The organism is Micromonospora sp. NPDC049048 (assembly GCF_043197615.1).
Taxonomy (GTDB): Bacteria; Actinomycetota; Actinomycetes; order Mycobacteriales; family Micromonosporaceae; genus Micromonospora.
This window is the reverse complement of record NZ_JBICTM010000007.1, coordinates 170,379-224,042: the sequence shown is the minus strand read 5'-3', so window position 1 is coordinate 224,042 and position 53,664 is coordinate 170,379. Positions and strand designations below refer to the sequence as shown.

At 74.7% G+C, this 53,664-nt stretch carries 57 protein-coding genes and 1 pseudogene (2 of these 58 running past the window's edge); 29 read left to right on the top strand and 29 right to left on the bottom strand.

The window, feature by feature from the left end; translation table 11 throughout:
- From ACGFIG_RS23015 to ACGFIG_RS23005, 3 genes are all read right to left on the bottom strand, one after another.
- On the bottom strand, window positions 1–919 hold the 5' portion of the coding sequence (locus ACGFIG_RS23015; protein ID WP_393005976.1) for a pirin family protein. Its footprint begins 68 nt before the window's first position; only the first 919 of its 987 coding nucleotides appear in the window; the start codon lies at window positions 917–919; its stop codon lies beyond the left edge, outside the window.
- An 11-nt stretch (window positions 920–930) separates the two neighbouring features.
- Window positions 931–1,413: a MarR family winged helix-turn-helix transcriptional regulator gene (locus ACGFIG_RS23010; RefSeq protein WP_121395498.1), complete on the bottom strand. Its 483-nt coding sequence runs from the start codon at window positions 1,411–1,413 to the stop codon at window positions 931–933.
- A 234-nt stretch (window positions 1,414–1,647) separates the two neighbouring features.
- Entirely contained in the window at window positions 1,648–2,226 is a 579-nt protein-coding gene (locus ACGFIG_RS23005; protein WP_393005974.1) for a general stress protein, read from the bottom strand.
- 262 nt (window positions 2,227–2,488) lie between these two features.
- On the opposite strand from ACGFIG_RS23005, the gene ACGFIG_RS23000 reads away from it, so the two are divergent.
- Window positions 2,489–2,704, top strand: coding sequence for a hypothetical protein (locus tag ACGFIG_RS23000; protein WP_393005972.1), 216 nt, complete (start codon window positions 2,489–2,491; stop codon window positions 2,702–2,704).
- Window positions 2,705–2,782: 78 nt separating this feature from the next.
- On the opposite strand, the gene ACGFIG_RS22995 is transcribed toward ACGFIG_RS23000, so the two are convergent.
- On the bottom strand, window positions 2,783–4,162 hold the full coding sequence (locus ACGFIG_RS22995) for a glycoside hydrolase family 6 protein (protein WP_393005970.1): 1,380 nt from the start codon (window positions 4,160–4,162) through the stop codon (window positions 2,783–2,785).
- A 166-nt stretch (window positions 4,163–4,328) separates the two neighbouring features.
- On the opposite strand from ACGFIG_RS22995, the gene ACGFIG_RS22990 reads away from it, so the two are divergent.
- Window positions 4,329–4,844 (top strand): metallophosphoesterase family protein, encoded by a 516-nt coding sequence (locus ACGFIG_RS22990; protein WP_393005968.1) that lies wholly within the window; start codon window positions 4,329–4,331, stop codon window positions 4,842–4,844.
- On the opposite strand, the gene ACGFIG_RS22985 is transcribed toward ACGFIG_RS22990, so the two are convergent.
- Window positions 4,838–5,053, bottom strand: a complete 216-nt coding sequence (locus ACGFIG_RS22985) for a DUF3072 domain-containing protein (RefSeq protein WP_393005966.1) — start codon at window positions 5,051–5,053, stop codon at window positions 4,838–4,840. The two genes, ACGFIG_RS22990 and ACGFIG_RS22985, sit on opposite strands and share 7 nt — an antisense overlap.
- 164 nt (window positions 5,054–5,217) lie before the next feature.
- On the opposite strand from ACGFIG_RS22985, the gene ACGFIG_RS22980 reads away from it, so the two are divergent.
- On the top strand, window positions 5,218–6,159 hold the full coding sequence (locus ACGFIG_RS22980) for an NAD(P)/FAD-dependent oxidoreductase (RefSeq protein ID WP_393006314.1): 942 nt from the start codon (window positions 5,218–5,220) through the stop codon (window positions 6,157–6,159).
- A 27-nt stretch (window positions 6,160–6,186) separates the two neighbouring features.
- Here ACGFIG_RS22980 and ACGFIG_RS22975 read toward each other — a convergent pair whose 3' ends face one another.
- The 3 genes from ACGFIG_RS22975 to ACGFIG_RS22965 all read right to left on the bottom strand — a co-directional run bounded on the left by ACGFIG_RS22975 (window position 6,187) and on the right by ACGFIG_RS22965 (window position 10,425).
- Window positions 6,187–7,476 carry a cation:proton antiporter gene (locus tag ACGFIG_RS22975; RefSeq protein WP_393005964.1) on the bottom strand — a complete coding sequence of 430 codons (1,290 nt, stop codon included), beginning with the start codon at window positions 7,474–7,476 and terminating at the stop codon, window positions 6,187–6,189.
- 105 nt (window positions 7,477–7,581) lie between these two features.
- Window positions 7,582–8,259, bottom strand: a complete 678-nt coding sequence (locus ACGFIG_RS22970; protein ID WP_393005962.1) for an HAD family hydrolase — start codon at window positions 8,257–8,259, stop codon at window positions 7,582–7,584.
- Between the two features lie 39 nt (window positions 8,260–8,298).
- A complete protein-coding gene (locus ACGFIG_RS22965) occupies window positions 8,299–10,425 on the bottom strand; it encodes a SpoIIE family protein phosphatase (protein ID WP_393005960.1) in 2,127 nt (708 codons plus the stop codon).
- A 189-nt stretch (window positions 10,426–10,614) separates the two neighbouring features.
- Between ACGFIG_RS22965 and ACGFIG_RS22960 the strand changes: the two genes are divergently transcribed.
- Window positions 10,615–11,481, top strand: coding sequence for a hypothetical protein (locus ACGFIG_RS22960; RefSeq protein ID WP_393005958.1), 867 nt, complete (start codon window positions 10,615–10,617; stop codon window positions 11,479–11,481).
- Window positions 11,482–11,554: 73 nt separating this feature from the next.
- Here ACGFIG_RS22960 and ACGFIG_RS22955 read toward each other — a convergent pair whose 3' ends face one another.
- Complete coding sequence (locus ACGFIG_RS22955) at window positions 11,555–11,932, bottom strand: DUF6401 family natural product biosynthesis protein (RefSeq protein ID WP_393005956.1); 378 nt, start codon at window positions 11,930–11,932, stop codon at window positions 11,555–11,557.
- A gap of 162 nt (window positions 11,933–12,094) precedes the next feature.
- Between ACGFIG_RS22955 and ACGFIG_RS22950 the strand changes: the two genes are divergently transcribed.
- Window positions 12,095–12,547, top strand: coding sequence for a hypothetical protein (locus ACGFIG_RS22950; RefSeq protein ID WP_393005954.1), 453 nt, complete (start codon window positions 12,095–12,097; stop codon window positions 12,545–12,547).
- A gap of 24 nt (window positions 12,548–12,571) precedes the next feature.
- Here ACGFIG_RS22950 and ACGFIG_RS22945 read toward each other — a convergent pair whose 3' ends face one another.
- The 5 genes from ACGFIG_RS22945 to ACGFIG_RS22925 all read right to left on the bottom strand — a co-directional run bounded on the left by ACGFIG_RS22945 (window position 12,572) and on the right by ACGFIG_RS22925 (window position 15,407).
- Window positions 12,572–12,784, bottom strand: coding sequence for a hypothetical protein (locus tag ACGFIG_RS22945; protein WP_393005952.1), 213 nt, complete (start codon window positions 12,782–12,784; stop codon window positions 12,572–12,574).
- A gap of 185 nt (window positions 12,785–12,969) precedes the next feature.
- Window positions 12,970–13,230 (bottom strand): hypothetical protein, encoded by a 261-nt coding sequence (locus ACGFIG_RS22940; RefSeq protein WP_393005950.1) that lies wholly within the window; start codon window positions 13,228–13,230, stop codon window positions 12,970–12,972.
- Between the two features lie 94 nt (window positions 13,231–13,324).
- Window positions 13,325–13,786: an SRPBCC family protein gene (locus tag ACGFIG_RS22935; protein ID WP_151455771.1), complete on the bottom strand. Its 462-nt coding sequence runs from the start codon at window positions 13,784–13,786 to the stop codon at window positions 13,325–13,327.
- Window positions 13,787–13,838: 52 nt separating this feature from the next.
- A complete protein-coding gene (locus tag ACGFIG_RS22930; protein WP_393005948.1) occupies window positions 13,839–14,255 on the bottom strand; it encodes a DUF2795 domain-containing protein in 417 nt (138 codons plus the stop codon).
- A gap of 174 nt (window positions 14,256–14,429) precedes the next feature.
- Window positions 14,430–15,407 (bottom strand): YihY/virulence factor BrkB family protein, encoded by a 978-nt coding sequence (locus ACGFIG_RS22925; protein WP_393005946.1) that lies wholly within the window; start codon window positions 15,405–15,407, stop codon window positions 14,430–14,432.
- A gap of 158 nt (window positions 15,408–15,565) precedes the next feature.
- Here ACGFIG_RS22925 and ACGFIG_RS22920 point away from each other — a divergent pair, with 158 nt between their 5' ends.
- The gene (locus ACGFIG_RS22920; RefSeq protein WP_091095813.1) at window positions 15,566–15,967 is read left to right on the top strand and encodes a ChaB family protein; all 402 of its coding nucleotides are present in this window, start codon (window positions 15,566–15,568) and stop codon (window positions 15,965–15,967) included.
- 105 nt (window positions 15,968–16,072) lie between these two features.
- Here ACGFIG_RS22920 and ACGFIG_RS22915 read toward each other — a convergent pair whose 3' ends face one another.
- Entirely contained in the window at window positions 16,073–17,506 is a 1,434-nt protein-coding gene (locus tag ACGFIG_RS22915) for an aldehyde dehydrogenase family protein (protein ID WP_393005944.1), read from the bottom strand.
- 70 nt (window positions 17,507–17,576) lie between these two features.
- On the opposite strand from ACGFIG_RS22915, the gene ACGFIG_RS22910 reads away from it, so the two are divergent.
- Window positions 17,577–19,181, top strand: a complete 1,605-nt coding sequence (locus tag ACGFIG_RS22910) for a phytoene desaturase family protein (protein ID WP_393005942.1) — start codon at window positions 17,577–17,579, stop codon at window positions 19,179–19,181.
- Between the two features lie 918 nt (window positions 19,182–20,099).
- Here the strand turns inward: ACGFIG_RS22910 and ACGFIG_RS22905 are convergent.
- Together ACGFIG_RS22905 and ACGFIG_RS22900 are read right to left on the bottom strand one after the other, a co-directional pair.
- Window positions 20,100–20,867, bottom strand: a complete 768-nt coding sequence (locus tag ACGFIG_RS22905; RefSeq protein ID WP_357564546.1) for a polyprenol monophosphomannose synthase — start codon at window positions 20,865–20,867, stop codon at window positions 20,100–20,102.
- A 197-nt stretch (window positions 20,868–21,064) separates the two neighbouring features.
- Window positions 21,065–21,493: an SRPBCC family protein gene (locus ACGFIG_RS22900; protein ID WP_393005940.1), complete on the bottom strand. Its 429-nt coding sequence runs from the start codon at window positions 21,491–21,493 to the stop codon at window positions 21,065–21,067.
- A 193-nt stretch (window positions 21,494–21,686) separates the two neighbouring features.
- Between ACGFIG_RS22900 and ACGFIG_RS22895 the strand changes: the two genes are divergently transcribed.
- From ACGFIG_RS22895 to ACGFIG_RS22860, 8 genes are read left to right on the top strand one after another with little or no spacing between them, the layout of a single operon-like run.
- Window positions 21,687–23,342, top strand: coding sequence for an HAD-IIIA family hydrolase (locus ACGFIG_RS22895; protein WP_393005938.1), 1,656 nt, complete (start codon window positions 21,687–21,689; stop codon window positions 23,340–23,342).
- Window positions 23,342–24,319, top strand: coding sequence for a glycosyltransferase (locus ACGFIG_RS22890; protein WP_393005936.1), 978 nt, complete (start codon window positions 23,342–23,344; stop codon window positions 24,317–24,319). The genes ACGFIG_RS22895 and ACGFIG_RS22890 overlap by 1 nt, the downstream gene beginning before the upstream one ends.
- On the top strand, window positions 24,304–25,524 hold the full coding sequence (locus tag ACGFIG_RS22885; protein ID WP_393005934.1) for a glycosyltransferase: 1,221 nt from the start codon (window positions 24,304–24,306) through the stop codon (window positions 25,522–25,524). Before ACGFIG_RS22890 ends, ACGFIG_RS22885 begins: the two co-directional genes overlap by 16 nt.
- Window positions 25,521–26,174, top strand: a complete 654-nt coding sequence (locus ACGFIG_RS22880) for an SIS domain-containing protein (RefSeq protein ID WP_393005932.1) — start codon at window positions 25,521–25,523, stop codon at window positions 26,172–26,174. The genes ACGFIG_RS22885 and ACGFIG_RS22880 overlap by 4 nt, the downstream gene beginning before the upstream one ends.
- Window positions 26,171–27,730 carry a PfkB family carbohydrate kinase gene (locus ACGFIG_RS22875; protein ID WP_393005930.1) on the top strand — a complete coding sequence of 520 codons (1,560 nt, stop codon included), beginning with the start codon at window positions 26,171–26,173 and terminating at the stop codon, window positions 27,728–27,730. The genes ACGFIG_RS22880 and ACGFIG_RS22875 overlap by 4 nt, the downstream gene beginning before the upstream one ends.
- On the top strand, window positions 27,727–28,428 hold the full coding sequence (locus tag ACGFIG_RS22870) for an SDR family oxidoreductase (protein ID WP_393005928.1): 702 nt from the start codon (window positions 27,727–27,729) through the stop codon (window positions 28,426–28,428). The genes ACGFIG_RS22875 and ACGFIG_RS22870 overlap by 4 nt, the downstream gene beginning before the upstream one ends.
- Window positions 28,425–29,378 carry a glycosyltransferase family 9 protein gene (locus tag ACGFIG_RS22865; protein WP_393005926.1) on the top strand — a complete coding sequence of 318 codons (954 nt, stop codon included), beginning with the start codon at window positions 28,425–28,427 and terminating at the stop codon, window positions 29,376–29,378. The genes ACGFIG_RS22870 and ACGFIG_RS22865 overlap by 4 nt, the downstream gene beginning before the upstream one ends.
- Window positions 29,362–30,345 carry a DNA topoisomerase IB gene (locus ACGFIG_RS22860; RefSeq protein WP_393005924.1) on the top strand — a complete coding sequence of 328 codons (984 nt, stop codon included), beginning with the start codon at window positions 29,362–29,364 and terminating at the stop codon, window positions 30,343–30,345. The genes ACGFIG_RS22865 and ACGFIG_RS22860 overlap by 17 nt, the downstream gene beginning before the upstream one ends.
- Window positions 30,346–30,540: 195 nt before the next feature.
- Here the strand turns inward: ACGFIG_RS22860 and ACGFIG_RS22855 are convergent, their stop codons facing one another.
- The gene (locus ACGFIG_RS22855) at window positions 30,541–31,521 is read right to left on the bottom strand and encodes a helix-turn-helix domain-containing protein (RefSeq protein ID WP_393005922.1); all 981 of its coding nucleotides are present in this window, start codon (window positions 31,519–31,521) and stop codon (window positions 30,541–30,543) included.
- Between the two features lie 59 nt (window positions 31,522–31,580).
- Complete coding sequence (locus ACGFIG_RS22850; protein WP_393005920.1) at window positions 31,581–32,336, bottom strand: TetR/AcrR family transcriptional regulator; 756 nt, start codon at window positions 32,334–32,336, stop codon at window positions 31,581–31,583.
- A gap of 100 nt (window positions 32,337–32,436) precedes the next feature.
- Between ACGFIG_RS22850 and ACGFIG_RS22845 the strand changes: the two genes are divergently transcribed.
- Window positions 32,437–33,396, top strand: coding sequence for an ATP-binding cassette domain-containing protein (locus tag ACGFIG_RS22845; RefSeq protein ID WP_393005918.1), 960 nt, complete (start codon window positions 32,437–32,439; stop codon window positions 33,394–33,396).
- Window positions 33,389–34,162 (top strand): ABC transporter permease, encoded by a 774-nt coding sequence (locus ACGFIG_RS22840; RefSeq protein WP_393005916.1) that lies wholly within the window; start codon window positions 33,389–33,391, stop codon window positions 34,160–34,162. The genes ACGFIG_RS22845 and ACGFIG_RS22840 overlap by 8 nt, the downstream gene beginning before the upstream one ends.
- A 171-nt stretch (window positions 34,163–34,333) precedes the next feature.
- On the opposite strand, the gene ACGFIG_RS22835 is transcribed toward ACGFIG_RS22840, so the two are convergent.
- The 4 genes from ACGFIG_RS22835 to ACGFIG_RS22820 form a co-directional block, all read right to left on the bottom strand.
- On the bottom strand, window positions 34,334–34,837 hold the full coding sequence (locus ACGFIG_RS22835; RefSeq protein WP_393005914.1) for a hypothetical protein: 504 nt from the start codon (window positions 34,835–34,837) through the stop codon (window positions 34,334–34,336).
- A 67-nt stretch (window positions 34,838–34,904) separates the two neighbouring features.
- Complete coding sequence (locus ACGFIG_RS22830; RefSeq protein ID WP_393005912.1) at window positions 34,905–36,536, bottom strand: RecQ family ATP-dependent DNA helicase; 1,632 nt, start codon at window positions 36,534–36,536, stop codon at window positions 34,905–34,907.
- A 164-nt stretch (window positions 36,537–36,700) separates the two neighbouring features.
- Window positions 36,701–37,651, bottom strand: coding sequence for a TIGR03557 family F420-dependent LLM class oxidoreductase (locus ACGFIG_RS22825; RefSeq protein ID WP_393005910.1), 951 nt, complete (start codon window positions 37,649–37,651; stop codon window positions 36,701–36,703).
- A gap of 87 nt (window positions 37,652–37,738) precedes the next feature.
- Window positions 37,739–37,861, bottom strand: coding sequence for a hypothetical protein (locus ACGFIG_RS22820; RefSeq protein ID WP_393005908.1), 123 nt, complete (start codon window positions 37,859–37,861; stop codon window positions 37,739–37,741).
- A gap of 179 nt (window positions 37,862–38,040) precedes the next feature.
- On the opposite strand from ACGFIG_RS22820, the gene ACGFIG_RS22815 reads away from it, so the two are divergent.
- Complete coding sequence (locus ACGFIG_RS22815; protein WP_393005906.1) at window positions 38,041–39,537, top strand: glycoside hydrolase family 3 protein; 1,497 nt, start codon at window positions 38,041–38,043, stop codon at window positions 39,535–39,537.
- A gap of 63 nt (window positions 39,538–39,600) precedes the next feature.
- Here the strand turns inward: ACGFIG_RS22815 and ACGFIG_RS22810 are convergent, their stop codons facing one another.
- On the bottom strand, window positions 39,601–39,888 hold the full coding sequence (locus tag ACGFIG_RS22810) for a GNAT family N-acetyltransferase (protein ID WP_393005904.1): 288 nt from the start codon (window positions 39,886–39,888) through the stop codon (window positions 39,601–39,603).
- The gene (locus ACGFIG_RS22805) at window positions 39,885–41,111 is read right to left on the bottom strand and encodes a cysteine desulfurase-like protein (protein WP_393005902.1); all 1,227 of its coding nucleotides are present in this window, start codon (window positions 41,109–41,111) and stop codon (window positions 39,885–39,887) included. Before ACGFIG_RS22805 ends, ACGFIG_RS22810 begins: the two co-directional genes overlap by 4 nt.
- 90 nt (window positions 41,112–41,201) lie before the next feature.
- On the opposite strand from ACGFIG_RS22805, the gene ACGFIG_RS22800 reads away from it, so the two are divergent.
- The 7 genes from ACGFIG_RS22800 to ACGFIG_RS22770 all read left to right on the top strand — a co-directional run bounded on the left by ACGFIG_RS22800 (window position 41,202) and on the right by ACGFIG_RS22770 (window position 46,128).
- Window positions 41,202–41,567, top strand: a complete 366-nt coding sequence (locus ACGFIG_RS22800) for a hypothetical protein (protein WP_393005900.1) — start codon at window positions 41,202–41,204, stop codon at window positions 41,565–41,567.
- 234 nt (window positions 41,568–41,801) lie between these two features.
- Complete coding sequence (locus tag ACGFIG_RS22795; RefSeq protein WP_393005898.1) at window positions 41,802–42,623, top strand: DUF1206 domain-containing protein; 822 nt, start codon at window positions 41,802–41,804, stop codon at window positions 42,621–42,623.
- Window positions 42,624–42,703: 80 nt separating this feature from the next.
- The gene (locus ACGFIG_RS22790) at window positions 42,704–43,900 is read left to right on the top strand and encodes a mechanosensitive ion channel family protein (RefSeq protein WP_393005896.1); all 1,197 of its coding nucleotides are present in this window, start codon (window positions 42,704–42,706) and stop codon (window positions 43,898–43,900) included.
- Between the two features lie 681 nt (window positions 43,901–44,581).
- On the top strand, window positions 44,582–45,016 hold the full coding sequence (locus ACGFIG_RS22785; RefSeq protein WP_393005894.1) for a phage holin family protein: 435 nt from the start codon (window positions 44,582–44,584) through the stop codon (window positions 45,014–45,016).
- Window positions 45,013–45,363 carry a DUF3618 domain-containing protein gene (locus ACGFIG_RS22780; protein WP_393005892.1) on the top strand — a complete coding sequence of 117 codons (351 nt, stop codon included), beginning with the start codon at window positions 45,013–45,015 and terminating at the stop codon, window positions 45,361–45,363. The genes ACGFIG_RS22785 and ACGFIG_RS22780 overlap by 4 nt, the downstream gene beginning before the upstream one ends.
- Window positions 45,360–45,632, top strand: a complete 273-nt coding sequence (locus ACGFIG_RS22775; RefSeq protein ID WP_393005890.1) for a DUF4235 domain-containing protein — start codon at window positions 45,360–45,362, stop codon at window positions 45,630–45,632. The genes ACGFIG_RS22780 and ACGFIG_RS22775 overlap by 4 nt, the downstream gene beginning before the upstream one ends.
- Before the next feature lie 292 nt (window positions 45,633–45,924).
- Window positions 45,925–46,128 (top strand): cold-shock protein, encoded by a 204-nt coding sequence (locus ACGFIG_RS22770; RefSeq protein WP_007075740.1) that lies wholly within the window; start codon window positions 45,925–45,927, stop codon window positions 46,126–46,128.
- Window positions 46,129–46,238: 110 nt separating this feature from the next.
- Here the strand turns inward: ACGFIG_RS22770 and ACGFIG_RS22765 are convergent, their stop codons facing one another.
- Window positions 46,239–46,433, bottom strand: a complete 195-nt coding sequence (locus ACGFIG_RS22765) for a hypothetical protein (RefSeq protein ID WP_393005888.1) — start codon at window positions 46,431–46,433, stop codon at window positions 46,239–46,241.
- A gap of 198 nt (window positions 46,434–46,631) precedes the next feature.
- On the opposite strand from ACGFIG_RS22765, the gene ACGFIG_RS22760 reads away from it, so the two are divergent.
- Window positions 46,632–47,426, top strand: coding sequence for a trans-aconitate 2-methyltransferase (locus tag ACGFIG_RS22760; RefSeq protein ID WP_393005886.1), 795 nt, complete (start codon window positions 46,632–46,634; stop codon window positions 47,424–47,426).
- Window positions 47,423–48,448: an adenosine deaminase gene (locus ACGFIG_RS22755; protein ID WP_393005884.1), complete on the top strand. Its 1,026-nt coding sequence runs from the start codon at window positions 47,423–47,425 to the stop codon at window positions 48,446–48,448. The genes ACGFIG_RS22760 and ACGFIG_RS22755 overlap by 4 nt, the downstream gene beginning before the upstream one ends.
- A gap of 267 nt (window positions 48,449–48,715) precedes the next feature.
- On the opposite strand, the gene ACGFIG_RS22750 is transcribed toward ACGFIG_RS22755, so the two are convergent.
- Together ACGFIG_RS22750 and ACGFIG_RS22745 are read right to left on the bottom strand one after the other, a co-directional pair.
- Window positions 48,716–50,104 (bottom strand): ATP-binding protein, encoded by a 1,389-nt coding sequence (locus ACGFIG_RS22750; protein ID WP_393005882.1) that lies wholly within the window; start codon window positions 50,102–50,104, stop codon window positions 48,716–48,718.
- Between the two features lie 29 nt (window positions 50,105–50,133).
- Window positions 50,134–50,823 carry a response regulator transcription factor gene (locus ACGFIG_RS22745; protein WP_089001050.1) on the bottom strand — a complete coding sequence of 230 codons (690 nt, stop codon included), beginning with the start codon at window positions 50,821–50,823 and terminating at the stop codon, window positions 50,134–50,136.
- Between the two features lie 74 nt (window positions 50,824–50,897).
- Between ACGFIG_RS22745 and ACGFIG_RS22740 the strand changes: the two genes are divergently transcribed.
- Window positions 50,898–51,818 carry an ADP-ribosylglycohydrolase family protein gene (locus ACGFIG_RS22740; RefSeq protein WP_393005880.1) on the top strand — a complete coding sequence of 307 codons (921 nt, stop codon included), beginning with the start codon at window positions 50,898–50,900 and terminating at the stop codon, window positions 51,816–51,818.
- Window positions 51,819–52,135: 317 nt separating this feature from the next.
- Here the strand turns inward: ACGFIG_RS22740 and ACGFIG_RS22735 are convergent.
- A pseudogene (locus ACGFIG_RS22735) lies at window positions 52,136–52,606 on the bottom strand (DUF1775 domain-containing protein); the annotation flags it as partial.
- Window positions 52,607–52,843: 237 nt separating this feature from the next.
- Between ACGFIG_RS22735 and thrS the strand changes: the two are divergent.
- Window positions 52,844–53,664: the beginning of a threonine--tRNA ligase gene (gene thrS / locus ACGFIG_RS22730; protein WP_393005878.1), read on the top strand. The gene runs 1,189 nt beyond the window's last position; the window shows 821 of its 2,010 coding nt (coding positions 1–821); it begins with the start codon at window positions 52,844–52,846; its stop codon lies off the right edge, out of view.

The window sequence follows — 53,664 nt, the reverse complement described above, 5'->3', positions numbered from 1 at the left end:
CCTTGAAGTCCTCGAACGCCTGGATCAACTCGTCGCGGGTGTTCATGACGAACGGGCCGTAGTGCGCCACGGGCTCCCGGATCGGCTCGCCGCCCATGATGTAGAGATCCAGCGTCGGCGTGTGGCCGTCCTGGCTGGCGTCCGCCGTGAAGGTCAGCGCGTCGCCGGGGCCGTGCACGGCGAGCTGACCCGTGTGCACGGGCCGCCCGTCGGTGCCCACCGTGCCCCGCCCACCCAGCACGTAGACCAGCGCGTTGAAGTCGGTCCGCCACGGCAGGTCGACGCGGGCGCCCGGCTCCACGGTCACGTGGCTGATGGTGATCGGGGTGTGGGTGGAGCCCGGCCCCCGGTGTCCGGCGATCTCGCCGGCGATCACCCGGATCAACGCGCCGCCGTCGGGGGTGGTCAGCAGGGCCGCCTCCCGGCCGCGGATGTCCTGGTAGCGGGGCGGGTTCATCTTCGCGGCCCGGGGCAGGTTGACCCAGAGCTGGGTGCCGTGGAACAGCCCGCCGCTCATGACGAGGTGCTCCGGCGGCGCCTCGATGTGCAGCAGCCCGCTCGCGGCGGTCATCCACTGGGTGTCGCCGTTGGTGATCGTGCCGCCGCCGCCCTGCGAGTCCTGGTGGTCCATGATCCCGTCGATCATGTAGGTCACCGTCTCGAAGCCACGGTGCGGATGCCAGGCCGTGCCCTTCGGCTGACCGGGGGCGTAGTCCACCTCGCCCATCTGGTCCAGGTGGATGAACGGGTCCAGTTCGCCGACCGGCACGCCGGCGAACGCCCGGCGAACCGGGAAGCCCTCGCCCTCGTAGCCGCTGGGCGCGGTGGTCAGCCGGCGGACCGGGCGGAACGCGGTGGACTCGCCGAGCCGGGGCAGGCGGGGCAGGACGAGCACGTTGTCGACGGTGATGGCGGGCATCGGGGTACTCCTCAGCTGTGGGGGTGGGCGGTCGACGCGTCGCGGTCCGCGCGCAGGCGCCGGCCGAGCCGCTCGAAGATCCGGGTGAGGCAGGCGACCTCGGCGTCGTCGAGGTCGTCCATGAGGTGGGCGCGCACCGACCGCAGGTGGTGCGGGGCGGCCTCGCGCAGGGCCAGCAGCCCGGCGGCGGTGAGCACGGCCTCGCTGCCGCGCCGGTCGTCCGGACAGGATTCCCGGGCCACCAGGCCGCGCCGCTGCATCGTGGTGATCTGGTACGTCAACCGGCTCGGTGAGAAGACCAGGCGGCTCGCCAGCTCACCCATCCGCAGCCGCTGGCCCGGCGCCTCGGAGAGCAGGACGAGCACGTGGTAGTCGGCGAAGCTGAGCGCGCTGTCGGCCCGCAGGTCGTCCTCCAGCCGGGTGTAGAGCCGCTGACTGGCCTCGATGTAGGCGCGCCAGGCGGCGAGGCGGGCACTGTCCAGGCTCTCGGTCACGCCCCGACAGTAGCACTATTTCAAAATTTAACTAGTGCTCGTGACTGCGATCACCTGGCAACGCGGGAGACGTTCTACAGCTTTGAACTGCCGGCGCGGAACGCGGGCGGGGCCGGGGCGGAACGCGGAGAGCTCGGCGGAGCCCGCGGGGCTGAACGCGCTGCGGCCCGCGGGCGCGGGGCGCCTCGCGGGCCGCGTCCGGCCCGGGGCCGGGGCGCTTGCCGGCGGACCCCCTCAGCGGGCGGGTGCCGCCATGTGGATCCGGCCGAGGAGCTGACGGGCCTGCTCGGCGAACTGCGCGTCGACGATGACGGCGTACTGGCCGGCGCGCAGCGAGCTGGCCGAGGTGAAGTCGCGCCGCCCGCCGGTCATCGCGTGCGCGATCGCGCCGAACGCCGCCCCCCAGAGCGCGCCGACGAGCAGCCCGACGAGGATCACCGCGATCCAGTTGCCGGCCGTGAAGATGCCGAACAGCAGCCCGATGAAGAGTCCGAACCAGGCGCCCGTACCGGCGCCCAGCAGGGCCGCCCGCCCGGTGGTCATCCGCCCGAGCACGGTCTCGACCAGGGTGAGGTTCGTCCCGACGATGGCGGTGTGCTCGACCGGGAACCGGTTGTCCGCCAGGTAGTCGACGACCCGCTGGGCGGACGGATAGTCCGGGTACGACCCGATGCTCACGGTCGGTGGGCCGGTCTCCGGGCCATGCCCGTCGTGGCCGGGGGCGCTCGGCCGGCCGGCGGGACCGGACGGGAGGGTGTCGGCGCCCGGCATCCCGGGCCGCCATGCCGAGGTGGGACCCGATGGTGTGGTCATGAGCTCCTCCTTCGTCGACCGTCCGCGTTCCCGCCGCCGTCGCGGGGTAACGCCACCGCCGGACCGGATACCCGCAAGGGCGGTGCGTCGCGGTTGGCGGCGTGCGGGGGCGCAGGTGGCCGCGGTGGTCGCCGCCGCGCGGGCACGGTCCAGACCGGTCAGGAATCGAGAAGCTCCGGTGGTCGGGGCGCAACTAGCGTGGCCGCCACGGGCATCCCACCCGCCTGGGGCCCGGGTCCGGTCGTCTCCTGAGGAGGTCCCTTTGCGCTGGAACAAGTGGATTCGGCAGGTCCACCGCTGGCTGTCCATCGCCTTCACGGTGACCGTCGTCGCCGCCTTCGTCGCCCTGGCACAGCAGGACCCCGTGGTCTGGGTGTCCTACCTGCCGCTGCTTCCCCTCGCCCTGCTCATGTTCAGCGGTCTGTACCTGTTCGTGCTGCCGTACGCCGCCAGGCGGCGGGTGGCTCGCGGGAGATGAACCGTGTGCCCACGGCCCGCCCGGCGGGTGCGTGCGCGTGCCTCGCCCGCCCCGTCAGGGCGGGCGAGGCGCGGTGGGTCAGGCGCAGGCGGTGCCGTTGAGGGTGAACCCGGTCGGGGTGGGCAGGGTGCCGCCCGGCCAGGTGCCCTGGAAGCCGACCGAGACCGTGCCGCCGCTCGGCAGCCCGGCGTTCCAGGTGGCGTTGCGGACGGTGATCCGGTCGCCCGACTGGGTCCAGTCGCCGTTCCAGCCGTTCGTCAGGCGGACCCCGGCGCCGGGGGCGAACGTGAGCGTCCAGCCGGTCAGCGGGGCGCCGTGGTTGGTCACCCGCAGTTCCGCCGTGAAGCCGCCGGACCACGAGTTCGGGGTGTACGACACCGCGCAGCCACCGGGCGGCGGGGCGGTGGTGGGCGGCGGCGTCGTGGGCGGCGCGGTGGTGGGCGGGGGCGTCGTGGGCGGCGCGGTGGTCGGCGGGGCGGTGGTCGGGACCGGGCCGGCGGCCACGGCCAGGTCGTACGCCCGCTGGGGCACGAACTGGCCGGCCGGCGCGATGCAGCCGTCGGACTCGCCGGGCAGCTTCACCCACAGGTAGGCGTCGATCGCCGGGTCGCCGGTGGCGGTGGTGCTCGGGGTGCCGATGGCTCGCCCGGCCGGGTCGCACCACTCGGAGCCGGCCGGACCGTTGCCGTTGCGGCTGGTGTCGATGACCGCCTTGAGGCGGGACACCCCGGTCGCCGCGATCACGGACTTGGCGTAGGCGACCTCGTCGGCGGTGTGCCGGTAGTTGGAGACGTTGAGCGAGATGCCGTCCGCGCTGTTGGCGATGTCAGCGCCGAGCAGCCGGGAGGCCGCCTCGCCGGGGGAGAGCCACGCGGAGTGCCCGATGTCGAAGTAGACCCGCGCGGTGGCCGAGCCCGCCTTGAGCCGCTTGCCGGCGTACGCCATGGAGGCCCTGGTCTCGGCCTGCTGGGCCGCGTTCTGGCAGCTGGTCATCAGCGGCAGCACGTCCGGTTCCAGGACGATGCTCGCCGGTCGCCCGGCCAGGCCGGCCGCCACCTGGTCGACCCACTGCCGGTAGGTGGCGTGGTCGGGGGCCCCGCCGCCGCTCGCGCCGCTGCAGTCCCGGTTCGGGATGTTGTAGACGACCAGGATCGGTACCTTGCCGGCGGCTGCCGCCGCCCCGACGAAGGCGTCGACCTCGGCGCGTACGGTCGAGGTGTTGGTCCGGGTGAACCAACGGCCCTGGGGCACGCCCGCGATCCGGTCGGCGATCACGGCGGCCCGGGGGTCGCCGGGGTTGGCGGCGACCCAGGTCGCGGCGCCCGTGGCCGGGTCGACGTAGAACGTCGAGTCGGCGGCGACGGCGGCGGGTACGCGGACGGCGCCGACGGCGACGGTCGCGGCGACGGCGAGCGCCGCGGCGGCGCCCGCTGCGGCCAGTGCGGGTCTGCTTCTCACGGGATCTCCCCTTTCCATCGAGGAGCACCACTGGAAGCGCTCCCACGCGTCGCCGTCAAACTACGTGCCGACGACGGCGATGGGAAGGGGTTCGACGCCACGAACGGCGACTCACCCGTGCGGTGCGGTCGGCGTGCGGCGGGCCCGGGTGGGGGAGAATGGCGGGATGCGCCTGGTGATCACCGCCGACACCCACGTGCCGAAGCGGGCCAGGGACCTGCCGGAACCGCTCTGGACGGCGGTCGACGCCGCCGACGTGGTGCTGCACGCGGGGGACTGGGTCGACGAGGCGCTGCTCGACGCCCTGGGCGCCCGGGCCCGCCGCCTCGTCGCGGTGTACGGCAACAACGACGGGCCGGCGCTGCGCGCCCGGCTGCCGGAGGTCGCCCGGGTCGAACTCGACGGGCTGCGGATCGCCGTCGTGCACGAGACCGGCCCGAAGGACGGGCGGGAACGCCGCTGCGCCGCCCGGTTCCCCGACGCCGACGTGCTGGTCTTCGGCCACTCGCACATCCCCTGGGACACCGTTGCCCCGAGCGGCCTGCGGCTGCTCAACCCCGGCTCGCCCACCGACCGCCGCGCCCAGCCCCACGCCACCTACCTGACGGCGCGGGTGGCGGCGGGACGGCTCGACGAGGTCGAACTGCACCGCCTGCCACCGCGCCGCCCGCCCGGTCACTGACCGCGGCCGGTCTCCTCCTGGAGCTGGTCGATCCGCTTCGAGGCCTCGGCCTTGGTCAGACCCTCCGGCGGCTCCTCGCCGGCCTCCCGGGCGAGGGTCGCCAGGTAGGACTCCTGGGCGGCGGTCGGCGGCTCCTCGCCGGTGACCCACTCGTCCGGGTCCTTGATGGCGCCCTGCGGGTTGGCCTGGCTGTGGGTGCGGTCCGTCATCCTCTCCACCTTCCTTCGAACAGACGTGCCAATACCCCGCGCCGCGCCCATCCATGCCGCCCTCCGGCGCGTCGTCCGTCCGGGCGCGTCGCGGCCTCCACCCGGCCTCCGGGCGACCCCCGCGCACATACGATCTCCGGATGACTGAGGAGGACCGGGCGGGGGTGGTGGTGGTCGGCGCGGGCATCGCCGGCGTGGCGTGCGCGACGGAACTGGTCCGCGCCGGCATCCCGGTGGAGATCCGGGAACGCGCCCGGGTGGTCGGCGGCCGGATGGCCAGCCGCCGCTTCGACGGCCGGCCGGCCGACACCGGCGCCGCGTACTTCACCGTCGACGATCCGGACTTCGCCGAGGTGGTCGCGGGGTGGCGCGCGGCCGGCCTGGCCCGCGAGTGGACCGACACCTTCGTCGCGTACGGCGCCGACGGCCGGCGCGAGGTGCCCGGCCCGATGCGCTGGGCGGCGCCGCAAGGGCTGCGGTCGCTGGTGGAGCACCTGGCCCGGGAACTGCCGGTGACCGTGAACCGGCTCGTGCTCGGCGTCGAGCCGGGGCCGGTCGTGGACGGGCGGCCCTGCGAGGCGGCGGTGCTCGCCATGCCCGGGCCGCAGGCGGGCCTGCTGCTCGACCCGGCCCTCGCCGCCGCCACCCGGGCCACCCAGGTCCAACGCTGGTCGCCGTCGCTGGCCGGGGTGCTGCGTTTCCCGACCCGCCACTGGGCCACCTTCCGGGGCGCCTTCGTCAACGACCACCCGCTGCTGAGCGTCGTCTGCGACGACGGCGACCGCCGCGGCGACGGCGCGCCGGTGCTGGTCGCCCACACCACGCCCGGGTTCGCCGCCGGCCACCTCGCCCAGCCTACCGGGGCCGGGCCGGCGATCGAGGAGGCCGTCCGCGACCTGCTGGGACTGCCCGAACCGGCCGAGCACGTGCACGTGCACCGCTGGACGTACGCGACGCCGACCGCCGGACCGGGCGGGGCGTACCACCTCGACGCCGACGGCATCGGGCTGGCCGGCGACGTCTTCGGCAAGCCCCGGGTGCAGAGCGCCTGGCGCTCCGGCCGCGACCTCGGCCGCGCCCTCGTCACCCGCCTACGCGGCGTCTGAGGGAGTCCCGCGCGTACCGCTGGGCGATCAGCCGCCGGCGGGAACGGGCTGGCCGGCGCGCCCGCGTTCCGACGGGTCGGCGGTGCGTTCGCCCGCCCGGTCCAGCAACTGCATCACCGGGGTCGCCGCGATGCCGTGCAGCACCACCGACACGATCACCACGAGACCGACGGTCGCCCAGATCACGTCCGCCTGCGGGAAGTTGGTCTTCGCCGTCGCGTACGCGACGTAGAAGAACGAGCCGACGCCCCGGATGCCGAACAGGGCGATCACCCAGTGCTCGGCCGGCCGGCCGGGTGCGCCCCGCAGCGCCAGCCAGCCGACCAGCGGGCGGACCACGAAGAGCAGCGCCACCCCGACCGCCGCGGCCGGCCAGGTCAGTGGGGCCAGCAGGCCGCCCACCACGGCGCCGCCGAAGAGCAGCAGGAGCAGCACGGTGAGCAGCCGCTCGACCTGCTCGGCGAAGTCGTGCAGCACAGAGTGGAACTCGTGGGTGCGCTCGGCCGCCCGGATCGCCCGCGCGGCCACGAAGACCGCCAGGAAGCCGTAGCCGCTGACGACCTCCACCAGCCCGTACGCCAGGAACGTCGCGGCCAGCGCGAGGAAGCCCTCGGAGTGCCGGGCCAGCCGCAGCTTGCTCGGGGCCCGGAAGAAGAGCTTGCCGAGCAGCCAGCCGATCAACCATCCGCCCGCCACCCCGGCCGCCAGCTTCCAGAGCACGTCCACGCCGAGCCAGTGGCCCAGCCAGTCGCCGGGCGCCAGGCTGGTGGTGGCGATGGCGATGGCCGCGTACACGAAGGGGAAGGCCAACCCGTCGTTCAGCCCGGCCTCGGAGGTCAGGGCGAAGCGGACCTCGTCCTCGGAGTCCTCGACGTCGGTGGGCTCGCCGACCTGCACGTCGGCGGCGAGCACGGGATCGGTCGGGGCGAGGGCCGCCGCCAGCAGCAGCGCGGCGGCCGGCACCAGGCCGGCCCACCACCAGCCGAGCAGCGCCACCGCCGCGATGCACAGCGGCATGGCGATGGCCAGCAGCCGCCAGGTCGACGACCACCGTGCCCAGCTCCACGGCCGGTCGATCTTCAGACCGGCGCCCATCAGCGCCACGATGACACCGATCTCGGTGAGGTGGGTGGCGACGTCCGGGTACGCGAGCGGATCAGGGTCCGGCAACCCCACGGGCAGGAGGAAGACCAGCATGCCCAGCCCGAGGAAGGCGATTGGCATGGACAGCGGCCGGCGTTCGAGCACCCGGGGCAGAATGCCCGCCAGCAGCGCGCCCAGCCCGACCACCGCGAACGCCACGTCTACCGGCTCCACGACCCCACCTCTCCGCCTCGCCCACGGCGTGCGGGCAGGTGGTGCAAGTCCTTGCCCCCGGAAGACTTCTCGTATTCCTGTTCCCGGTCACGAAACCGGGACCGGTCACCGCACCCGGGACACCGGCGAGTCGTCGAGGGCGGCGAGCAGCGCGGCGGGATCGTCGTAGACGGCCACCGCGCCGGCCCCGGCCAGCTCGCCACGACTGGTGCCGCCGCAGGTCAGCCCGACGCAGGGGATGTCCAGCTCGCCGGCCGCGGCGACGTCCCACACCGAGTCGCCGACGAAGACCACGTGTTCGGCCGCGAGCCCGGACTGCTCCAGCGCGGCGACCAGGATGTCCGGGGCCGGCTTGCTCTCCCGCGCGTCCGCCGAGCACGTGACGGTGTGGACCACGTCGTCGGCGGCCAGTGCCCGACGCAGCGCGACCACCTCGTGCTCGGCGGCGGAGGTGGCCAGCACCACGCGTAGTCCCCGCTCGGCGCAGGCGCGCAGCAGGTCGGCGGCCCCGGGCAGCGGGACGAGCCGCTCCCAGTACTCGGCGAAGAGGGTGTCGTGCGCGTCGCGCAGCTTCTGGTCGGCGCTCCGGTCGCGCTCCGGGCCGAGCAGGTGGTCGAGCAGCTTGTCCGAGCCCATCCCGATGGCGCGGTGGATCGTCGCCATGGGCGTGGGCCGGTCGATCTGGCGCAGCGCCTCCCACCAGCTCACGGTGTGCAGGTAGGTGGTGTCGACCAGGGTGCCGTCCACGTCGAAGAGGACGCCGGTGGGCTTGTCGGTGGCCATGGGTGTCCTCCTACCCCCTCCGGCCGGGGCTGACGCCGCTCACGCGGGCGGGATCAGGATCTCGAACCAGACCGTCGAGCCGCGTACGGTCGGATCCGTCCCCCACGCGTCGCTCAGCTCCTCGATCAGACCGAGTCCACGCCCCCGGCTGCTGAGCGTGTCGGTCTGCGCGCGGGTCACCGTGCCCCGGGTGCCCGAGTCGGCGACCGACACCAGCAGCCGCTCCGGGCTGAGGTCGATCTCCACCCGGGCCGCGGTGCCGGCGTGCAGCAGGGCGTTGGTGGTCAGCTCGCTGGTGCAGAGCACCGCCGCGCCGATGATCGACTCGGGCACCCGCCACTCCGTGAGCTGCCCGGTCATCCAGTGCCGTACCCGGCTCGGCGCGGTCGGTTCGGCCGGCACCTCCATGCTCGTCGACCGGGACGGGCGCAGCGCGTGCTCCACCGCCAGCACGGCGACGTCGTCCTCGGTCGCGCCGGGCACCGCCGCGGTGGCCACCGCGCACAGCGCGCGCGGGTCGCCGCTGCCCGCGCCGGCCACGGCGACGGCGAGGGTCTCCAGGCCGGCCGACAGGTCCTGCCAGCGCCGCTCCACCACGCCGTCGCTGAACAGCAGCAGGGTGTCGCCGGGGGCGAAGGGCACCGTGACGGTGGGCGGGCGGCAGCCCAGGCCGAGCGGGGCGCCCGCGGGCAGGTCGAGGTACTCGGCGACCGGCGCGCCGTCCGGGGCGCACCGGCGGATCAGCGGGGCGGGGTGGCCGGCGCTGGCCAGGGTCAGCCGCTGCCGGTCGGCGTCGACGACCCCGAAGACCACCGTCACGAAGAGCTCGTGCGTGTCGCCCTCGGCGCCCAGGCTGGTGACCAGCCGGTCGAGCCCGGCCAGCACGGCGTCCGGGCGGGGGTCGGTCAGCGCCAGCGCCCGCAGCGCCGCGCGGACCTGCCCCATCCGGGCCGCGGCCTGCACGTCGTGGCCGGCGACGTCGCCGAGCACGATGCCCAGGCCGCCGTCGGGCAGCAAAAAGGCGTCGTAGAAGTCCCCGCCGGCGGCGTTGCCGTCGACGCCCGGGTCGTAGCGGGCGGCGATCCGCATCCGGGGCAGGTCGGGCAGGTGCTCCGGCAGCATGCTGCGTTGCAGCAGCTGGGCGGTGCCGTGCTGGGTCTCGAACCGGCGGGCCCGCTCGGCGGCCTGCCCGACCAGCTCGGCCGACGCGGCCAGCAGCGCACGCCGCGCGGCCGACCAGACGTGCGGGGCCTGGTAGCCGACCGTCAGCGCGCCGCGCACCACCGAGCCCCGCAGTGGCACCGCCGCGAGCGAGCGGACCTTCTGGTCGTGCCGGTCCGCCGCGATGTCCCGCAGCGGCTGGCCGTCGTCGATGAAGTGCGGCTTGCCGCTGCGGGCGGCCGTCGCCACCGGCCCCTGCCCGTCCGGCGGGATGCGCCGCCACAGCGGAGGGAGGCGCTCGTCGGCCTCGTCCATCAGCTCGCCCCGGATGCGCCGGACCATCCGCCAGCCGCCGCCGCCCTCGTCGACGGCGAACGTGACCCGGTCGGCGTCGAACGCGGCGATCGCGTGGCGCAGCGCCACCCGGGCCACGTCGTCCAGGGTGAGCGTGCCGGCGAGCGCCGCGGCGAAGTCGCTGAGGCTCTGCAACTGCTGGGTGACCTGGGTGGTCTCCGCGGCCACCGTCAGCACGCCGACGATCCGCCCGGCGCTGTCGCGCACGGGGGAGTAGCCCCGGGTGAAGACCGACTGCTCGACCAGGCCGGGACGGCGGTGCAGCGGGAGGGTGGTCTCCTTCTCCAGGAACGGCTGCCCGGAGCGGTAGGTGTGCTCGATGGCGTCGCCCACGCCGGGCAGCGGCCAGGACTCCGCGAACACCTCGGCCGCCGGCCGCCCCACCGCGTCGGGGTGCCGGTCGCCGATCAGCTCCGCGTACGCGTCGTTGTAGACGAGCAGGTGGTCGTCGCCCAGGGTCAGGGCCATCGGCACGGGGGAGGCGAGGAGCAGTTCGGCGGCGGCGCGGACGGCCGCGTCCCACGCCCGCCACGGGCCGAGCGGGGTGGCCGCCCAGTCGTGCCGCAGGACGGTGGCCGTCGTGCCCGACGCGGCGGGCGTTCCCGAGACCGGGGCTGGTGGGTGCGGGACCCGTCCGACCGTTCCTGGCATGCCCGCAGCCTAACCGGAGGCATCGGCAGCTGTTCCCGATCATGCCCCGCGCGTCGGCGGGGTCGGACGTTACGGCAGGTCAGGACCGTTGTGCGGTGACATGTCGGGAAAAACTCGGGGACCGGTACGGCGTGCCGCGTCGGCGACGGGGTAAGCGCGCGACGCAGTCCATGCGACAGGAGGGACATCATGCCGGAAAGCCTCGCGGTCAGGCAGGTCGACATCGGCAACGCCGTGGCCGACATGTGGAGGTCGGTGCTGCTGTTCATACCGCGGGCCATCGCGTTCATCGCGATCCTCGTGGTCGGATGGCTCATCGCCAGGGCCGTCCTCAAGATCGTCGACGCGGCGCTGGAACGGGTCGGCTTCGACAGGGCGGTGGAACGGGGCGGCATCAAGCGCGCGCTGGAACGCACCAAGTACGACGCCAGCGACATCCTGGCGAAGCTGGCGTACTACGCCGTGCTGCTGTTCACCCTGCAGTTCGCCTTCGGGGTGTGGGGACCCAACGCGATCAGTGACCTGATCGGCGGTGTGGTCGCCTGGCTGCCGCGCGCCTTCGTGGCGATCATCATCATCGTCGTGGCCGCCGCGATCGCCAACGCCGTCCGGGACCTGGTCACCGGGGCGCTGGGCGGGCTCGCGTACGGCAAGATCCTGGCCGACCTGACGGCGGTCTTCATCCTCGCGCTGGGTGTGATCGCCGCGCTGAACCAGGTGGGCATCGCCACGACGGTGACCACGCCGGTGCTGATCGCGGTGCTCGCCACGGTGGCCGGCATCCTGATCGTCGGTGTCGGCGGTGGTCTGGTGCGACCGATGCAGAACCGCTGGGACAGCTGGCTGAACCGGATGGCCGAGGAGTCGCGGGCGGTGCAGGAGCACCGTCGGGCCCGCGAGGCCGGACAGACCGACGTCGGGCGGCAGATGGCCGACCGGACGGCGGCCGAGCGCACCGAGGTCATGCCGCGCGGGCAGGAGTCCGCGACGGCTGGCGGGCGCGGCACGTACCAGTCGGGGAACGTGGGCGACGAGACCCAGCAGTTCCGCCGCTGACAGGCCGTGCGGCGCGACAGGGAGGGGTGTCCGTGGACCAGCGGGCGCCCCTCCGGCGTGCCCGCGCCGCCGCTCAGACCTGTGGGAGCGCGGTGGGCGCCGGGGCGCCGAGCGTGCGGGTCAGCGCGCAGACCGCGAGCAGCCGGGTGAGCAGCCAGTCCGGCGCGGACCAGTCCACCGGCGCGGTCGGCGGCTGCCAGCCGTGCTCCAGCGCGGCGGCGCGGACGCCCTCCGCGTAGCCGGCGAGCGCGGCGGCGCTCAGCGGCCGGCGGTCGCCGTCGAGGCTCTCCCGTACCGCCGCGGCGTGCTGGTCGACGAGGGCGAGCAGGCTCGGCCGCGCGGCGGCGGCGGCCAGCCCCTCCGCCCCGACGGAGGTCGACAGGACGGCGAGGGTGGCTCGCGCCGAACTGACGACGGAACGGGCCTCGACCTGGTTGAACGGCACGCGCATGGTGACCGAGGCTATCCGGCCGGTACCGGGGTCGACCTCGGCCACTCGGCGGGTTTTTCGCCCTCCCCCGAACGGTCAGCGGGCCGCGTGGGGATTGATCCGACGCGGGCGGGGCAGGAGGAGAACCGCCCGTACGGGCACGGCCGACACCCGGAGGATTCGATGGGACGACACCAGGACGGACCGGACGAGCGGCACCGCAGGCCCGCCGGGGTCAGCGACGAGACGGTGGCGGCGCTCGGCAAGCTCAGCGAGGCGCTGGAGTGCGTCGAGCGGGTACGGGGTCACCTCTACTCGCTGCACCAGCTCGTGGGGCACGCCGACCTGATGCTCGACGACGCCGTGGCGATGTTCCGCGCCGCCGGGCACGACCGGATCGCCGACCGCATCGACACCGACCTGCTGGGCCGCAACGTCATCGCCGGACGGTGGACGTTCCAGATCGTCGAGGACTTCGACGACGGCTACTACGCCCTCTTCCGCGACCTGGACCGGGCGGCCCGCGAGGAGCTGGTCGGCGGTCGCCGGCATCTCTACGAGGCGGAGATGAAGGAGCGGCGGCGCAGCCGGGGCCGCCCCGGTCACGAGGCACGCCCCGGCGATACCGAGGGTTGAACGGTCAGCGCGTGGGCGGAGGCGTCACTCGGTCGGGCGGGCGTTCGCCGGGCGGCGCCGGGCCGCGTCGTCGGCGATGATCACGGTCGCCACCATCAGCGCGACGCAGAGGCTGAACAACCAGGAGTCGTCCGAGGCCAGCTTGGCGGAGACGGGAGCCTGGAGCGCGGCGAGGAGAAAGCCGAGCCATGCCAGGCGGCGTTGGCGCGTGGAGAGGAAGCCGGAACCCTGATGCATCCCGAAAGTCTTGCGCGCCACCGGGGGCTTGCCGTCAGCCGAACGGCCGATTCTGGATGAGCTGTCCGTTTTCCCGCCCCTCCGTACCGTAATCCTTGCCCTTGAGAGGGAGGCGGGACTCGGTCGGTGAGGTGGCCGGACGCGCGGCGGGCGGACCCGGCGGGGACCCGCCCGCGCGGCGCGGCTCACATCGTGTCGGGCCCGGTCCGCCCCGTCGTCGAGGGCCGGTACGCGCGCTCCGGATCGGTCGGCTCCCGCCCCGCCCCGGCGGCCTGCCCGCCGCGGTCCGCCGCCTCCGGTCCGTGCCCGAAGGCCGTTTCCTCGCCGGCGTCGTTCGCCGTCACGTCGTCGCTCTGGCCGTCCAGCGTCGACCGCGCCACGGCCCGGTCCAGTTCCCGCAGTGGGGTCCGTTCCTCGTCCCGCCACACCTTGTCGTCGTCCGTCATGTCCATCGCGGTACCCCGACCGGGTGTCGGCAAACGACGATGGCCGCCGGGGGAGCCGGCGGCCATCGGTGGTTCGTCACCCGGGGGCGGGGGATCAGGGCTGCGGACGGTCGACCTTGCCGCGCCAGGCGCCGGTCTCCTGACCGCGCCGCTCGATGAACTGCTTGAACCGCTCCAGGTCGCCCTTCGCGCGCCGGTCGACGACGCCGAGCTTGTCCCCGGCCTGCTCGACCACGCCGTGCGGCTCGAACTCGAGCTGGAGCGTGACCCGGGTGGTGTCCGGGTCCAGCCGGTGGAAGGTCACCACACCGGCCTGCTGCGTGCCACCCGTCGAGCGCCAGGCGACCCGCTCGTCGGGGAGCTGCTCGGTGATCTCCGCGTCGAACTCGCGCTTCACCCCGGCGATCTCCACCGTCCAGTGGGTCATCGTGTCCGTCAGCTGCCGGACCTCCTGCACCCCCTCCATGAAGTGGGGGAAGTCCTCGAACTGGGTCCACTGGTCGTACGCGGTGCGCACCGGGACGGAGACGTCGACATGTTCGGTAACGCCACTCATCAGGAATCCTCCTTCGTCCGCCGGTGACGGGCCGGATCGTGCGGGGATCCGGTCACCAGCGGGTCGTCTCGTTCTTGTGGCCGAGCGCCGCCCAGACCTCGGAGACCGTCTGGTAGCTGGTGCCCTCGGGCAGCCGCTCCAGGGCGGCGAGGATGTCCGCCGGCGCCTCGTTGTCGCGCGCGTTGGCGATCAGCGCCTCCCGGTCACCGGGCAGGGCGGACATCGTGATGAACCGCCCGAGCCGGCTGCGCCGCTCGACGTCCTCGGAACTCATTCCCTTGGGCGCCCCCGTACGCAGGTCGCCGGCCGGGGCCGTGGTCGCCTCCGGCTGGTCCTCGCCTGCCGGCTCCGGCACCCGGGCCTCGTCGACCCGCGAGCCGCCGGTCCCCGGCCCCTGCACGAGGCCGCTGACCTCCCGGCTCATCTGCTCGTCGACCCTCGGTCCGTGCTTGCTGCTGCCACGTTCCATGTCTTCTGCGCTACCCGGTGGCGCAGGCGGTAAACGGACCGGCGCGGCTCCGTGGCGCGGGCGGCGGCCCGGTCCGGGCGGCTCCCTGGGCGCGGGCGGCCATGTGGCGCGGGCGGCTCCGTGCGCGGGCGTCGCGCCCAGCGCCGGCGCAGCGGCCGGTGGACCCGCGCGGGGTCAGCCGGCGGGCGTCTTCGGGGGCAGGACCGGCTCCTCGGCGTCCGGCTCGCCGGCCTGGAGCACCCGGCCGCGCTGGAGTTCGGCGTTGATCTGCACACCGAGCATCAGCGCCGAGTTGGACAGGTAGAGCCAGACCAGGAACGCGATGACCGCCCCGAGGCTGCCGTAGGTGGCGTCGTACGAGCCGAAGTTGGCGACGTACAGGCCGAAACCGAAGGAGGCGAGGAACCAGGCGAACAGGGCGACCGCGCCGCCCGGGGTCAGCCAGCGGAACCGGGGCTGCCGGACGTTGGGCGCGATCCAGAACAGCAGGCTCAGCAGCACCATCATGATCAGTGTGAGCACGGGCCACTTGGCGACGCTCCACGCCGTACGGGCCAGTCCACCGGCGTTGACCAGGTCACCCACCGCGTCGGTGACGGGACCGCTGACGATCAGCCCGGTCGCGACGACCGCCAGCAGCACCAGCGTGACCGCCGCCAGCCCGATCTGCATCGGCCGCAGCTTCCAGATCGGGCGCCCCTCCTCGACCCCGTAGACGGCGTTCGAGGCCCGGGTGAACGCCCCGATGAAACCGGAGGCCGACCAGAGGGCGCCGAGCAGGCCGAAACTCAGCAGCACGCTGGCCGAGTCGCTCTGGTCGACCACGCCCCGGACCACGCTGACGAAGCCCTCGTTCGCCACCACCGAGCCGGCGCCCACGTCCCGGGCCAGGTCCAGCACGGTGTCGACGGTCTGCTCGCCGTTGGACACCAGCCCGACCAGGGCGACCACCACGATCGTGGACGGGAAGAGCGCGAGCACCCCGTAGTAGGTCAGCGCGGCGGCCCAGTCCGCGCAGTTGTCCTTGACGAAGTTGCGCCCGCTGCGTACGAGTACCCCGCGCCACGTCCGCCAGCTCAACTGGCGTACCCGGCGGGGGAGCCGCCGTGGCCGCTGCCCGGTGAGCGCCGCGCCGGGTTCCGTCGTCGTCATGCCCGCTCCCTGTGCCCCCGGCCCGGATGACCCGGTGCCTCCGGCGTCGCCTGGCCCGCCGGTACCCCCGCCCGGAAATCGACAAACCCGGCCCGTTTGCCGGCCGGGCGTGGGGGAACGGTCAACACGGAAACCCAGCGAACGCGGAGGAGGACGAGATGCCCGGGCGCGAGGTACTGCCCAGCACGCTGCGACGCTCCCCCAAGAAGGCGCAGCGCACCTGGGAGAAGACGCACGACTCGGCCGTGGAGACGTACGGCGAGGGGGAGCGGGCGCACCGCACCGCCTTCGCCGCCGTCAAGCACGAGTTCGAGAAGGTGGGCGACCACTGGGAGCCCAAGGGCCGCAAGGGCCCCAGCGACCGCCAGGCGGCCGGTGGCGGACCGGAGCGCCGCGCGCCCACCGCCGGCGGGGTGGACGCCAACGCCACCAAGGACCACCTGATGAAGGTGGCCCGCAAGCTCGACGTGCCCGGCCGCTCGTCGATGACGAAGCCGGAACTGGTCAAGGCCATCGAGAAGGCGAACAACCGCCAGACCGCCAAGGCCCGCGGTCGCTGAGCACGCCATCCGGGTACGCGACGCAGAGGCTGTCCGCACGCGGACAGCCTCTGCGTCGGGCTCGGGACAGCCGTGGCCCACGACCCGGGACAGCCTGCCCGTGGTTCACCAGTGGCCGCCGCCGGGCGCCTCGATGTGGACCGCCTTCGTCGCGGTGAACTCGTCCAGCAGCTCCGGCCCGTAGCCGAAGCCGTGGCCGCTGCCCCGACGCGGGTGCGCGGCGCCGCCGGGGGCCCCGCCGAACACCGCGTTGACCTTCACCGTGCCGACGGGCAGCTCCCGCCAGGCGCGCTGGGCGTGGCTCATCGACCCGGTCAGCACCGTCGCGGCCAGCCCGTACGGGGAGTCGGCGGCGCACCGCAGCCCCTCGGAGTACGAGTCGACGGCGACGATCGCGGCGACCGGCCCGAACGTCTCCTCGCGCACCACCGTCATGTCGTGGCGGCAGTCGCTCAGCACGGTCGCCGGGTAGAACGCCCCCGGCCCATCGGGCAGTACGCCCCCGCAGCGGATCCGCGCGCCCTGCGCCACCGCCGCGGTCACCTGCCCGTGCACGTGGTCGCGGTGCCGACGGTCCACCAGCGGCCCCAGCTCCGTACGCGGGTCACCGCCCGGCCCTGTCCGCAACTGTTCGGCCCGCTCCACCAGCGCCTGCGTGAAGTCCTCCGCGACGTCCCGGTGCACGTAGATCCGCTCCACCGCGACGCAGATCTGCCCCGCGTTGGCGAACGCGCCGACAGCCGCCTGCCCGGCCGCCCAGACCGGATCGACGTCGCCGTCCACGACGAGCGGGTCGCTGCCGCCGTTCTCCAGCAGCACCTTCGCGCCGGTGCGCGCCGCCGCGGCCGCGATGGCCCGCCCGGTGGCGGTGGAGCCGACGTGGGCGACGACGTCGACCTCCTGCGCGGCCAGCGCCGCGCCGACCTCCGGGCCGCCGGTCAGCAGCGACAACACCCCGGGCGGCAGCGCGGAGTCCAGCGCCTTCGCCAGCAGCCACCCGGTCGCCGGGGCACGCTCGCTCGGCTTGTGCACCACCACGTTGCCGGTGACCAGGGCCGCGCCGAGCAGCCCGCAGGAGACCGCCACCGGGTCGTTCCACGGCGTGATCGCGGCGACCACCCCGCGCGGCTGCGGCACCATGAAGTCGAGGGCGTGGGTGCCGCCGTGCAGGGTCCGCCCGCCGCGCACCGGGGCCAGCTCCGCGTACTGTCGCAGCGTGCCGATCCCCGCCTCCACGCCGCCCCGCGCGTCCGACAGCGGCTTGCCCATCTCCGCTGTCGTCGCCCGGGCCAGGTCGTCGGCCGCCGCCGCCACGGCGTCCGCGGCCCGGTGCAGGGCTGCCGCCCGTTCCGCCGGGGCGGTCGCCGCCCACTCCGCCGCGACGCCGCGCGTCGCCTCCACCGCCTTGCCGACCTCGTCGGCCGTCGCCACCGGCGCCGAGCTGACCGGGGAGCCGTCGGCCGGATCGTGTACGACCAACTCGCCACCCTCGCCGCCCGCGCCCCACACTCCGCCTATGAGCTGCGCAACCGTGTACATGGCAGTGCATGCCCCGGCCCCGGCCCGGCAAACGCGTTTCGCCCGGTTGTCGGCCGGGTAGGCGGATCTGATGAGTTCCCCCGGCGCGGAGAGCGCGGACGCCGTCGTCGTCGGAGCCGGCCACAACGGCCTGGTCGCCGCCAACCTGATGGCCGACGCGGGCTGGGACGTTCTCGTGTTGGAGGCCACCGCGGCCCCCGGCGGTGCCGTGCGTTCCGCCGAGGTGACCGCCCCCGGCTACCTGAGCGACCTCTACAGCTCCTTCTACCCGCTCGGCTACGCCTCGCCCGTGCTGCGTGGGCTGGGGCTGGACCGGTACGGGCTGCGCTGGCGGCACTCCCCGGACGTGCTGGCCCACCTGCTGCCCGACGGACGGGCGGCGGTGCTCAACCGCGACCCGGAGGCCACGGCGGCGTCGCTGGAGGCGTTCGCGCCGGGCGACGGCAAGCGCTGGCTGCACGCGTACGACGACTGGCGTCAGGTGGCCGAGCCGATGCTGGAGACCATCACCACGCCCTTCCCGCCGGTACGCGGGGGCCTGACCCTGCTGCGCCGGCTGCGGGTGGCCGGGGCGCTGCGACTGGCCCGACGGCTGGTGGTGCCGGTGCGCAAGCTCGGCGACGAACTCTTCGATGGCGAGGGCGGCCCGGCGTTGCTGGCCGGTTGCGCCCTGCACACCGACCTCTCACCTGAGGAGGCCGGCTCGGGCGTGTACGGCTGGCTGCTCGCCATGCTCGGTCAGCAGGTCGGCTGGCCGGTCCCCGACGGCGGCGCGCAGAAGATCACCGACGCGCTGGTGGCCCGGTTGACCGAGCGCGGCGGCCGGATCCTCTACGGCGCACACGTCGACCGGGTGCTGACGGCCCGCGGCCGGGCGATGGGCGTGCGTACCGTCGGCGGCACCCTCTGGCAGGCCCGCCGCGCGGTGCTCGCCGACGTCCCCGCCCCCGCCCTCTACCTTGACCTGGTCGGCGCGGCGGCGCTGCCGCCCCGGCTGGTGGAGGACCTGGCCCACTTCCGCTGGGACGGCTCGACGCTCAAGGTGGACTGGGCGCTGTCGGCTCCGGTGCCGTGGACCAACCGGGCGGTCGCCACCGCCGGCACGGTGCACCTCGGCGCGGACCTGGACGGGCTCACCAGCTACGCCGCCGCGCTGGCCCGCAAGGAGATCCCGCGCGACCCGTTCCTGCTGCTGGGACAGATGACGGTGGCCGACCCGAGCCACTCGCCGCCGGGCACCGAGTCGCTGTGGTCGTACACCCACCTGCCGTTTCGCCGGCACTGGCGCGCCGAGGACATCGCCGCGCACGTCGAGCGGATGGAACAGGTGCTGGAGGAGGCGGCCCCGGGCTTCCGGAGCCTCATCGTCGGGCGGCACGTGGCCGGCCCGGCCGACCTGGAGGCGGGCGACCCCAGCCTGGTCGGCGGCGCGCTGGGCGGTGGCACGGCTGCCGCGTACCAGCAGCTGTTCCTGCGCCCGATCCCCGGCCTGGGCCGCGCGGACACACCGGTGGACCGGCTCTTCCTGGCCAGCGCGTCGGCGCACCCGGGCGGCGGCGTGCACGGCGCCCCGGGCGCGAACGCCGCCCGCGCCGCGCTGGCCCGCGACCGCGCCCTCACCGGCCCGTTGTACGCGGCCGGAATCGACGCCGCGCACCGGGCGGTCTACCGCTGACCGCCCCTGGTGCCGCTGACCGCCCCTGGTGTCGCTGACCGCCGCTGGTGTCGCTGACTGCCCCTGGTGTCGGTGTCCGCCGCTGGTGCCGCTGACTGCCCCTGGTGTCGGTGCCCTCCGCTGGTGCCGGTGCCCGCCCCTGGTGCCGGTGTCCGCCGCTGGTGCCGCTGACCGCCCCCGGTGCCCGCCGCCGTTGGCCCGACCTGCTGACTGCATCCGGGTTCTGACACAGCCGCCCGATCCCGGGAAGCCCTGGCCTACCTGCGCGACTTCCTGGCCCGACGCGGGCGACGCTTGGACCGGACTGGGTTACGCAGAGTGAGGCCACTGTGGGTGGAGGGGGATCATTGCTTCGCCCTTTGCTCTGCAGCCATATACGCAACGGTTACTGAAGGTGACCTCTGCTGGCTGCCGCGCCCGTGTCGCCGATCGCAAAAGTCCAGCTCGGTGAGCTGGTGCGTCCGTGGCTGCAGAGCAAAGGGCCGACGGGGAGGTTGGGGTGCCTTCACGCGAGGGTCACTCAAAGTGAGGTGACGGTTGGTAGTCGTGGGGCGCGGTGATCGGACGGCTCGGCGGGTGAGGGTCTCTCAGGCGCCCGCCAGCCGCCCACCTGCTGGGGCCAGGCCGGGCTACGCCGATCCGCCTCGCCCCGCCCCGCCATGCCCGCCCAAGCCCTGCCGCCTCGCCCGCTGTCGCGCTGCCTTGCCCGCCGTCCTCCACTGCGCTGCCCGCCGTTCCCCGACTGCGCTGCCTGCCGCCTCGCCAGTCGGGCGGGCCGTTGGCTCGTCCGACCCACCCGCCGGGGTCCGGCAGGAGGCATGGCAAGGCGGTGGGGCGGCAGTGCCCGGGTGGGCGGCGACGGCGGGCAGAAGGCAGGGCGGAGGGTGGGGGATCGAGAGGCCGGGCGGACCCGACGCGTCAGCGTTCGATGTTGCGGTGCTTGCTGCGCAGCTTGAACGGCATCAGCGCGCTCTCGATCTTGGTCGCGGTGGTCATCTTGGACGCGCCGTCGCGCCGCTCCTCGAAGCGGATCGGCACCTCCAGGATGGTGTGCCCCAGCTTGGTGGCCAGGTAGTGCATCTCCACCTGGAAGCTGTAGCCGTTGGACTGCACCCGCTCCAGGCCGATGTCGCGCAGCGCGTCCGCCCGCCAGATCTTGAAGCCGGCGGTGAGGTCGCGGATCCGGACCCGCAGCAGCGTGTGCACGTACAGGTTGGCCCAGCCGCTGAGCGCCCGCCGGTAGAGCGGCCAGTTCTCGTCCAGTTCGCCGCCGGGCACGTACCGGGAGCCGATCACCACGCCGGCCTGGGTGGAGAGCAGCGCGCCGAGCATGCCCGGCAGCGCCTCCGGCGGGTGCGACAGGTCGGCGTCCATCTGCGCCACGTACTCGGCGCCGCCGTCGAGGGCGCGCCCCATGCCGTCCACGTACGCCCGGCCCAGGCCCTCCTTGCCCGCCCGGTGCACGACCTCGACCCGGTCGGGGTGCTCGATGGCCAGCTTGTCGGCCACCTCGCCCGTGCCGTCCGGCGAGTTGTCGTCGGCGACCAGGATCTTCAGGCCCGGCAGTGGCAGGGCCAGCAGTCGCTCGACCAGCACCGGGAGGTTGCCCGCCTCGTTGTAGGTGGGAACCACGACGGTCAGGCGTGCGTCCCGCCACGGCACGGGCAACTGCACGGGTTCGATCATGTCGGACATCCTCGGTCGGCGGACAGGGCTCCCTGAGAGCGTAGCCAGTTGCCACATCCGGGTCGAAAAGGCCACCCCTACCGCCCCGTCTTCCGCCCCCGACGAGGACGGATCCGGGTCAGCAGAGGCGCCGGACCAGCGCGGTGAGGGCCACCGTCAACCCGGCCAGCGCGACGCCGGAGACGGCCGGCGCTGCGTCACCCGTCCCCCTTCTGCCGCATCGCGATGTCGGCCAGCCGCCTCAGGGTCTCCTTGTTGCGCTGGTGCAGCACCAGGTCGTTGACCTTGTTGCGCACCCACCGCAGCGGGCCGGCGGCGAAGTCCTCGCCGATGCGTACGCGCGTCGCGCCCGTGCCCACCGCCTCGAGGGTGAACACGACGACGGCCTCCCCGGCGGGCCAGAGGCCGGCGCGCAGCACCAACCGGTGCGGCGGCTCGCAGGTCAGCACCGTGGACGAGTCGTGCAGCGAGAACGGCCACGGCCCGGCCTTGTGGTGCAGCTGGCTGCCCACCCGGGGCCAGGCGTCGTCCACGTCGCGCACGTGCACCGTGCCCACGACCCAGTCGCTGTACGTCCAGCCGTCCGCGAGCACCGCCCAGACCTGCTGCGGGGAAGCGTCGATCACTTTCTCCACAATCGCCACTAAGCTCCCATACCCCGGGCGTGGCCGAGGCTAACGGCGCCGGTGGGTTAGCTTCTCCCCGGCGACGGGTATCGGCACGTTTACTCCCCGGGGCGCAGGGAACCCGCCGGCTGTGCGACAGGACCAGGTGGAGCCGGATCAGCGCAGGTCAGCCCGGGTTTTTGCCGGCGCTGGCGTGGCGGGGTCCGGGCCCGTCCTGTTCGACGCGGTGCTGCTGGACCGCGACGGCACGCTGATCGAGGACGTGCCGTACAACGGCGATCCCGAGAAGGTACGGCCGATGCCGGGGGCACGGGCCGCCCTGGACCGGTTGCGGGCGGCGGGCCTGCGGCTGGCGGTGGTGACGAACCAGTCGGGCCTGGCCCGGGGCCTGTTCACCGAGGCGCAGATGCGGGCGGTGCACGCCCGGGTCGAGCAGCTGCTGGGGCCGTTCGACGCCTGGGCGGTGTGTCCGCACGACGACGGTGACGGTTGCGGGTGCCGCAAGCCGGCGCCGGGGCTGGTGCACGCGGCGGCACGGCAGTTGGGCACGGTGCCGTCGCGGTGCGTGCTGGTGGGGGACATCGGGCGGGACATGACCGCCGCGTCGGCCGCAGGCGCGTCCGCGATCCTGGTGCCCACGCCGGTGACCCGACCGCAGGAGGTGGCCGCCGCGCCGCAGGTGGCGCCCGACCTGCCGGCGGCGGTGGCGGAGATCCTGCGCCGGCAGGCGGCGGTCGACCCGGGCGGCGGGCGGCGGGCGGGGACGGTGCTGGTGGTACGCGCCGACTCGGCGGGGGACGTGCTGGTCACCGGGCCCGGCATCCGGGCCGTCGCCGCCGGCGCCGAGCGGGTGGTACTGCTGTGCGGGCCACGGGGACGCGCCGCGGCGGAACTCCTGCCCGGCGTCGCCGAGATCGTCGAGCACCGGCTGCCCTGGATCGACCCCGAGCCCGAGCAGGTCGACCCCGCCGACATGCGTCAGCTCGTCGACCGACTCGCCGCCGTGGACGCCGACGAGGCCGTCGTCTTCACCAGCTTCCACCAGTCGCCCCTGCCCCTGGCGCTGCTGCTGCGCCTGGCCGGCATCCGCCGGGTCAGCGCCATCAGCGACGACTACCCGGGCAGCCTGCTCGACGTACGGCACCGCGTGCCGGCCGGCGTACCCGAAGCGGAACGCGCGCTGTCGCTCGCCGCCGCCGCCGGATTCCCCCTCGCCGACCACGACGGACCCGCCCTGCGCCTGGGGCCGGTGCCGGCCCCGCCGCCGGAGGCCGGCGCGCCGGGATACGTGGTGCTGCACCCCGGCTCGGCGGCGCAGGCCCGGGGCTGCCCACCCGAGCTGGCGGCGCGGATCGCCCTCGCCCTGACCGCCGCCGGCCACCGGGTGGTGGTCACCGGCGGCCCCGACGAGCGGGAACTGACCGCCCGGGTGGCCGGCGACGTCGCCGTCGACCTGGGCGGGCGGACCGGCCTCGCCGGGCTGGCCGCGACGATCGCCGGCGCCGGCGCGGTCGTGGTCGGCAACACCGGCCCCGCCCACCTCGCCGCCGCCCACGGCGTGCCGGTGGTCAGCCTCTTCGCCCCCACCGTCCCGTTCGGGCAGTGGGGGCCGTGGCGGGTGCCCACGGTACGCCTCGGCGACGCGGAAGCGCCCTGCCGGGACACCCGGGCGGCCCGCTGCCCGGTGCCCGGACACCCCTGCCTCAGCGGCGTCGAACCCGGTCAGGTCCTCGACGCGCTGCGGCTGCTCGGGGTGCGCCCACCGCCCACCCCGGCGGGGCGGCCGGCGTCGCCCGGCGGCCGGGAAGCCGGCGCGCTGGCGGCAGCCGACACCGGCGGGAGCGGCTGATGAACCTGCTGCTCTGGCACGTGCACGGCTCCTGGACCACGTCGTTCGTGCACGGCAAGCACCGGTACCTGGTGCCCGTCACCCCGGACCGGGGCCCCTACGGCCTCGGCCGCGCGCGCACCTACCCGTGGCCCGACACGGCCGTCGAGGTGACCCCCGAGCAGCTGCGCACCGCCGACGTGGACCTGGTCGTCCTGCAACGCCCCGAGGAGATCGACCTCGCCGAGCGGTGGCTCGGCCGGCGGCCCGGCCGCGACGTTCCCGCCGTCTACGTCGAGCACAACACGCCCAAGGACGGCGACGTGCCCAACAGCCGCCACCCGATGGCCGACCGCGACGACCTGCTCATCGCCCACGTGACCGGCTTCAACCAGCTCTTCTGGGACACGGGCGCCACCCGTACCACAGTGGTCGACCACGGGATCGTCACCCCTGCCGCCGAGTACACGGGTGAACTCGACCGGCTCGCCGTGGTGATCAACGAACCGGTACGCCGCTGGCGGGTCACCGGCACCGACCTGCTGCCCCGCTTCGCCGAGATCGCCCCGCTGGACGTCTTCGGCATGAAGGTCGCCGGGCTGGCCGAGCACCTGGGCCTGCCGGCCGACCGGATCGCCAGCCACGACGACATCCCCCAGCACCGGATGCACGCCGAGTTGGGGCGGCGGCGGGCGTACCTGCACCTGTGCCGGTGGACGTCGCTGGGGCTGAGCCTCATCGAGGCGATGTCCATCGGGATGCCGGTGGTCGCGCTCGCCGCCACCGAGGCGGCGATGGCGGTGCCGCCCGGGGCGGGAGCGCTGTCCACCCGGCTCGACACCCTGCTCGACGCCGCCCGCCGGTTCGTCGACGACCCGGCGGCGGCACGCCGGGCGGGCGAGCAGGCCCGCACCGCCGCCCGCAACCGCTACGGCCTCGACCGTTTCCTCGCCGACTGGGACCGGCTGCTGGAGGAGGAAGTATGCGCATCGCGATGATCTCGGAGCACGCCAGCCCGCTCGCCATCCTGGGCGGCGAGGACGCCGGCGGTCAGAACACGCATGTCGCCGAGCTCTCCGCCGCCCTCGCGGCCGCCGGACATGACGTGCGGGTCTACACCCGCCGCGACGCCGTCGACCTGCCGGTCACGGTACGCAGCCCCGACGGCTACGACGTGGTGCACGTCCCGGCGGGGCCGGCCGAGCCGGTCGCCAAGGACGCCCTGCTGCCGCACATGAAGGAGTTCAGCCGCTGGCTGGTCGAGCGGTGGCGGGGCACCGACTGGGTGCCCGAGGTGATCCACGCGCACTTCTGGATGAGCGGCCTCGCCGCCCTGGCCGCCGGCCGGCAGACCGGGGTGCCGGTCGTGCAGACGTACCACGCCCTGGGGGCGGTCAAGCGGCGGTACCAGGGCGTGCAGGACACCAGCCCGGCCCGCCGGATCGGCTACGAGCGGGAGCTGGGCCGGGCCGTCGACCGGGTCATCGCCCAGTGCCGCGACGAGGTCGGCGAACTGGTCCGGATGGGCGTGCCCCGGTCCCGGATGACGGTCGTGCCGTCCGGCGTCAACCTGGGCACGTTCGCCCCGCTCGGGCCGACCGCCGAACGGCAGGACGGCCGGCCGCGGATCCTGACCGTGGGCCGGCTGGTCGAGCGCAAGGGCTTCCAGACCGTCGTGCGGGCCATGGCGTACGTGCCGGAGGCCGAGTGCGTGGTGGTCGGCGGGCCGCCCGCCGGGCTGCTGGAGACCGACCCGTACGCCCGCCGGCTGCGCGCCCTCGCGGTCAGTTGCGGGGTGGCAGACCGGGTGCGGCTGGTCGGGGCGGTGCCCCGCGAGGAGATGGGCCGCTGGTACCGCTCGGCGGACGTCCTGGTGGCCGCGCCCTGGTACGAGCCGTTCGGGCTCACCCCGCTGGAGGCGATGGCCTGCGGCGTGCCCGTGGTCGGTACGGCCGTCGGCGGGATCAAGGACACCGTGGTCGAGGGCGTCACCGGCGACCTGGTGCCGGCCCGGGACCCCCGCGCGCTGGGCGCCGCGATCCAGGGGCTGCTCGACGACCGGATCCGCCGCTTCGCGTACGCGACGGCGGCGCGGGAGCGGGCCCGGCGGCGGTACTCCTGGGCGGCCACGGCAGAGCGGCTCGTGGAGGTCTACGGTGACGTCGCATCCGTCCGCCGGCCGACCGGGGTGGTGGCCGGATGACGGAGGCCACCCCGCTGGACGCGCACCTGACCAACCTGGCGGCGGCGCTGGTGCCCTTCCGGCGGCACGAGACGCTGCTGGCCCGGTGGGGCGCGGAGCTCGCGGGCCGGCTGGTCGACGGCGCCCGGCTGCTGGTGGCCGGCAACGGGGGCAGCGCCGCCGAGGCGCAGCACCTCACCGCCGAACTCGTCGGCAAGCTCCACGACGACCGCCAGCCCCTGTCCGCCATCGCGCTGCACGCCGAGACCTCGGCGATGACCGCCATCGGCAACGACTACGGCTACGACGAGGTCTTCGCCCGCCAGGTGCGCGCCCACGGCCGCGCCGGCGACGTCCTGCTGCTGCTGTCGACCAGCGGCGCCAGCGCCAACCTGCTCGCCGCCGCCCGCGCCGGCCGCGACGGCGGACTCACCTGCTGGGCCCTGACCGGCCCCACCCCCAACCCCCTGGCGGAGCTGTGCCACGACGTCCTCGCCGTCGGCTCGCCCGACAGCCAGGTCGTCCAGGAACTCCACCTCGTGACCAGCCACCTCCTCTGCGAGTACGTCGAGCGGGCGCTGCCGGTGGCGCCCGTACGGACCGGGGTCGAGGTGGTGCTCGACGGCGGAGCGGGTCGGCAGGCCCGGGGCGTGATGAGGAGGGAAGCGTGAGGGGACCCGTCGTGGTGGTCGGTGACACCCTGCTGGACCGGGACGTCGAGGGGGTGGTGAACCGGCTCTGCCCGGACTCGCCGGTGCCGGTGCTGGACGAGACCGCGCACGTCGACCGGCCCGGCGGCGCCGGGCTCGCCGCCGTCTTCGCCGCCGCGCAGGGCGCCGACGTGGTGCTGGTGACCGCGCTGGCGGACGACGCGGGCGGGGCCCGGCTCAGCTCGTTGCTCACCGACGCCGGCGTGCAGGTGTATCCCCTCGGGCTCAGTGGCGGCACGCCCGAGAAGGTCCGGCTGCGGGCCCGGGGCCGGGTGCTGCTGCGCCACGACCGGGGCGGCGCGGACGGCACACCGGGCGAGCCGTCGGAGGCGGTGCTGCGGATGATCGCGCGGGCCTCCGCCGTGCTGGTCAGCGACTACGGGCGGGGCGTCGCCCGGCAGCCCGCGCTGCGGGCGGCGTTGGCCGCCACCCGGGCGCCGGTGGTCTGGGACCCGCACCCGCGGGGGCCGGCGGCCGTCGCGGGCGTGCACCTCGTGACCCCCAACGAGTCCGAGGTGCGGGAGCTGGTCACGGTCGCGCCGGGCGCGAGCCGGCTGGCGACGGCGGCACGGGGCGCGCAGGGGTTGCGTCAACGCTGGCACGCCGGCGCGGTCGCGGTGACCCTGGGCGGGGACGGCGCGCTGCTCTGCCACGCGGGCGCGACGCCGATGGTGGTGCCCGCCCCGATCACCGCCGAGGGGGACACCTGCGGCGCAGGCGACCGGTTCGCGGCCACCGCCAGCCTGGCCCTGGCGCGGGGGGCGCTGGTCTCCGAGGCGGTGCAGGAGGCGGTGGCCGAGGCGTCGGCGTACGTGGCCGGTGGGGGAGTGGCGACGGCGCTGCCGAGGCCGGCGCGTCCGCTCCCGCCGGCGGTCTCCAGCCCGGGCGGCGAGCGCGTCGGCGTGGCCGCGGCGGCCGGCGTGGTGTCGGCGGTACGCGCGGCCGGCGGCACGGTGGTGGCCACCGGTGGCTGCTTCGACCTGCTGCACGCCGGGCACGTGGCGACGTTGCAGGCGGCCCGGCAGCTCGGCGACTGCCTGGTGGTCTGCCTCAACTCCGACGCCAGCGTGGCGGGGCTGAAGGGCCCGGACCGGCCGGTGACCCCGCAGGGCGACCGGGCCCGGCTGCTCGCGGCGCTGGGCTGCGTCGACGCGGTCATGATCTTCGACGAGTCCACCCCGCACGCGGCGCTGTCGTGGCTGCGGCCGGACGTGTGGGTGAAGGGCGGCGACTACGCCGGCGACGGCGGAGAGCCGGCCCTGCCCGAGGCGGAGGTGCTGCGCCGGTGGGGCGGGAACGCGGTGGTGGTGCCGTACCTGGACGGCCGCTCCACCACCGGGCTGATCGCCGCCGCCCGCTCCACCGGCGTCGTCGGACCGGATGGCGGGCCGCCGCTCACCGACACCGTGCCGCCGGCCGGCCCCGCCCCCGGCGGCGCGTCGGGCAGGCCCGGCGGTGAGCCCGGACGGGCGCGGGCCAGCCTCGCCAGGCCGACGCCGGCGGAGGGCAACCGGTGAGCGGCGGGTCGCCCGGCGTGGGGCGCACCGTGCTGGTCACGGGCGGATCGAGCGGCCTGGGCGCCGCCGTGGTCGCGGCCGTGGCCCGGGACGGCGGACGGCCGCTGGTGCTGGACCGGCAGGCGCCCGCCGACGGGGTGCCGTGGGTGGAGTGCGACCTGGCCGACACCCGCGCCGCGGAGGCCGCCACGCGGCAGCTGGCCGAGCGCTCGGGCGGGCTGGACGCGGTGGTCACCGCGGCGGGGATGGACGTGCCGGGGAAGCTGGCGGACGTGCCCGGCGAGACCTGGGACCGGATCGTGGCCGTGGACCTGCTCGCCACGGCGGCCGTGGTACGGGCCGCGCTGCCCTTCCTGGAGGCATCCCGGGGCAGCATCGTCACCGTCGCCTCCACGCTGGGGGTGAAGGCCGTCGCCGACGCGACCGCGTACTGCGCGGCGAAGTTCGGGGTCGTCGGCTTCACCCGGGCGCTCGCCGCCGAACTGGCCGGCAGGGTGGGGGTCACCCTGCTCGTCCCCGGCGGGATGCGCACGGCCTTCTTCGACGAGCGCGACGCCGCGTACAAGCCCGGGCCCGACGCCGTGCTGAACGATCCCGCCGACACCGCCGCCGCCATCATGTTCGCGCTGTCGCAACCCGCCGGCTGCGCCGTGCGCGAGATGGTCGTCTGCGCCGACCAGGAGACCTCCTACCCGTGATCCTCGCCCTGCGCGCGCTCGGCGTCGGCGACCTCGCCACCGCCGCCCCGGTCCTGCGCGCCCTGCGCGCCGCCCATCCGGACCGGGAACTCGTCCTCGCCGCGCCCGGCTGGCTGGCGCCGCTGGTCGACCTGGTCGGCGGCGTCGACCGGCTGGTGCCCACCGACGGGCTCGGCCGCCCCGACGCGGCCCTGCGGTCGCCGTACGCCGCCGTCAACCTGCACGGTCGGGGCCCCGAGTCGCACCGGATGCTCGCCGGCACCCGCCCCGGCCGGCTGCTCGCGTACGCCAGCCCGGAGGCCGGTCACCACGACGGCCCCGCCTGGCGCGCCGACGAACACGAAGTCGACCGCTGGTGCCGGTTGCTCGACTGGTACGGCATCCCCGCCGACCGTACGGACCTGGACCTGCGGCGCCCGGCCGCCGGCGACGTCCCGACCGGGGTGACCGTGCTGCACCCGGGTTCCAAGATCCCGGCGAAGCGCTGGCCGCCCGGGCGGTTCGCCGCGCTGGCCCGGACCCTGGCCGCCCGGGGGCACCGGGTGGTGCTCACCGGCAGCCCCGCCGAGCGGGCGACGGCGCAGCGGATCGCGCAGGCGGCCGGACTGCCCGCCGACGCGGTGCTGGCCGGCCGTACGGACCTGGGCCGGCTGGCCGCGCTGGTCGCGTACGCCCGGTTGGTGGTCAGTGGGGACACGGGCGTGGCGCACCTGGCGACCGGCTACCGCACCGCCTCGGTGGTGCTCTTCGGGCCGGTCTCCCCGGCGTTGTGGGGGCCGCCGCCGGAGCGGGACCGGCACCGGGCGCTCTGGGCGGGCACGGAGGGTTCGCCCAGGTGGGAGGGGGTAGGAAGCCATCCGACGTTGGCGGCCATCGGGGTCGACGAGGTGGTGGCCGCCGTGGACGAGGTGGAACGGGCGGTGCGGGTCTCCGGTGCGGTTGCGGCGTAGCGACCCGGGCAGACCGGGGTACGGGCGGCGCCGGCGCGGTCGGGGCTGGCTCTTCCTCGACCCGTCGGGGCAGCCGGTGCGCGAGGGCGACCAGCTGGGCCGGCTGCGCGAGCTGGTGATCCCGCCCGCCTGGCGGGACGTCTGGATCTGCCCGTACCCGAACGGGCACATCCAGGCCACCGGCATCGACGCGGCCGGACGCAAGCAGTACCTCTACCACCCGACGTGGCGCGAGAAGCGCGACGAGGCGAAGTTCGACCACGTGCTGGAGGTGGCCCGCCGGCTGCCGGTGCTGCGCGAGCGGGTCGGGCGGGACCTGGCCGGCCGGGGGCTGCACCGCGACCGGGTGCTGGCGACGGTGACCCGGCTGCTGGACATGGGGACGTTCCGCGTCGGCAGCGACCAGTACGCGGCCGGCGACGACCCGACGTTCGGCGTGTCGACCCTGCGCCCCGAGCACGCCCGCTCCCGGGGCGGCTGTGTGGTGTTCGAGTTCCCCGCGAAGGGCGGCGTCGAGCAGGTGCGTCGCATCGAGGACCCGGAGCTGTGCCGGGTGCTGATCAACCTGCGTCGCCGGCGGCGGTCGGCGGACCGGCTCTTCGGCTACCGCGACGGCGGGGACTGGCGCGACGTGCGCAGCGACGAGGTCAACGAGTACCTGCGTGACGCCAGCGGCGGCGAGATGACGGCGAAGGACTTCCGCACCTGGCACGCCACGGTGCTGGCGGCGACCGAGCTGGCGACGGTGGGGCCGCCGCGCTCGGCCACCGCCGGCAGGCGGGCGGTGGCGGCGGTGATGCGTGACGTCGCGGAGCTGCTCGGCAACACCCCCACCGTGGCCCGCACGTCCTACGTCGACCCGCGCGTGGTCGACCTCTTCCACGACGGCGTGGTCGCCCCGGTCGACCCCGCGACGCCGCGCGAGAAGGCCGAGCTGATCGTGCTCGAACTGCTGGAGGACGCCTGAGGCGGCCCGGCGCCGGTGCTGAGCGGGGGTGCCGGGACCGGACGGCCGCCCGCCTCCCCCGTGGCGGCGGGCGGCGCGCCACGGCCCCCGTCGGCGGTCCGACCCCCGCCGTGGAGGGGAGGGATCGGCCACCGCCGTCAGTCTGCCCCGACCGGGTTGACCGTGGACGCCGCCGGGTTGACTCTTCGTGCCGTCCTACTCCGCCTGGCCGGCTCGCCAAATCTGCGGCCCGACGCCGTGCGCCTTGCGGAAGACCCGGCTGAAGTGTGCCTTGTCGGGGAAGCCCCAGCGGGCCCCGATCGCCTGGATCGGCTGGCCGCGCAGGCCGGGGTCGGCGAGGTCGTGGCGGCACCGCGCCAGCCGCAGCTCGCGGATGTACGACGCGACCGTCGACTCCTCGGCCTCGAAGAGCCGGTGCAGGGTACGCAGCGAGACGTGGTGCGCGTCCGCCACGACCTGCGGGCTCAACGTCGCGTCCCCGAGATGCCGCTGGATGTACGCCCGCATCTGGGTGACGAGGGCGCGCCGGCGGACCTCGGTCGGCACCGCGTCCTCGGCCACCAGGTGCCGACCGAGCATCGTGGACACCAGGTCGAGCCCGACGGTGCCGAGGCGGGCGGCGTCCGCGGCGTGGTACTGCTCGGGATGGTGGGCGATCTGGAGGAGGAACTGGGCCAGCAGCGCGCCGATCCCCTCGGTGCCCGACATCCGGCCGCCGAGCAGCGGCGCCAGCCGGTCCGGTGACAGCGGCAGCGCGGCGTGCGGGATGACCACCACGACGGACCGGGCCGGGTCGCGGCCGCCGTCGTCGCCGAGGTGCCGCACCTCGTGCGGTCGCGACCCGTCGTAGAAGATGAACTCGCGGGGCCCCAGCACGCTGCGCTGACCGGCCTGGCTGACCGCCCCGTCACCGTTGACGGTGAGCGCCAGCGTGTAGATCTCGGGGGCGGACTCGCGCGTCAGCCGGGAGTTTCCGACTGCCTCCAGGGACGGATACCGGTAGTTGATCACCCGGAGCGGGTCGAGTTCGACGATCTCCGCCCGGGCGGCGAAGTCGTGCGCGTGCTCGGTGCTGATCCGCAGCGGCGACGCCGCACGCGCCACCAGGTCGAGCCACATCTCGAAGCGTTCGGCCGCCGGCACCTGCTCGGTGTCCACCGTGGTCCGCCGAAGCATCCGCTCCCCCCGTCCTCGCGCCGGTCCGGTGGCCATTGTCCATCGTGGTCATCGGCGGCTCAGTCCGTGGCCGTCCGGCTGCGGATCAGCACCTCGACGCCGTCGAGGATCCGGTCGAGGCCGAACCGCCACTCCTCGTCGAACTCCTCCTCCGACTCGATCTCGGCGTCCGTCAGCAGCTCGCGGATGGCGGGGTAGGGGCCGTGCCGGGTCAGCCGGGCGAGCTGCTGCCAGTACCGCGCGCCGACGTCGTCCGGGCTGAGCTGCTCGCGTGCCGCCGCCTCGGTCATGTCGGCGGTGAGCGTGGCCCAGTACCGGGCGTACCCGTTGACCAGCAGGATGGTCGAGAGCCGTTCGGTGCCGCGCAGGCCGGTGCCGCGCAGGGCGGCGAGCCCCTGCTCCATCCAGCGGACCCCGTTGGGGCCCATCGGCGGGCCGCCGACCGGCACCTGCCGGATCCACGGGTGGCGGCGGATCGCCGTCACGGTGCCGTACGCCCAGCGGGCGATGGCCGGCCGCCAGCCCTCGTCCGGGCCGCGTGGCGCGGGTGGCTCCCCGTACGCCGTGTCGGACATGAGTTCCAGCAGGTCGTTCTTGGCCGAGACGTAGCGGTAGAGCGACATGGTGGCCATGCCCAGCTCCCCGGCGACCCGGCTCATCGACACCGCTGCCAGCCCGTCGGCCTCGGCCACGCGGATGCCGGCGGCCACCACCTGCTCGATGGTGAGGCTGCGCCGGGGGCCCTTGCCGGGGCGTTCCCGCAGGCCCCAGGCGAGCTCGATGCTCTCCGGCAGCTCGACGTCGGCGTCGCTCATCCCCACCCCCGGTACGTGTCCTTGACGGCCATCCTAACTTCTGCGTATGTTCTACGCAGAACAGCGTATGTAATACGCAGAAGACGGAGGGTGAGGGGTGATGGAGACAGCAGCGGTGGAGACCGTCGGCCTGTGCAAGCGCTACGGCGGGGTGGCGGTGCTCGACGGACTGACCATGCGGGTGGCCCGGGGCAGCGTGTACGCCCTGCTCGGCCCCAACGGGGCCGGCAAGACCACGACCGTACGGATCCTGGCCACGCTCGCCCTGCCCGACGGGGGCGCGGCCCGGGTGGACGGTCACGACGTCGTCCGCGACCGGCGTCGGGTACGGCGGGCGATCAGCCTCGCCGGCCAGCACGCGGCGCTCGACGACCAGCAGACCGGCGCGGAGAACCTGCGCATGATGGCCCGGCTGATCGGGCTGTCCCCGGCCGCCGCCCGGCGGCGCAGCGCCGACCTCCTGGAGCGCTTCGACCTGGTGGCCGCGGGCAGTCGGCGGGTGGTGACCTACTCCGGCGGGATGCGCCGCCGGCTCGACCTCGCGGCCAGCCTGCTCGGCGAACCTTCCGTGATCTTCCTCGACGAGCCGACGACCGGCCTCGACCCGCGCAGCCGGCAGGGCCTGTGGGAGGTGGTCGCCGAGCTGGCCGGCGCAGGGGTGACCGTGCTGCTCACCACGCAGTACCTGGAGGAGGCCGACCGGCTCGCCGACCGGATCGCCGTGCTGCACGGCGGCCGGCTGGCCGCCGAGGGGAGCGCGGGCGAGCTCAAGCGCCGCTTCGGCGCCCACCGGCTGGAACTGACGTTGCACGACGCGCGGAGCTTCGCCGAGGCGGAGCGGCGCCTCGGCGACCGGGTCACGCACCGCGAGCCGGACCGGCTCGAGCTGGCCGTGGCCACCGGCGGCGACGCGGCGGAGATCCGCCACCTGCTCGACCGGGCCGACCCCGACCGGCGGGGCCTCGCCCGCTTCGTCGTCCGCGAGGCGACCCTGGACGACGTCTTCCTCACCCTCACCGGCGACCCGGTGGCCGCCCACCGGGAGGTTTCCCATGTCTGAGCTGACCCTGCGCCCGACCCGCGCCGGTGAGGCGCTCGTGATGGTGGCGCGCTGCCTGCGGCTGTCCCGCCGCAACGTCGACGCGCTGCTCACGTCGCTGCTGCTGCCGGTGCTGCTGATGCTGCTCTTCGTCTACCTGTTCGGCGGCGCGATCGACACCGGCACCCGGTACGTCACCTACGTCGTACCGGGCGTCCTGCTGCTCTGCGCCAGCTTCGGCGCGGCGACCACCGCCGTCAGCGTGACCACCGACCTGACCAACGGGGTCATCGAGCGGTTCCGCACGATGGACGTCAGCGCCACCGCGATCCTCGGCGGGCACGTCGCCGCCAGCATCGCCCGCAACACCGTCTCCACGGTGCTGGTGCTGGCCATCGCCGTCGGCATCGGCTTCCGCCCGGCCGTGGACCCGCTGCGCTGGCTGGCCGCGTTCGGGGTGCTGCTGCTCTTCCTGCTCGCCGTGTCCTGGCTGTCGGCGGCGTTCGGCCTGCTGGCCCGCACCCCGGAGGCCGCCAGCGGCTTCACCTTCCTGGCGATGTTCCTGCCCTACCCGAGCAGCGCGTTCGTGCCGGTGGAGACGATGCCGAGCTGGATCCACGGCTTCGCCGACCACCAGCCCGTCACGCCCGTCATCGAGACGCTGCGGGCCCTGCTGCTCGGCACCCCCACGGGCACGGCCCCGACCCTGGCCGTGGCCTGGTGCCTGGGCATCCTGGCGGTCTCGGTGCCGCTGACCGCCGTGCTGTTCCGCCGCCGCGTGGCCTGACCGCACCGTCCCGGCCGCGCCCGCCCCGATCGCGGCGCCGCCGGAGAGCTGGCCACCGGTCCCACCGGCGCTGTTCCGCCCGCCGGGCGGTGGGAACAACGGCGCGCCCACCTCCGCCGGCACACGCGACGGCGGCACCGGACGACTTCCGGTGCCGCCGTCGTCGTCGCGTCAGTCGTTGAGCACCTGGGCGAGCCGGTCGCGGAAGCGCCGCTCCGAGTCGCTGACCACGTCGCCGCCGAGGCCCAGGATGCCGCCGCTGGACGCCGCGCCCACGACCTGCTCGGCGATGTCCACCAGCCAGTGCTTGTACGCGCCGGCCTCGCCCTCGTCGGTCCGGGCGGCCAGCAGCGCCGCCGCCTCCTTGGCCCGGCCCAGCACGTCCTCGAGGTAGCCGCGTGGGTCGGACGGCGCGATGACCGGCAGCTCCTCGCCGGCCTCCGGGTCGCCCACCCGCGAGATGATCTCGCCGGCCACGGCCGCGACCAGCGGGCTGGCCGACTCCCGGCCGGCGGCGATGGTCTCCAGCCCGGCCGCGTTCTCCGCCATGGTGCGCCGGGTGCCGTCGGACTCGGCGGCGCTGGCCGCGGTCAGCACCGACTGCGGCAGGCCGACCAGCAGCCCCCACTCCTCGTCGGAGAAACCGAATCCGGTGTACGCCGGCTGCTCGATCACGGCAACGCCCCTTTCCGCACTGATGTCGCTCGTCGTCCCGGGCCCCGCCAGCGGTGCCCGGCTCAGGCTAGTCGAGGGTCAGCAGTTGCTGTTCGGACACCACGCTGACGGACAGCGTCTTGTACCCCACCTCGTCGAAGAGAACCGTCATCCGTCCCTCCTCGTAGCTCAGCACCATGCCGGGACCCCACTCCGGGTGCCGGACGCGGCTGTGCACGGGGAAGGGCCCGACGGCGCCGTGGTCGGGGGTGCTGGTGCCGGCGTGGCAGTTGTCGCAGTGCCCGCAGACCTCGGTCATCTGCTCGCCGAAGTAGGCCAGCAGCGTCTGCCCCCGACATGCGGTGGTCTCGGCGAAGGCCCGCATCATGTCCGTACGCGACCGGGTGACGGTCTGCTGCCGCTCGGCCTCCGCCAGGGCCGCCGCGGCGGCATCCACGGGCGCGGGGGAGTAGCGGGGCGCGCCGATGCGCTGCTTCGCCCTCGGCTCGGCCGCGCCCACCTGCTCCAGCAGGGCGAGGTACTGGCCCAGCTTGCGTGGGCCCAGGCCGGTGAGCTCGCGTAGCTCCTTCTTCCCCCGCGCCTTCTTGCGCAGCAGCGCCGACAGGTCGCGCAGTTCGTCGGGGTCCGGCAGGCCGCCGCTGAAGAAGCGTTGCAGCCCGACGTCCTCGGCCTGCCACAGCAGCAGTACGCGGGCCGGGGCGCCGTCGCGGCCGGCCCGCCCGATCTCCTGGAAGTAGCTGTCGGGCGAGTCCGGCAACGCCATGTGGACCACCCACGCGATGTTCGGCTTGTCGATGCCCATGCCGAACGCCGAGGTGGCCACCATGATCGGCACCTGGTCGGCGAGGAACGCCTCGTGCAGCTCGGCGCGGGCGCCGGCCGGCATCCCGCCGTGGTAGTACTGGGCCGGGAAGCCGGCGTCGGTGAGCCGCGCGGCCAGCTCCTCGGCGGAGCGCCGGGTGGGCACGTAGATGATGCCGGGCCGGGTGTCGTCGCTCAGCAGGGCGATCAGCCGTCGCCACCGGTAGTCCTCGGTGGGGCAGTGCGCCACCTCGAGGAACAGGTTCGGCCGGTCCAGCCCGGAGACCACCACCTCGGGCTCGGTCAGCCGCAGCCGGGCGATGATGTCGTCGCGTACGGGCGGGGAGGCCGTGGCGGTCAGCGCCACCACCGGGGGCCGGCCGATGCCGTCGATCAGGTGACCCAGCGCCAGGTAGTCGGGGCGGAAGTCGTGCCCCCAGGCGGAGATGCAGTGCGCCTCGTCGATCGCCACCAGCGCCGGCTTCAGCGACCTCACCTCGGCCATCCGGTCGGGGTTGGCGAGCTGCTCCGGGGTGATGAAGAGGAACTCCGCGCGCCCGTCGCGGATCTCGGCGATCGCCTCCGCCTGCTGGGCGGCCGATTCGTTCGAGCTGATCCGCACCGCGCGCAGCTCCGGCCGCTGGCGTTCGTTGAGCGCCGCGATCTGGTCCTGCTGGAGGGCGAGCAGCGGGGAGATCACCACCGTCGGGCCGGGGATCAGGCTGGCCGGAATCTGGTAGATCGCCGACTTGCCGGCGCCGGTGGGCAGCACCACCAGGGCGTCGCGGCGCTTCATGACCGCCCGCATGGCGGCCAACTGGTGGGGCCGTAGTGCGGTCCAGCCGAAGAGGCTCTTGGCCGCGCGGCGCAGTGTCGTCGAGTGCGTGGACAGTTTCATTGAGGGCCGGAGGTACCCCCGGCGATCAGCGGCGAAACCGGCGGCTGACGTGGGCGAGTCCGGCGTGCGGGGCTTCCGGGGCCCGCCCGTGGCGCCCGGCAGGGGGCGGGCGGGTGTGGGCGAGGGCACCCGCGCCCCACGGCGCGGGTGCCCGTGGCCGGGACTCAGCGGACGCGGGGGAACACATCGCGCTGGTAGAGGTCGAGCAGGCCCTGCCAGTTCGGGCCGGTGTTGGCCACGTAGACCTCGTCGAAACCGGCCTTGGCGTACTCGTCGAGCTTCGCCAGGTGCGCGTCGGCGTCCCGCCCGCAGACGAAGGCGTCCTTCATCATCTCCGGCCGGACCAGCTGGGCGGCCTGCTCGAAGTGCCGTGGCGAGGGCAGCACCTGGGACAGCTCGCCCGGCACCCCGGCGTTCGGCCAGCGCTCGTACGCGATCCGCATCCCCTCCTCCTCGGTCTGGGCGTAGGCCGCCTTGAAGCCGGCCTGGCACGGCTTGTCGCCGCCGCCGTTCTCCCGGAACCGCCGGACCAGCTCGGCGTCCGGCGAGGTGTTGACGAAGCCGTCGCCGATGCGCGCGGCCAGGTCGACGGCCTTCGGGCCGAAGCCCGAGACGTAGACCGGCGGGGGAGTGTCGGGCAGCGTGTAGATCCGGGCGTGCTCGACGGTGTAGTGCCGGCCGTGGTGGTTGACGAAGCCACCCCGCCACAGCTCGCGCATCACCTCGACGGCCTCTTCGAGCATTTCCAGCCGGACGTCGGTCTGCGGCCAGGCGTCGCCGAGGATGTGCTCGTTGAGCGCCTCGCCGCTGCCCACCCCGAGCACGAACCGCCCGGAGTGCAGGACCGCGCTGGTGGCCGCCGCCTGCGCCACGACGGCCGGGTGGATGCGTACGGTCGGGCAGGTGACGGCGGTGGTGACCGGCAGCCGGCAGACCTGGCTGAGCGCGCCGATCACCGACCAGACGAAGGGGCTCTGCCCCTGCGCGTCCGTCCACGGGTGGTAGTGGTCGGAGATCCAGAGCGCCTCGAAGCCGGCCCGCTCCGCGCCGCGCGCCTGTTCCAGCAGCTCGGCCGGCGCGTACTCCTCCGTGGACAGAAAGTAGCCGATCCTCATCGTTCCCCCTCGCGTGTCCTACCGGGTGCAACGAGGCAGGCGGTACCCCGGGGGACGCCGTCGAACCGTGGGGGCCGGTGCGCGCGGTCAGCGCCGGAACATCGCGCGGATCGCGGCGAGCAGCAGCAGGGCGCCGACGACCAGGCCGAGCAGGCGTACGCCGGGGATGTCGGCGGGGCTCGTGGCGTCGGCCAGCAGCAGGTGATCCATCCCCGAACTGTCCCCAGTGCCGCGCGGGTCGGCAACTGTAAGGTTTATTGACTATTTAAGCGCGCGGTGTGACCATGGCAGCACCGCCGCCGGTGGCGGGGCCTCGGGGCGCGGAGAAGACGGGGGTACGACGACCGCATGAGCCAGCGACACATCAGCCACCACGCGGGCGGGCCGGCATGAGCGCCCCCGGGGGGAGCCTCGCGGCCCTCGCCGCCGCCGTTCTGCAGCCGGGATTCGTCGGCACCACGCCGCCGCCCTGGGTCTGCCGGTGGCTCGGCGAGGGGCTCGGCTCCGTGGTGCTCTTCGCCCGCAACGTGGTCCACCCGGAGCAGGTGGCCGCCCTCACCGCCACCCTGCGCGCCGAGCGCCCCGACGTCGTCGTCGCCATCGACGAGGAGGCCGGTGACGTGACCCGGATCGAGTCCGCCCGGGGCAGCTCCCGACCGGGCAACTTCGCGCTCGGCGCCGTCGACGACCCGGCGCTGACCGAGGAGGTCGCCCGCGACCTCGGCGCCGACCTCGCCGCCCTGGGCGTCACCCTCAACTACGCCCCCGACGCCGACGTCAACTCCAACCCGGGCAACCCCGTGATCGGCGTACGCGCCTTCGGCGCCGAACCGGCGCTGGTCGCCCGGCACACCGCCGCGTGGGTACGCGGCCTCCAGGCCGGCGGGGTCGCCGCCTGCGCCAAGCACTTCCCCGGGCACGGCGACACCAAGGTCGACTCGCACCACGACCTGCCCCTGATCGCCGCCGACCGGGCCCGCCTCAACGCCGTGGAACTGGCCCCGTTCCGGGCCGCCGTCGCGGCCGGCGTGCAGGCGGTGATGACCGGCCACCTGCTGGTCCCGGCGCTGGATCCGGCGCTGCCGGCCACCCTCAGCAGTCGGATCCTCGGCGGGCTGCTCCGCGACGAGCTGGGCTTCTCCGGCGTCGTCGTCACCGACGCGGTGGAGATGCGGGCGGTCGCCGACCGGTACGGATTCGCCGCCACGGCGGTGCGCGCCCTCGCCGCCGGCGCCGACGCGATCTGCGTCGGCGGGGAACGCGCCGACGAGGACTCGGCCCGGCTGCTGCGCGACGCCATCGTCGCCGCGGTCGTCGCCGGTGACCTGCCGGAGGAACGCCTCACCGAGGCGGCCAAGCGGGTGGGCCAGCTCGCCGCCTGGACGGTGGCCGCCCGGGCGGAGCAGCCGCCGCGCCCCCGCCCCAGCGCCGCCGGCTCCGCCGTCGGGCTGGCCGCCGCCCGCCGGGCGCTGCGTGTCACCACCGCGCCCGCCGGAGCCGACGCGCTGCCGCTGACCGGCCCCGCGCACGTGGTCGAGTTCGAGCCGCCCCGCAACATCGCGATCGGTCCGGAGACCCCGTGGGGGCTCGCCGCGCCGCTCGCCGACGTGCTCGCCGGCACCACCGGCGTCCGCTACGCCGAGGCCGACGTGCCCGCCGACCCGACCGCCGGGGCGGCCGGGCGTCGCGTCGTGCTGGTGGTACGCGACCTGCACCGGCACGACTGGATGCGGGCGGCGGTGGCCCGCGCGCTGGCCGCCCGGCCGGACGCGGTCGTGGTCGAGCTGGGCGTGCCCGAACTGGTCACCGGGGCGGTCCACGTCGCCACCCACGGCGCCACCCGGGCCGCCGCCCACGCCGCCGCCGGGCTGCTGGCAGGCCGCTGACCACCCCCGGGCTGCTCGTGACATCTCCACGCGGGGGCCGCCGGAGTGCCCGGCGCCCCCGGGTCACGGCTCGGGGGTGACCAGATCGGCGTACTCGAGGTGGCGGTCGATGAAGGCCGCCATGAACGGGCAGCGCGGCACCACCGTCGCGCCCCGCTCGCGGAGCTGGTCGAGGGTGCCCCGGACCAGGGCCGCGCCGACGCCCATGTTCTGGAACTTCGGGTCGACTTCGGTGTGGGTGAAGACCAGCACCTCGCCGCGCGGCAGGTACGCGGTGAATCCGGCCAGCGCGTCGTCGACCAGGATCTCGAACCGGCGCTTGGCGGGGTTGTCCTCGACCAGGGTGCTCACCCGGCCATTCTGCCTCCGCCGGCGGCGAGCCGGTCCAGTTCGCCGAGCAACCGGTCCACCTCCTCGACCGTGTTGTAGTGGTAGAGGCTGGCGCGCACCGCCCCGCCGCTGTCGCGCAGCCCCATCGCCTGGAAGTACTCGTACGCGTAGTAGTCGCCGGCGGAGAGGCAGAGCCCGGCCGCGCCCAGCTCCTCCTGGGTCCGCTGCGGCGAGAGCCCGGCCAGCCGGAAGGACACCGTCGGGCAGCGCCGGGCCGGGGAGCCGAGCACCGTGACCCCGGGCAGTACGGCCAGCCCCGCGAGCAGCCGCTCCAACAGCGTCTCCTCGTACGCCCGCGCGGCGCTCAACCCGGCGACCAGCCGTTCGCGCCGGCTGCCGGTGGCCGTCGGGTCCAGCCCGGCCAGGTGGTCCACGGCGGCGGCCACCCCGGCCAGCAGGGGGAAGCTCGGGGTGCCGTACTCGAAGCGTTCCGGCACCGCGTCGGAGGAGGGCAGCAGCTTCGCCGGGCGCAGCCGCTCCCACGTCGCGGGCGCGGCCACCATCGCGCCCAGGTGCGGCCCCGACCACTTGTAGGCGCTGGTGACCAGGAAGTCGGCGCCCAGCGCGGCGACGTCGGTGGGGCCGTGCGGCACCGAGTGCACCCCGTCGACGCAGACCAGCGCCCCGGCGGCGTGCGCGATGGCGGCGATCGCCGGCACGTCCGGGACGGTGCCGGTGGCGTTGCTGCCCGCGGTCACCGCGACGACGCGGGTCCGCTCGCCGACCAGCTGCGCGTAGCGCTCCGTCGGCAGCTCCGCGGTGTCCCGGTCGAACTCGGCCCAGCGCACCGTCGCGCCGGCCGCCTCGGCCGCCTGCACCCACGGGCGTACGTTCGCGTCGTGGTCGAGCCGCGAGACCACGACCTCGTCCCCGGGGCGCCACCGCGCACCCAGGGTCCGGGCCAGGGTGTACGTCAGCGCCGTGGCGCTCGGGCCCAGCACCACCCCGTCAGCCTCGGCGCCGAGCAGGTCCGCCACGGCCGAGCGGGCGGCGGCCACCAGTTCCAGCGACCGCCGGCCGGGCGCGAAGGCGGCGCTGCGGTTGCCCATCGCCGCGCGCATGGCGGCGGCGGTCGCGTCGACGACCGGGCCGGCGGTCTGGGTGCCCCCGGCACCGTCGAGGTGGACGAAGCCCTCGGCGAGGGCGGGGTACGCGGCCCGGATGCGGGCGATGTCGAACGGCATGCCCGGGACCCTAGTCCTGCGCTGTGGGCGCTCACCTGTGCGGATGTTCACGTCCTGCCGCGGTGGTCGGCGTCTCGTACCCTTGGCGGGGTGACGAATCGACGTGTTGCCTTCCCGCTGACCCCCACCCGCCGGGCCGCCGGCCTGCTGGCCGGCCTGGCGCTCGGCGTCGCCGTGCTCGCCGGTTGCAGCTCCGAGGGCGCCAGCACCGACTGCGGCCTGGACGCCTGCACGGTCACCTTCGACCGGGGCGTGAACGCCAGCGCCAACATCCTCGGCGTGGAGGCCAAGCTCATCGGCGCGCAGGACGACCAGGTGACCGTCGAGATCGCCGGCGAGCAGCTGTCGCTGACGACGGGCCAGCAGGCCACCGAGGTCGGCGGCTTCGCGGTGACCCTGGACAGCGTCACCAACCAGGAGGTCAAGATCCGCGTCTCCCGCAACCCCGGCAACTGACCCACCCCCCCGCCCCGCCGCTCCCGCGCCCGCCCCGCCCCGCCCGCCCCCGCCCCGCCCCGCCCCGCCCCGCCCGACGTTGGCGGTTGAGCTGCTCGACACGCCGCTGATCGAGCAGGTCAACCGTCGACGATCGTGCTTGCGCCGGGGGTGGCGGGGCGTGGCGCGGGTGCGGTGCCCCGCAGGGCCCGTGGCCGACGTTTGGAAATCTTCGTATTCGGTGATTGTGGCGCCATGTCACTCACCCGGAACGCTGAAGCCACCGCCTCCCGTACGGCGAACAGCAGGTGGCTCGAACTGTTGGCAAGAGTCGGTTTCATCGGCTACGGCATCGTCCACCTCCTCTTCGCCTGGCTGGCGTTGCAGATCGCGTTCGGCAAGCCCGGCGACGACGGCGACCAGTCCGGCGCGCTGCGTACCCTCGCCCAGCAGCCGCTGGGCAAGTTCCTCGTCATCACCATCGCGATCGGCCTGTTCGCCATGGCGATCTGGCAGGCGCTGGAGGCGGCCGTCGGGCACCGCGCCGAGCGTGGCAAGGAGCGCGTCTGGGAGCGGATCGCCTCGGTGGGACGCACCGTCGTCTACCTCTACTTCGCCTGGACGGCCGTCAAGGTCTTCAGGGACGCCGGCTCCAACAGCGCCGACCAGCAGGAGGCGCTGACCGGCAAGCTCATGGAGTCCTCCGGCGGCCGCTGGCTGGTCGGCCTCGCCGGGCTCGGCCTCGCCGCGATCGGCGTCGGCCTGGTGATCTACGGGCTGATCAAGCGCTTCGAGAAGCACCTCAAGACCGGCGAGATGGACGCCAAGACGAGGCAGCTCACCCGCCGGCTCGGCATGGCCGGCTACATCTCCAAGGGCGTCGCGTACGGCATCTCCGGCCTGCTGATCATCCTGGCCGCCGTCAACTACGACCCGGAGAAGGCCCGCGGCCTGGACGCGGCGCTGCGGACGCTGCGCGACCAGGCGTACGGCCAGATCCTGCTCACCCTGGTGGCGCTCGGTATCGCCGCCTTCGGCCTGTTCTGCTTCCTCCAGTCCCGGTATCGCAAGGTCTGAGCCTGGTCGATTTCGGCGTCGCCGGGCACCATTGGGCCTTTGTCCGAAGCACGTGCCCGGCGCCAAGGAGGAAAGAGCCTGTGCAGAGCTACCTCGGGACGATCGTCGCCGCGCTCGCCGCGGCGGCGATCGCCCTGTTCGCGGTCGAGGTCGCGCACCGCCTGATCCGGCGGGTCGGCCGGCGCTCACTGCTGTTGACCGAGCTCACCGATCACGCGCACCGGTCGATCCAGGTCGCCGCCACCGTCGTCGCCGTCCAGTTCGCCGTGCGGTTCAGCACCGGCTACGCGGTCGGCGAGCAGTGGCGCCAGGTGCTGCTGCACCTGCTGGTGCTCGGCGTGATCGCCAGCGTCGCCTGGCTGGTCGCCTCGCTGCTCGTGGTGGCGGAGGACACCGCGCTGGCCCGGTTCCGGGTGGACGTGCCGGACAACCGGCACGCGCGGCGGGTACGGACCCAGGTGGTCATGCTGCGCCGGTTGACGATCGCGGTGATCGTCGTGCTGGCGGTCGGCGTGATGCTGATGACCTTCCCGGCCGTACGCGGCATCGGCGCCGGGGTGCTGACCAGTGCCGGTGTGGTCGGTGTGGTCGCCGCGCTGGCCGCGCAGAGCCTGCTGGGCAACGTGTTCGCCGGCCTCCAACTCGCGTTCAGCGACGCGGTCCGCCTCGACGACGTGGTGGTGGTCGAGGGGGAGTGGGGCCGCATCGAGGAGCTGACGCTCAGCTACGTGGTCGTGCAGATCTGGGACGACCGGCGGCTGATCCTGCCCACCTCGTACTTCACCAGCAAGCCGTTCCAGAACTGGACCCGCACGGAGGCGGCGGTGCTGGGTACCGCCGAGTTCGACGTCGACTGGGCGGTCCCGGTGCAGGCCATGCGCGAGGAGCTGCGCCGGCTCGTCGAGGGCACCGAGCTGTGGGACGGCCGGGTCTGCGTACTCCAGGTGACCGACGCGACCGCCGGGACGATCAAGGTGCGCGCCCTGGTCAGCGCCGCCGACGCCGGCAGCCTGTGGGATCTGCGTTGCCTGGTCCGTGAGCACCTGGTCGCCTGGATCCGGGACCACCGGCCGATGGCGATGCCCCGGATGCGTACCGAGATCGGCGACGCGGAGAGCAACCTGGCATGGCAGTGGGTACGCCCGCGCCGGCCGGTGCGTCGGCTCACCGACGCCGAGGTGCCCGACGACGCCCGGGTCTTCGGCGGCAGCGACGACGGCGACGCCCGCAGCGAGGCCTTCGTCGGCCCCGACGAGCCCGCCGACTCCCGCCGCTGACCCATCCACCTCCCACGCCCCGGCGCCCCGCGCCCACGCCCCAGCGTCCCGCGTCCCGGCGCCCCGCTTTCGGCGTCCCGGCGTCCCGCCCCCAGCGCCCCGCGCCCCGGCGTCCCGGCTTCCCGGCGTTCCGCGACCCCCGTGGAGCCCTCCGGTCCTACGCGTCCGGAGGGCTCCACCGTCTCCGAACCACCCCACTCCCGCGCTACGGACCCCGCGCTCAACGCCGGCGTCGATCATGCAGTCGTGGTGCCCCGCAAAAAGGGGCATTGCTCGGATAGCGCCCACCACAACTGCAAGATCGACCCAGCGGGGGCGGGAGCGGGGGTGGGGGCGGCGCGGGGTGAGGGCGCGGGGTGGGTGAGGAGTGGGGTCGTGACCTGGGAGGGGTGGGGGCGTTGGAGGGGTGGGAGGGAGAGGTGGACCCCGCACCGGCCGACCCGGCGCAGACCAGCACCGCGGGGAAGGGTGGGGCGCGTGGGGGCGGGCGGGCGGTGTGCGGTGGCTCGGGAAGTTTGACCGGGCGTTTCGTGGGGACCTGCTGCGCGACGCTTCTGTACCTTCTTCCGCGCCGTGCGGCGGCTCGGGGACCCGGCGGTCCGGACGTACCGACTGCTGGGCGAAGGATTGACGGGCGGCGACTCCGGGCATACAGCGCGGTGATGATGAAAGGAGGACAGCATGGCTGACGTGGCGAACGCCCGCACATCCCGCAACGGGAGCGAGCCGTCCACCGCCGAGCTGGTGCAGCGGGCCACGGAGCAGGTCTCCCGTCTGGTCCGTGACGAACTGGCCCTGGCCCGGGCGGAGCTGACCCAGAAGGGCAAGCACGCCGGCATCGGCATCGGCCTCTTCGGCGGTGGCGGGGCGCTGGCGCTCTACGGTCTGGGCGCCCTGGTCGCCACTGCGATCCTGCTGCTCGACCTGGTGCTCCCGGCCTGGGCCGCGGCCCTGATCGTCGCGGTGGTGCTCTTCGCGATGGCCGGCGTCCTGGCCCTGGTGGGCAAGAAGCAGGTCAGCCAGGCGGTCCCACCGGTGCCGCAGGCCGCGGTCCGTAGCGTCCGGGCGGACGTGGACACGGTCACCGCCGCCGTGAAGGACAGGGGACGGGCATGACGACGGGCAACGGCCGGGGCAGCGGCGACACCGAGGCGCTGCGGGAGGAGATCCGGCGGACCCGGGTCGAGTTGGGCGAGACGATGGAGGCGTTGGCGGCCAAGGCCGACGTCAAGGCGCGGCTGAGGTCCTCCGCCGACCAGGCGAAGGAGCGGATGCGGGACCAGGCGGCGCAGACCGTGGCCCGGGTGCGTGGGCAGGCGGCGCAGAGGGCGCAGCTCGCGCGGGGCCAGGCGCAGGAGAAGGGCGCGGTCGTACGGCGTAACCCGACGCCGTTCGTCGCCCTGGCGGCCGGCGCGGTGGCCGCCGTGATCGTGATGATGATCGTTCGGGGGAGGCAGCGGTGAGCAGGGGCATCGGTAAGGCCGCGTACAAGCCGGTGGGTGTGCTGATGGGCATCGCCGCCGGTGCGGTCGCGGGCGCGATCTTCCGGCAGGTGTGGAAGGTGACGGCGGGCGACGGCGAGGCGCCCAGCGCCACCGACGAGGACCGCGGCTGGGGCGAGATCCTGGCGGCGGCGGCGTTGCAGGGCGCCATCTTCGCGGTCGTCCGGGCCGCCGTCGACCGGGGTGGCGCGGTGGGCGTACGCCGGTTCACCGGAAGCTGGCCGGACTGAGCCGACGACGACGAAAAGCCCCCCGCGCCGCCGCGATGGCGCGGGGGGCTTTTCGCACGGGGGCAAGGGCCCACCCAGCGGATCTTCGGCATCCGTCAGGTCACATGTCGAAGAAATTCGTCCGGTAGGCTGTGCAGAGTTTTCGCTACGTGGTTTGCTGTTCCACGCTGTTGAGAGATGGCGTGGGTTGAGTGAAGTCTCCTTCGTGGGGGGCCGCCTCAGGCACCGCTGCTCGAAAACGGCCAATCGGCCGCACGGCGTGCTCGGCCGCCAGTTTTAGAAGGAGATACACATGGCGCAGGGAACCGTGAAGTGGTTCAACGCAGACAAGGGCTTCGGCTTCATCACCGTCGACGGCGGGGGTGCTGACGTGTTCGTCCACTTCTCGGCCATCCAGACCAGCGGCTACCGCACGCTGGAGGAGAACCAGCGGGTGGAGTTCGAGATCGCCCAGGGTCAGAAGGGTCCGCAGGCCGAGCAGGTCCGCCCCATCTGAGCAGTGCCGGTCGGCAGCCGCCGGCCACTGCTGTGATCCGGCGCCCGGGTCACAGCGAAGCCCCGTATCCCGCCCGGGATGCGGGGCTTTCCGCGTTTCCGGACGCGCCGTCAGCGGCGCCTGCGGGCGCGCAGCCCGGACCAGAGCACGACCAGCCCGACCAGGAGGACGACGGGCCCCAGCACGGCCCAGATCCGCCGGTCGGTCATCACGCTGCCCTGGACGTAGCCGAGGCCCTGCACCGTCCACACCGCACCGCCGACCACGGCTAGCAGGCCGAGGGTCAGCGACAGCCAGCCCTTCATCGCGATCCCCCTCCGTCGATTCCCGTCCCGGCAGCCCGGGTCGCCGCCGGTCGTGCGCCCCCGGGCGGACCGGCCGGTCGTGGACCTCCGCCCGGGAGGGTGCGCTGTTGCATGGGACCGAGCCTAGTGATCGGGCTTGTCCGGTCACGCGACGGGCCGTACGGTCAACAAGACGGACGTACGGTTTGGGAGGCAGTGATGTGGGATCCGACGACGTACCTGCGCTACGGCGACGAGCGCTCCCGGCCCTTCCACGAGCTGCTCGCCCGGGTCTCCGCCGAGCGGCCGCGTACCGTCGTCGACCTCGGCTGCGGTCCCGGCAACCTGACCGCGACCCTCGCCGCGCGGTGGCCGGACAGCCGGATCGCCGGCCTCGACTCCTCACCGGAGATGATCGCGCAGGCCGCCACCGTCCCCGGGGTCACCTTCGCCGTCGGCGACGTCCGGCACTGGCGGCCGGGACCCGACACCGACGTCGTGGTCAGCAACGCCGTGCTCCAGTGGGTCTCCGGTCACCGGGAGCTGCTCACCCGCTGGGCCCGGGAGCTGCCCGCCGGGGCCTGGCTGGCCGTGCAGGTTCCGGGGAACTTCGACGCGCCGTCGCACCGGGCGCTGCGCGAGGTCGCCGACCGGCCGGCGTGGCGCGCCGACGTCGCCCCGCTGCTGCGCCGACCCCCGGCCGACGACACCGCCGTCGGTTACGCCGAGCTGCTGACCGGTGCCGGCTGCGTGGTGGACGCCTGGGAGACTACCTACGTGCATCTGCTGCCGGCCCGCGCCGAGGCGGACCATCCCGTGCTGAGCTGGCTGGAGGGCACCGCGCTCCGGCCGGTCCGCGCGGCCCTGGACGCCGATCGCTGGTCCGGCTTCCGCGCCGAGCTGGGCGTACGCCTCGCCGAGGCGTACCCGGTGCGGCACGCTCAGGTGCACTTCCCGTTCCGCCGCGTCTTCTTCGTCGCCCGTACCGGCGCCCGTGCAGAGGAGAACCTTTGACCGACCTGCAAACCTTCATCGCCGGACTGCCCAAGGTGGAGCTGCACGTGCACCACGTCGGCTCCGCCTCGCCCCGCATCGTCGCCGAGCTGGCCGCCCGCCACGAGGGCCGCAGCCCCGTGCCCGCGGATCCGGCCGCCCTCGCCGACTACTTCGCCTTCCGCGACTTCGCGCACTTCATCGAGGTCTACCTGAGCGTCGTGGACCTGATCCGCGACCAGGAGGACGTCTGGCTGCTCACCCACGAGGTCGCCCGCGAGCTGGCCCGCCAGCAGGTCCGCTACGCCGAGCTGACCGTCACGCCCTACTCGCACGTGCACCGGGGGATCCCCGCGCCCGCCTTCTGCGAGGCCATCGAGGACGCCCGCAAGCGGGCGGAGGCGGACTTCGGCATCGAGCTGCGCTGGTGCTTCGACATCCCTGGCGAGGCCGGCCTGGCGGCGGCCGAGGAGACGCTGCGCATCTCGCTGGAGGAGCGCCCCGACGGGCTGATCAGCTTCGGCCTGGGCGGGCCCGAGATCGGGGTGCCCCGGCCGCAGTTCAAGCCGTACTTCGACCGGGCCCGGGCGGCGGGGCTGCGCTCGGTGCCGCACGCCGGCGAGACCACCGGCCCCGAGACCGTCTGGGACGCGCTGCGCGACCTCGGCGCGGAGCGGATCGGCCACGGCATCTCCGCCGCGTGGGACCCGCAGCTGCTGGCCCACCTCGCCGAGCACCGGATCTGCCTGGAGGTGTGCCCCACCTCCAACGTGCGTACCCGGGCGGTCGCCAGCATCGAGGAGCACCCGCTGCGGCAACTGGTCGAGGCCGGCCTGCTGGTCACCATCAACTCCGACGACCCGCCGATGTTCGGCACCACCCTCAACGACGAGTACGCCGTCGCGGCCCGGCTGCTCGACGCGGGCCCGCAGGAGCTGGCCGCGCTCGCCCGCGACGCGGTGACCGCTTCGTTCCTGGATCTGGCGGGCAAGCGGCGGATCACCGCCGAGATCGACGCCCATCTGGCCGCCGCCATCCGCTGAACGGAGCTGAACGGAGGAGGAGCGGCGCGCGGCGGGAGGAGGTGTGGGGGGACCAGAGTCTCCCGCCGCGCGCCCGGCTCCACCGGCCGGTGGGGTGCCCCGAGGCATTGACCGGTGGAACTGATGGGTTCGGATCCGATCCTGTCAGCGCGGGCCCGCTCCGGCACCGCGGTTAATCCCGATCTAAGGAAGACTTGCGCCACCGCACAACCGGCCGCCGATCCGGGCGGTGCCGCGCGGCGTCAGGCTGGGGCCGGGTCGGGCGGGTCAGTCGTCGACGGGCCGCTGGCGGGGCCACTTCCGGCCGCCGGTCTTCTGCTCCCGGGCCATCCGGCCGACCAGGCCGAAGCGGCTGACCTGCCGGGGCGTCGCCTCCGGATCGGCGAGCAGCATCACCACGCTCGCCCCGCCCAGCCGGGCCCGGTCGATGCTCACCGAGCCGTTCGCCTGCAACGCCACCCGCCTGGCGATGTCCAGCCCGAGCCCGGTCGAGCCCTGGTCGCTGGCGCCCCGGCGCAGGGCCCGGTCCGGGTTGGCGATCCCCGGGCCGGCGTCGTCGATCCGGATGGCCACGTACCCGTCGCGGCGGGAGACCGCCACCTCGAACGCGGTGCCCTGCGGGGTGTACCGGAAGACGTTGCCGATGACCGCGTCCAGGGCGGCGGCCAGCTCGGCCCGGGGCACCGGCGCGGGAATGCGCAGCTGCGCGCCGCTCACCCGGTGCGGGCGGTTCTGGTCGCCGGCCAGGGCGGCCCAGAACACCATCCGGTCCCGGACCACCTCGCTGACGTCGCACATCGCCGGCCCCGCCTCGTGCGCCACGGCCTTGCGGGTGGTCTTGATCAGCACGTCGATCTCGCCCTCGAGGGTGACGATCGCCTGCCGGATCCGTCGGATGCCACGGCGGCGGTCCAGCTCCGCCTCGCTGAACGAGCCCACGCTGGTGTCGTCGGACTCCAGCGCCTCGGCGTCCAGCCGCAGTACCGTCAGCGGGGTGCGCAGCCGGTGCGACAGGTCGGCGACCAGTTCCCGCTCGTCGGTGCGGGCGGCGTCCAGCCGGTCGGCCATCCGGTTGAAGGCGTACCCGGCTTCGGCCAGTTCGCGCGGGCCGCTCGGATCGACGCGTACGCCCTGGTCGCCGTCGCCGATCGCGAGCGCCGCCCGGACCAGGCCCCGGGCCGAGTCGACCGCGCGGGCGGCGACCCGGTCCACCACCAGCACCGCCGCGCCCACCAGGGCGGCGGCCACCCCGAGCAGCAGCGGCCACCGGCTGTTGCCGCCCAGTTCCGAGTCCGGTACGAAGACCTCGACCACGGCCGTGGTGTCGCCGAGCACCACCGGGTCGAGCCGGAGCACGCCGCCCTCGACGTCGACGACCACGGAGCGCCGCTCGGAGCGCGCCCGCTCCAGGCTCCCGGCGTCGGCCCGGCCCGCCGACCCGTCCACGCCCAGTCCGTGCACGACCGGCCGGGTGACCGGGTCGTCGCCGCTGGCCGCCACGGCACGCTGCACCACGGCGGGGTCGGTGCTGACGGCGAGCGCGCCGGTCACCAGCGCGCTGCGCCGGGCCGCGTCGGCGATGGCCTCCTCGCGCGCCCGGTCCGCCAGACCGAGGGCGAGCGGGACGAGGAACGCGAGCGCGACGAGGGCGCACATGCCGGCCGTGAGCAGGGCCAGCGTCGGCCTCAGTCCGGCGCCACCAACCGGAAGCCGACCCCCCGCACGGTGCGCAGGTAGCGCGGCTTCGCCGCGGACTCGCCCATTTTGCGGCGCAGCCAGTAAAGGTGAACGTCGATGGTCTGGTCCTCGCCGACCGATGGCTGCCGCCATACCTCCTCCAGAAGTTCCCGGCGGGACACTACCCGGCCCGGCCGCGCGGCGAGATAGGCCAGCAGGTCGAATTCCTTGCGGGTCAGCGCCAGCGGTTCGCCGTCGAGGTGGGCGCTGCGCTCGCCGACGTCCACCCGCAGCCCGCCGACGCTGTGCACGGCCGGCTGCACGGTCCGGCTGGCCCGCCCGGCCCGTCGCAGCACCGTGGTGATCCGCGCGTCGAGGTGCGCGCCGGTGAACGGCTTGACCATGTAGTCGTCGGCGCCGGCGCGCAGCAGCCGCACCACGGACTGCTCGTCGTCGCGGGCGGTGGCGATGATGATCGGCACGTCGGTGATGCCGCGCAGCATCCGCAGCGCGTCGGAGCCGTCGAGGTCGGGCAGCCCGAGGTCGAGCACCACGAGATCGGGGGTCTCGGCCGCCACCCGGCGCAGCGCGTCCAGCGCCGTACCGACGGCGTGTACGGCGTGCCCCCGGTCGGCGAGGGATCGCAGCATCGCGCCGCGTACGACGTGATCGTCTTCGACCAGGAGCACGGTGGCCACAGCAAGACCGTACTCGCGGTGGCAAGTTGATCGCGTTTGCGGCACTCGCGGCAACAGGGCAAGCTGGCACAACGATGTCCTTCACGCTCTTTCCCGACACCCGTCTCGCCTTGGCCCGGGACTCGCTCGCCGGCCTGTCGGTCGGCGACGCGCTCGGTTCGCAGTTCTTCGTACCCGGCCGGCACCCGGCCGACCTGGCCGCCGGGAAGCTGCCCCCACCTCCGTGGCAGTGGACCGACGACACCGAGATGGCCTGTTCGGTGGTCGCGGCCCTCGCCGAGACCGGCCGGATCGAGCGGGACGCCCTCGCCGCGGCCTTCGCCGAGCGCTGCGAGCCCTACCGGGGGTACGGGCCGGGGGCCGTGACGATCCTGCGGCTGATCCGCACCGGCACGCCGTGGCCGGTGGCGGCCGCCTCGGCCTTCGACGGGCAGGGCTCCTGCGGCAACGGCGCGGCGATGCGGGTCGGCCCGCTGGGCGCGTGGTTCGCCGACTCCACCGGGCGGGCGGCGGCGCAGGCCAGGGCGTCGGCCGAGGTGACCCACGCGCACCCGGAGGGCATCGCCGGCGCGGTGGCGGTGGCGGTGGCCGCCTCGCTGGCCGCCCGCGCCCGCCTCGACGGCCACCGGCCCGCCCCCGACCGGCTGCTGGCCGGTGTGACCGCCGCGCTGGACCCGACCACCGAGGTGCACCAGGGCGTACGCCGGGCGGCCCGCCTGCTCGACCGGCCGGTCCGCGAGGCCGCCGAGGTGCTCGGCAACGGCTCCCGGGTCACGGCGCAGGACACCGTCGCCTTCACCTGCTGGGTGGCCGCCGTGCACCTGGACGACTACCCGGCGGCGGTCCGTGCCTGCGTGGCGGCCGGCGGCGACGTCGACACCACCGCCGCGATCGTCGGGTCGGTGGTGGCCGCGCACACCGGCGTCGGCACCCCGGGCGGGGTGCCGACCGACTGGCTGGCCGCCCGCGAGCCCCTGCCGGACTGGGCCGGCTGACCCGCGACCCCGTCGACCGGCCCGGTCGGGTCGTGGCGGCGCCAGCGGCTGACCAGCCAGCCGATCGCCGCGCCCCCGCCGAGCCCGGCGAGCAGCCCGGCGGCCAGCATCCCGTCGGCGTTCCCGCCGTCGACTGCGCCGGCCGTGGTCAGCGGCCCCGCGGCGGGCCCGGCCCCGTCCGACGACGCACCGGCCGCCCCGCCCGGTGCCCCGGCATGCCCGGCCGCCCCGCCCGGTAGGGCGTGCCCGGCCGCCGCGCCGGGGACCGCCGGCAGCAGGGTGAGTGTGGGGGCCCGGCGGGCTCCGGTCGGGCCGGCCCAGCGCACGACCGTGCCGTCGGCGTACGTCCGCAGCACCTCGAAGGTGAGCCGGTCGGCCTGCGGCAGCGGGCCCATGGAGAGGGTGAGCCGGGCCGGGCCGGGGGGTGTCCCGGGCATCCGGATCCAGGTCACCGCGCTGGTGACCTGGTCGACCCGCGAGGAGTGGATGCCGGTGAGCGGCTGGTCGAGCGCGCGGGAGGTGATCCGGGGCGCCCAGCCGGTCACCGACATCGGATAGACCTCGGCGATCGGGGTGTCGGTCGGCAGCCGGATCTCGATCCGCTCGGCGCGGGCGCCCGGCAGTTCGTCGGGCACCACGAACTCCAGCTTCACCGCACCGCCCTGGCGTGCCTGCGTCGGGCTGGTCGCCACGTCGGCCGCGTACGCGGGGGCGGGCCAGGTCAGCACCCCGGCCGCCACCAGGACGGCCACCGCCCCGGCCCGGCGCCGGGAGCGCACACCGTGCATCGTCGCCATCGTCGGTCCCATCCGTCTCCACGGGGCCGGCACGGTTCCGGCCATACAACCGGTAGTTCGGATGCGACGACGCAAAGGTTCAACGCGGCGGCCAGCACAACCGCGCCCGAGGCCCGTCCCACGGATCCGGGGGCGGTGGCGTCGGCGACCGTGCCGGCGGCGGCGACCGATAGCATCGCAGGAGCCGAACTTTCGGCGTCATCCGTGTCGTCTGCTGGAGGAGTCACCGTGTCCGCACCCCGTACCCCCGCCGTGGCCGACCCCGTCGTCGTCGCCGCCGGGACGACGGCGGCCGACGCGGTGGCCGCAGCCGGTCTGCCCGCGTCCGGCCCGAAGGCGATCGTGGTGGTCCGCGACCCGCAGGGCCAGCTGCGCGACCTGGACTGGGCCCCGCAGGTCGACACCGAGGTCGAGCCCGTCAGTCTCGACTCGCCGGACGGGCTCGACGTGCTGCGGCACTCCACGGCACACGTGCTCGCCCAGGCCGTGCAGGACGTCTTCCCCGACGCCAAGCTCGGCATCGGCCCGCCCATCGAGAACGGCTTCTACTACGACTTCGCCGTCGACAAGCCGTTCCAGCCCGACGACCTCGGCAAGCTCGAGAAGCGGATGCAGGAGATCGTCAAGTCCGGTCAGCGGTTCCGTCGCCGGCGCTTCGGCAGCCTCGACGAGGCGAAGGCCGAGCTGGCCGCCGAGCCGTTCAAGCTGGAGCTCATCGACGTCAAGGGCGAGGGGCTGGACACCTCCGAGGTGATGGAGGTGGGCGGCGGCGAGCTGACCATCTACGACAACCTCGCCGCCAACGAGGACAAGGTCTGCTGGTCGGACCTGTGCCGGGGCCCGCACCTGCCGAACACCCGGCTCATCGGCGCGTTCAAGCTGATGCGTTCGGCCGCCGCGTACTGGCGGGGCTCGGAGAAGAACCCGCAGCTCCAGCGGGTCTACGGCACCGCCTGGCCGACCCGCGACGAGCTGAAGGCGTACCTGAAGCTGCTGGAGGAGGCCGCCCGGCGCGACCACCGCAAGCTCGGCGCGGACCTGGACCTGTT

Excerpts from the sequence above, each read along its gene's own strand:
- ACGFIG_RS23005 (WP_393005974.1), bottom strand. The coding sequence starts at position 2,226 with ATGACCACACCATCGGGTCCCACCTCGGCATGGCGGCCCGGGATGCCG.
- ACGFIG_RS22990 (WP_393005968.1), top strand. The coding sequence starts at position 4,329 with ATGCGCCTGGTGATCACCGCCGACACCCACGTGCCGAAGCGGGCCAGG.
- ACGFIG_RS22985 (WP_393005966.1), bottom strand. The coding sequence starts at position 5,053 with ATGACGGACCGCACCCACAGCCAGGCCAACCCGCAGGGCGCCATCAAG.
- ACGFIG_RS22970 (WP_393005962.1), bottom strand. The coding sequence starts at position 8,259 with ATGGCCACCGACAAGCCCACCGGCGTCCTCTTCGACGTGGACGGCACC.
- ACGFIG_RS22965 (WP_393005960.1), bottom strand. The coding sequence starts at position 10,425 with ATGCCAGGAACGGTCGGACGGGTCCCGCACCCACCAGCCCCGGTCTCG.
- ACGFIG_RS22960 (WP_393005958.1), top strand. The coding sequence starts at position 10,615 with ATGCCGGAAAGCCTCGCGGTCAGGCAGGTCGACATCGGCAACGCCGTG.
- ACGFIG_RS22955 (WP_393005956.1), bottom strand. The coding sequence starts at position 11,932 with ATGCGCGTGCCGTTCAACCAGGTCGAGGCCCGTTCCGTCGTCAGTTCG.
- ACGFIG_RS22950 (WP_393005954.1), top strand. The coding sequence starts at position 12,095 with ATGGGACGACACCAGGACGGACCGGACGAGCGGCACCGCAGGCCCGCC.
- ACGFIG_RS22945 (WP_393005952.1), bottom strand. The coding sequence starts at position 12,784 with ATGCATCAGGGTTCCGGCTTCCTCTCCACGCGCCAACGCCGCCTGGCA.
- ACGFIG_RS22940 (WP_393005950.1), bottom strand. The coding sequence starts at position 13,230 with ATGACGGACGACGACAAGGTGTGGCGGGACGAGGAACGGACCCCACTG.
- ACGFIG_RS22935 (WP_151455771.1), bottom strand. The coding sequence starts at position 13,786 with ATGAGTGGCGTTACCGAACATGTCGACGTCTCCGTCCCGGTGCGCACC.
- ACGFIG_RS22930 (WP_393005948.1), bottom strand. The coding sequence starts at position 14,255 with ATGGAACGTGGCAGCAGCAAGCACGGACCGAGGGTCGACGAGCAGATG.
- ACGFIG_RS22925 (WP_393005946.1), bottom strand. The coding sequence starts at position 15,407 with ATGACGACGACGGAACCCGGCGCGGCGCTCACCGGGCAGCGGCCACGG.
- ACGFIG_RS22920 (WP_091095813.1), top strand. The coding sequence starts at position 15,566 with ATGCCCGGGCGCGAGGTACTGCCCAGCACGCTGCGACGCTCCCCCAAG.
- ACGFIG_RS22915 (WP_393005944.1), bottom strand. The coding sequence starts at position 17,506 with ATGTACACGGTTGCGCAGCTCATAGGCGGAGTGTGGGGCGCGGGCGGC.
- ACGFIG_RS22910 (WP_393005942.1), top strand. The coding sequence starts at position 17,577 with ATGAGTTCCCCCGGCGCGGAGAGCGCGGACGCCGTCGTCGTCGGAGCC.
- ACGFIG_RS22905 (WP_357564546.1), bottom strand. The coding sequence starts at position 20,867 with ATGATCGAACCCGTGCAGTTGCCCGTGCCGTGGCGGGACGCACGCCTG.
- ACGFIG_RS22890 (WP_393005936.1), top strand. The coding sequence starts at position 23,342 with ATGAACCTGCTGCTCTGGCACGTGCACGGCTCCTGGACCACGTCGTTC.
- ACGFIG_RS22885 (WP_393005934.1), top strand. The coding sequence starts at position 24,304 with ATGCGCATCGCGATGATCTCGGAGCACGCCAGCCCGCTCGCCATCCTG.
- ACGFIG_RS22880 (WP_393005932.1), top strand. The coding sequence starts at position 25,521 with ATGACGGAGGCCACCCCGCTGGACGCGCACCTGACCAACCTGGCGGCG.
- ACGFIG_RS22855 (WP_393005922.1), bottom strand. The coding sequence starts at position 31,521 with ATGCTTCGGCGGACCACGGTGGACACCGAGCAGGTGCCGGCGGCCGAA.
- ACGFIG_RS22850 (WP_393005920.1), bottom strand. The coding sequence starts at position 32,336 with ATGAGCGACGCCGACGTCGAGCTGCCGGAGAGCATCGAGCTCGCCTGG.
- ACGFIG_RS22845 (WP_393005918.1), top strand. The coding sequence starts at position 32,437 with ATGGAGACAGCAGCGGTGGAGACCGTCGGCCTGTGCAAGCGCTACGGC.
- ACGFIG_RS22840 (WP_393005916.1), top strand. The coding sequence starts at position 33,389 with ATGTCTGAGCTGACCCTGCGCCCGACCCGCGCCGGTGAGGCGCTCGTG.
- ACGFIG_RS22830 (WP_393005912.1), bottom strand. The coding sequence starts at position 36,536 with ATGAAACTGTCCACGCACTCGACGACACTGCGCCGCGCGGCCAAGAGC.
- ACGFIG_RS22825 (WP_393005910.1), bottom strand. The coding sequence starts at position 37,651 with ATGAGGATCGGCTACTTTCTGTCCACGGAGGAGTACGCGCCGGCCGAG.
- ACGFIG_RS22820 (WP_393005908.1), bottom strand. The coding sequence starts at position 37,861 with ATGGATCACCTGCTGCTGGCCGACGCCACGAGCCCCGCCGACATCCCC.
- ACGFIG_RS22815 (WP_393005906.1), top strand. The coding sequence starts at position 38,041 with ATGAGCGCCCCCGGGGGGAGCCTCGCGGCCCTCGCCGCCGCCGTTCTG.
- ACGFIG_RS22805 (WP_393005902.1), bottom strand. The coding sequence starts at position 41,111 with ATGCCGTTCGACATCGCCCGCATCCGGGCCGCGTACCCCGCCCTCGCC.
- ACGFIG_RS22795 (WP_393005898.1), top strand. The coding sequence starts at position 41,802 with ATGTCACTCACCCGGAACGCTGAAGCCACCGCCTCCCGTACGGCGAAC.
- ACGFIG_RS22785 (WP_393005894.1), top strand. The coding sequence starts at position 44,582 with ATGGCTGACGTGGCGAACGCCCGCACATCCCGCAACGGGAGCGAGCCG.
- ACGFIG_RS22780 (WP_393005892.1), top strand. The coding sequence starts at position 45,013 with ATGACGACGGGCAACGGCCGGGGCAGCGGCGACACCGAGGCGCTGCGG.
- ACGFIG_RS22770 (WP_007075740.1), top strand. The coding sequence starts at position 45,925 with ATGGCGCAGGGAACCGTGAAGTGGTTCAACGCAGACAAGGGCTTCGGC.
- ACGFIG_RS22765 (WP_393005888.1), bottom strand. The coding sequence starts at position 46,433 with ATGAAGGGCTGGCTGTCGCTGACCCTCGGCCTGCTAGCCGTGGTCGGC.
- ACGFIG_RS22760 (WP_393005886.1), top strand. The coding sequence starts at position 46,632 with ATGTGGGATCCGACGACGTACCTGCGCTACGGCGACGAGCGCTCCCGG.
- ACGFIG_RS22750 (WP_393005882.1), bottom strand. The coding sequence starts at position 50,104 with ATGTGCGCCCTCGTCGCGCTCGCGTTCCTCGTCCCGCTCGCCCTCGGT.
- ACGFIG_RS22740 (WP_393005880.1), top strand. The coding sequence starts at position 50,898 with ATGTCCTTCACGCTCTTTCCCGACACCCGTCTCGCCTTGGCCCGGGAC.